Origin of the sequence: Staphylococcus sp. FSL W8-0774 (genome assembly GCF_038006785.1) — a bacterium.
Taxonomy (GTDB): Bacteria; Bacillota; Bacilli; order Staphylococcales; family Staphylococcaceae; genus Staphylococcus; species Staphylococcus pasteuri.
This window is the reverse complement of the sequence record NZ_JBBOVW010000001.1, coordinates 1,326,443-1,384,113: the sequence shown is the minus strand read 5'-3', so window position 1 is coordinate 1,384,113 and position 57,671 is coordinate 1,326,443. Positions and strand designations below refer to the sequence as shown.

35 protein-coding genes, 1 other RNA gene and 3 pseudogenes (2 of these 39 running past the window's edge) are annotated in these 57,671 nt (G+C 32.1%); 4 read left to right on the top strand and 35 right to left on the bottom strand.

What is annotated here, in order from left to right; genetic code table 11:
- Together NSQ15_RS06720 and NSQ15_RS06715 are read right to left on the bottom strand one after the other, a co-directional pair.
- On the bottom strand, positions 1-27 hold the beginning of the coding sequence (locus NSQ15_RS06720) for a DUF6501 family protein (protein WP_002451189.1). The gene continues 177 nt to the left of window position 1, outside the view; only the first 27 of its 204 coding nucleotides appear in the window; the start codon lies at positions 25-27; its stop codon lies beyond the left edge, outside the window.
- Positions 28-58: 31 nt separating this feature from the next.
- Positions 59-868, bottom strand: coding sequence for a VOC family protein (locus tag NSQ15_RS06715; protein WP_070451179.1), 810 nt, complete (start codon positions 866-868; stop codon positions 59-61).
- A gap of 235 nt (positions 869-1,103) precedes the next feature.
- Here NSQ15_RS06715 and NSQ15_RS06710 point away from each other — a divergent pair, with 235 nt between their 5' ends.
- Complete coding sequence (locus NSQ15_RS06710) at positions 1,104-1,274, top strand: hypothetical protein (protein WP_029055356.1); 171 nt, start codon at positions 1,104-1,106, stop codon at positions 1,272-1,274.
- 99 nt (positions 1,275-1,373) lie between these two features.
- Here NSQ15_RS06710 and NSQ15_RS06705 read toward each other — a convergent pair whose 3' ends face one another.
- The 7 genes and pseudogenes from NSQ15_RS06705 to NSQ15_RS06675 form a co-directional block, all read right to left on the bottom strand.
- The gene (locus tag NSQ15_RS06705) at positions 1,374-2,078 is read right to left on the bottom strand and encodes a hypothetical protein (RefSeq protein ID WP_046466675.1); all 705 of its coding nucleotides are present in this window, start codon (positions 2,076-2,078) and stop codon (positions 1,374-1,376) included.
- On the bottom strand, positions 2,078-2,914 hold the full coding sequence (locus tag NSQ15_RS06700; RefSeq protein ID WP_046466676.1) for an ATP-binding cassette domain-containing protein: 837 nt from the start codon (positions 2,912-2,914) through the stop codon (positions 2,078-2,080). The genes NSQ15_RS06705 and NSQ15_RS06700 overlap by 1 nt, the downstream gene beginning before the upstream one ends.
- Positions 2,915-3,070: 156 nt before the next feature.
- Positions 3,071-4,357 (bottom strand): dihydrolipoyllysine-residue succinyltransferase, encoded by a 1,287-nt coding sequence (gene sucB / locus NSQ15_RS06695; protein WP_029055355.1) that lies wholly within the window; start codon positions 4,355-4,357, stop codon positions 3,071-3,073.
- A 17-nt stretch (positions 4,358-4,374) separates the two neighbouring features.
- The gene (locus NSQ15_RS06690; RefSeq protein ID WP_340747041.1) at positions 4,375-7,179 is read right to left on the bottom strand and encodes a 2-oxoglutarate dehydrogenase E1 component; all 2,805 of its coding nucleotides are present in this window, start codon (positions 7,177-7,179) and stop codon (positions 4,375-4,377) included.
- Positions 7,180-7,414: 235 nt separating this feature from the next.
- Entirely contained in the window at positions 7,415-8,773 is a 1,359-nt protein-coding gene (locus NSQ15_RS06685) for a HAMP domain-containing sensor histidine kinase (RefSeq protein ID WP_340747040.1), read from the bottom strand.
- Positions 8,770-9,429, bottom strand: a complete 660-nt coding sequence (locus NSQ15_RS06680) for a response regulator transcription factor (protein ID WP_017638002.1) — start codon at positions 9,427-9,429, stop codon at positions 8,770-8,772. Before NSQ15_RS06680 ends, NSQ15_RS06685 begins: the two co-directional genes overlap by 4 nt.
- A 390-nt stretch (positions 9,430-9,819) precedes the next feature.
- Positions 9,820-9,903, bottom strand: a pseudogene (locus NSQ15_RS06675) (hypothetical protein); the annotation flags it as partial.
- A gap of 537 nt (positions 9,904-10,440) precedes the next feature.
- Here NSQ15_RS06675 and NSQ15_RS06670 point away from each other — a divergent pair.
- Entirely contained in the window at positions 10,441-10,761 is a 321-nt protein-coding gene (locus tag NSQ15_RS06670; RefSeq protein WP_070453753.1) for an antibiotic biosynthesis monooxygenase family protein, read from the top strand.
- 90 nt (positions 10,762-10,851) lie between these two features.
- On the opposite strand, the gene NSQ15_RS06665 is transcribed toward NSQ15_RS06670, so the two are convergent.
- The 17 genes from NSQ15_RS06665 to NSQ15_RS06585 form a co-directional block, all read right to left on the bottom strand.
- Positions 10,852-11,349 (bottom strand): hypothetical protein, encoded by a 498-nt coding sequence (locus tag NSQ15_RS06665; protein ID WP_029055353.1) that lies wholly within the window; start codon positions 11,347-11,349, stop codon positions 10,852-10,854.
- Between the two features lie 115 nt (positions 11,350-11,464).
- Positions 11,465-11,803, bottom strand: a complete 339-nt coding sequence (locus NSQ15_RS06660; RefSeq protein ID WP_340747039.1) for a winged helix-turn-helix transcriptional regulator — start codon at positions 11,801-11,803, stop codon at positions 11,465-11,467.
- 107 nt (positions 11,804-11,910) lie between these two features.
- Positions 11,911-12,528 (bottom strand): phosphatase PAP2 family protein, encoded by a 618-nt coding sequence (locus NSQ15_RS06655; RefSeq protein ID WP_070453758.1) that lies wholly within the window; start codon positions 12,526-12,528, stop codon positions 11,911-11,913.
- 14 nt (positions 12,529-12,542) lie between these two features.
- Positions 12,543-13,616 carry an undecaprenyldiphospho-muramoylpentapeptide beta-N-acetylglucosaminyltransferase gene (locus NSQ15_RS06650; protein WP_070453760.1) on the bottom strand — a complete coding sequence of 358 codons (1,074 nt, stop codon included), beginning with the start codon at positions 13,614-13,616 and terminating at the stop codon, positions 12,543-12,545.
- Positions 13,617-13,633: 17 nt separating this feature from the next.
- A complete protein-coding gene (locus NSQ15_RS06645; protein WP_017638009.1) occupies positions 13,634-14,137 on the bottom strand; it encodes a GNAT family N-acetyltransferase in 504 nt (167 codons plus the stop codon).
- An 82-nt stretch (positions 14,138-14,219) separates the two neighbouring features.
- Positions 14,220-15,653 carry a S41 family peptidase gene (locus tag NSQ15_RS06640; protein ID WP_390322149.1) on the bottom strand — a complete coding sequence of 478 codons (1,434 nt, stop codon included), beginning with the start codon at positions 15,651-15,653 and terminating at the stop codon, positions 14,220-14,222.
- 294 nt (positions 15,654-15,947) lie between these two features.
- The gene (locus NSQ15_RS06635) at positions 15,948-16,169 is read right to left on the bottom strand and encodes a YozE family protein (protein ID WP_017638011.1); all 222 of its coding nucleotides are present in this window, start codon (positions 16,167-16,169) and stop codon (positions 15,948-15,950) included.
- Entirely contained in the window at positions 16,169-16,669 is a 501-nt protein-coding gene (locus NSQ15_RS06630) for a PTS sugar transporter subunit IIA (protein ID WP_070453764.1), read from the bottom strand. The genes NSQ15_RS06635 and NSQ15_RS06630 overlap by 1 nt, the downstream gene beginning before the upstream one ends.
- Before the next feature lie 12 nt (positions 16,670-16,681).
- Positions 16,682-17,110 (bottom strand): peptide-methionine (R)-S-oxide reductase MsrB, encoded by a 429-nt coding sequence (msrB, locus tag NSQ15_RS06625; protein ID WP_017638013.1) that lies wholly within the window; start codon positions 17,108-17,110, stop codon positions 16,682-16,684.
- The gene (gene msrA / locus NSQ15_RS06620; protein ID WP_017638014.1) at positions 17,103-17,630 is read right to left on the bottom strand and encodes a peptide-methionine (S)-S-oxide reductase MsrA; all 528 of its coding nucleotides are present in this window, start codon (positions 17,628-17,630) and stop codon (positions 17,103-17,105) included. The genes msrB and msrA overlap by 8 nt, the downstream gene beginning before the upstream one ends.
- A 96-nt stretch (positions 17,631-17,726) precedes the next feature.
- Positions 17,727-18,569 (bottom strand): DegV family protein, encoded by an 843-nt coding sequence (locus NSQ15_RS06615; protein WP_017638015.1) that lies wholly within the window; start codon positions 18,567-18,569, stop codon positions 17,727-17,729.
- A gap of 11 nt (positions 18,570-18,580) precedes the next feature.
- The gene (locus tag NSQ15_RS06610; RefSeq protein WP_017638016.1) at positions 18,581-19,063 is read right to left on the bottom strand and encodes a dihydrofolate reductase; all 483 of its coding nucleotides are present in this window, start codon (positions 19,061-19,063) and stop codon (positions 18,581-18,583) included.
- 166 nt (positions 19,064-19,229) lie between these two features.
- A complete protein-coding gene (locus NSQ15_RS06605; protein WP_070453766.1) occupies positions 19,230-20,186 on the bottom strand; it encodes a thymidylate synthase in 957 nt (318 codons plus the stop codon).
- A 216-nt stretch (positions 20,187-20,402) separates the two neighbouring features.
- Positions 20,403-20,846 carry a bacilliredoxin BrxA gene (gene brxA, locus NSQ15_RS06600; protein ID WP_340747038.1) on the bottom strand — a complete coding sequence of 148 codons (444 nt, stop codon included), beginning with the start codon at positions 20,844-20,846 and terminating at the stop codon, positions 20,403-20,405.
- Between the two features lie 25 nt (positions 20,847-20,871).
- Complete coding sequence (locus NSQ15_RS06595; RefSeq protein ID WP_070453768.1) at positions 20,872-21,987, bottom strand: conserved virulence factor C family protein; 1,116 nt, start codon at positions 21,985-21,987, stop codon at positions 20,872-20,874.
- A gap of 30 nt (positions 21,988-22,017) precedes the next feature.
- Entirely contained in the window at positions 22,018-22,272 is a 255-nt protein-coding gene (locus NSQ15_RS06590; RefSeq protein WP_017638020.1) for a NifU N-terminal domain-containing protein, read from the bottom strand.
- Positions 22,273-22,284: 12 nt separating this feature from the next.
- Positions 22,285-22,470, bottom strand: a complete 186-nt coding sequence (locus NSQ15_RS06585) for a zinc-finger domain-containing protein (protein WP_081581220.1) — start codon at positions 22,468-22,470, stop codon at positions 22,285-22,287.
- Between the two features lie 260 nt (positions 22,471-22,730).
- Here NSQ15_RS06585 and NSQ15_RS06580 point away from each other — a divergent pair, with 260 nt between their 5' ends.
- Positions 22,731-23,435 carry a queuosine precursor transporter gene (locus NSQ15_RS06580; protein ID WP_017638021.1) on the top strand — a complete coding sequence of 235 codons (705 nt, stop codon included), beginning with the start codon at positions 22,731-22,733 and terminating at the stop codon, positions 23,433-23,435.
- Between the two features lie 175 nt (positions 23,436-23,610).
- Positions 23,611-24,009, top strand: a complete 399-nt coding sequence (locus tag NSQ15_RS06575) for a ribonuclease HI family protein (RefSeq protein WP_029055345.1) — start codon at positions 23,611-23,613, stop codon at positions 24,007-24,009.
- Between the two features lie 78 nt (positions 24,010-24,087).
- Here NSQ15_RS06575 and NSQ15_RS12505 read toward each other — a convergent pair whose 3' ends face one another.
- The 9 genes and pseudogenes from NSQ15_RS12505 to gpsB form a co-directional block, all read right to left on the bottom strand.
- Entirely contained in the window at positions 24,088-24,396 is a 309-nt protein-coding gene (locus NSQ15_RS12505) for a hypothetical protein (protein ID WP_445684184.1), read from the bottom strand.
- 9 nt (positions 24,397-24,405) lie between these two features.
- Positions 24,406-29,403: pseudogene (locus NSQ15_RS12500) on the bottom strand (DUF1542 domain-containing protein); the annotation flags it as partial.
- 30 nt (positions 29,404-29,433) lie between these two features.
- Positions 29,434-49,908: pseudogene (gene ebh, locus NSQ15_RS06570) on the bottom strand (hyperosmolarity resistance protein Ebh); the annotation flags it as partial.
- Positions 49,909-50,364: 456 nt separating this feature from the next.
- Complete coding sequence (locus tag NSQ15_RS06565; RefSeq protein ID WP_070453772.1) at positions 50,365-51,243, bottom strand: 5'-3' exonuclease; 879 nt, start codon at positions 51,241-51,243, stop codon at positions 50,365-50,367.
- Positions 51,244-51,261: 18 nt separating this feature from the next.
- Positions 51,262-54,708 (bottom strand): dynamin family protein, encoded by a 3,447-nt coding sequence (locus NSQ15_RS06560; RefSeq protein WP_340747037.1) that lies wholly within the window; start codon positions 54,706-54,708, stop codon positions 51,262-51,264.
- A gap of 193 nt (positions 54,709-54,901) precedes the next feature.
- Positions 54,902-55,540, bottom strand: a complete 639-nt coding sequence (locus NSQ15_RS06555; RefSeq protein WP_017637987.1) for an SDR family oxidoreductase — start codon at positions 55,538-55,540, stop codon at positions 54,902-54,904.
- 125 nt (positions 55,541-55,665) lie between these two features.
- Positions 55,666-56,802: a THUMP domain-containing class I SAM-dependent RNA methyltransferase gene (locus NSQ15_RS06550; RefSeq protein ID WP_017637986.1), complete on the bottom strand. Its 1,137-nt coding sequence runs from the start codon at positions 56,800-56,802 to the stop codon at positions 55,666-55,668.
- A gap of 186 nt (positions 56,803-56,988) precedes the next feature.
- An RNA gene (gene rnpB, locus NSQ15_RS06545) (RNase P RNA component class B) lies at positions 56,989-57,370 on the bottom strand.
- Between the two features lie 127 nt (positions 57,371-57,497).
- A protein-coding gene (gene gpsB / locus NSQ15_RS06540) for a cell division regulator GpsB (protein WP_017637985.1) crosses the window boundary here: on the bottom strand, positions 57,498-57,671 show its 3' portion. The gene runs 171 nt beyond the window's last position; the window shows 174 of its 345 coding nt (coding positions 172-345); its start codon lies beyond the right edge, outside the window; it ends in the stop codon at positions 57,498-57,500.

The following is a 57,671-nucleotide window of genomic DNA, read 5'->3' as shown; positions in this document are numbered from 1 at the left end:
GCGTTCTTTCCACGTTTCATGTAACATCTATTGTTCCCTACCTTTATGAATATTTAAATTATTTATCTAGTGTGTATATAAAAGAAATACCACTATTTTCCGTGATTCTTAATGATTCGGAATCATCTTGTTGTAATGTTTGATATGGAATGCCAATTTCTTTTAAAGTTTGTTTAGCATTTTCAAAATCAGCTTTACTATTTGTTGAAAATTCAACCTGTTCTATCATTTCATTTTCTTGATTAGTAATTTCGTTCTCTGCTTCATACAAATGAAGCTCGCCTCCAAGTCCACCTTCACCTATTTTAAATACTTGAATGGCTTGAGTAGCTTCTTCAGAAGGAAGATATTCAGCAAATATATGTAAACCAAATACTTTATTAAGAATTGAAGCTGTAATAGATAATTCATTCACTTTAAGAATAACAGGTCCTAAACCTTGAATTTGATGTAATGGATTTACAGTACTTTCAAATGATGGCATACCTAAAGGGACACCTGTATTATGTTCGTTAGAATAGATATCAAACAATTGTTGGTTATGATCCTCAAAGTTAAAATGCATATTACCATTGAGTTCAGTAATTGAGCTAAAAGATATTTGATGTTGATTTAATATATCTTGATATTCATCCAAACCAGAATCTGACGGTGTTCTTAATCCTACACTATCTATATGTGAATTTTGATAGTCATTGTTTGGAACTTCAACAAAATGTATACGTGTTCCTGGATTTAAATCAGCATCGCCAAATCTTAATGCGTTGTCGCCTTTCTCAGATGAATTTAAACCTAATATATTTTCGAATAATTCTTTCGTTTTAGATAAGTCACTTGTACCTAACGTGACGCTTCTAATTCCGCTCATCTACTGACACCCCTAATCATTTATCTTTACTCTATTATTATAACGTATTTTAACCATGATTTATATGATGAACTCTATTAGAAAATAACTTGAAACGTGTATAAAATTCAAAATATTCACCAAGTGTAAAGTTGTTTGTAATTAATTTTTCATATTTGAACAAAAATTCATTTTGGTATTATCGAGAAAGTATATTAAAATGTAAATATAGAGATTAGTGAAGGAGGCATATCATATGTCCAGTATGTGGATTATATTTGCAATTACTGTATTAATTGCTGTTTATTCAGGTATACAAGTTTTTACAAATTTACAAAATAAACAAAAACCAAGTTTTAAATATTTTCTAATTGCTTTTGTTGTGTTTCTTATTTTAGCAATTATTGAAGTCTTCATGCTTTATTAAAATATAATTATAAAACGTCCTAATCTTTGAATGATGTTAATAGCGACATAGTAAGCTATGCTTTTAACAGTTAAATTCAAACAGTATTAGGACGTTCTTTTATAGATACTCGGTTTTAGAGAAAATATAATAAAGTAAGGTAGAGCTTAAAATAATATATATCACAAACCATATATTTAATAATAAAAAATCAGTTGATAAAATTTCAGTTAAGGATAGTTGATAATATTGTATAACATCACCAATTGGTGGGATTATCCATAAAATGAATTTTGATATTGGATAATGTTGAATTACTGTTTGTCTTAATATTGATAATAAAACAATCAATATTAAAAGTAACCAACTATATCTTTTTGATAATATGTTTTGAGTATTAATAACGGCTCCAATGATCATTCCTATAATTATGACAAGTATATGTAGATAAAGACCTAAAAATAATTTGGATATTGTTAGATGTTCAGAAAAACTGTGCAATATTATTGGATATATTATAGAAAACAAAATCAGTGGAATCATAATAATAAAACTGAATATCAATTTGTTAGTTAGATACTTTAATTTAGATTGATTTTGAATAAATAGTAATTGTCTTTCAGTATTTGACTCTAATTTAAAATTATTAATAGTTAACCAAGCGGCAACTGGTAACAATATGATAGTGGCTGAAGCGTATGCTGAAAGTACAGGTTGCCCACTATATACATATAACAGAATAATCCAAACGATAAATAATGCATAAGGAGGAATATAGGTATAAGATCGTATCAATTTCTTAAATTGATAATTGAACATTGTCATTAAATGTCACTCTCCTCTTTTACCTTTTTAATTGGAAAGCCAGCTTTGATTAATTCCAAAAGTATTGCATTCATTTGTTTATCTTCAATTTTAATATTGAAAATATCATCTTTATCATTTTCTAGTGTTGTTAATTTGAATTGTTGAGCGATTTCACTATAGAATTGCTTGAATTTTAATTCATCACTTGCTTGAACAGTTATAATTTTATAATGATATTGTTTGTCACTAAGCTTTGTTAATTGATTGGTCTCGATATTGTAAATATGAGTGATAATATTGTTATGAATATGCGCTTCGTGTGAAGTTAAAATAATTGTTGCAGTATGTTTTAATTTATTCAATATATGAATTAAATAGTTTAGAGAACTATCATCTAGTCCATTAAAAGGCTCATCTAAAATGTATACATCTGCTTCCGCTAATAAACATTGTAATATATTAACCTTTTGTTGAGTTCCCTTTGAACAATCTTTAATTTTTTGATTTAAAAATGGAGTTAATTGAAATTTATCTAATGCAGTATTAAGAAATGAGTCATTTTTGTTTAAGTTATATGTATGAATCAGATATTTAATATATTCAGCTATCGTTAAATTAAGATAAGGAGGAAATGCATCTGGAACATAACTCACAGTACCATTAACATTAATTGATCCAGTTGAAGGTTTTAAAAGTTGGGCAATCATTTTCAAAGTAATACTTTTGCCTGTTCCATTATGTCCTTGTATAAGCGTAATCGTATGTTGAGGGATAGACATAGATATCCCCTTTATTATTTCTTTATGATTTATCGTTTTATATATTTTATCCGCAACAATAGCATCTGTATTCATCATTTTCACCTTATCATTCATTACTTAATTTCATTATTAAAATCATATTATCATTCAACATTTAAAAGTGATATACAACTATAGTATTAATTATAAAAAAACAACGGAGAAACGAATCCCCGTTGTTTTTATTTTATTCAATTTACGAATATAAAATTAAGATTCTAATAATAAATCTTCAGGATTTTCAATTAATTCTTTAATTGTTTTTAGGAATCCTACTGCTTCTTTACCATCGATGATTCTGTGGTCATAACTTAAAGCAATGTACATCATTGGACGATTTTCAATTGTATCTTTATCGATTGCAATTGGACGTGTAATGATTGAGTGCATACCTAAAATTGCAGCTTGGCTACCATTAATAATTGGTGTACTCATCATTGAACCGAAGATACCACCATTAGTAATAGTAAATGAACCGTTAACCATATCGTCTAAGCCTAATTTTTTGTCGCGTGCTTTAACAGCTAAGTTTGCGATTTCTTCTTCGATTTCAGCGAAGTTTTTCTTATCACAATCTCTTACGAATGGTACTAGTAATCCATCTTCAGTAGAAACGGCAATACCAATATCATAGTATTGTTTAGTAATCATGTCTTCGCCATCAATTTCAGCGTTAACTTCAGGATATTTTTTAAGTGCAGCTACTGCAGCTTTAGTGAAGAATGACATGAAACCTAATTTAGTACCATCGTGATCTTTAATGAATTGTTCTTTCTTACGTTTACGTAAATCCATAACGTTAGTCATATCAACTTCATTGAAAGTTGTTAACATTGCTGTGTTATTAGATACTTCTAATAATTTTTTAGCAGCTGTTTTCTTTCTACGTGACATTTTTTCACGAATAACTGGTTTAGATGGTTTGTCGCTTGATTTTTTAGCTTCATTACCAGAAGGTTTGTTATCACTTTGTGATGATTGTTGTTGGTTTTGATTGTTATTAATATCTTCTTTTCTTACAACGTCGTTTGATTTTCCAGCCACTTCGTTTAAGTCAACGCCATTTGCACGTGCATGACGACGCGCTGAAGGTGTTGCTTTAACAAATTGGTTATTAGATGAATCATCTTGTGATTGATCAGATGATTGATTATTATCATTTGATTGTTGAGTTGTTTCTTTAGCTTGTTGATCGTCTTTATTAGTTTCATCATTATTTTGTGGAGTTTGATTGTCTGATGAACCACTTGAAGCATTACCACTTCCTTCACCAACAACTGCGATAGCTTGACCTACTTCAACTGTGTCGCCTTCGTTAGCAAGTTGTTCTGATAATACACCTGCTTCTTCTGATACAACTTCTACGTTAACTTTATCTGTTTCTAATTCAAGAATAGCTTCACCTTTATCTACGCTATCTCCAACATTTTTTAACCATTCTGCAATGGTACCTTCTGTAATTGATTCTGCTAATTCTGGAACTTTAACCTCTGGCATTTTATTTTTCCCCCTATTTATTTAGTAATGCTACTTTCAATAATATTATTTTGAACAAGTTTGTGGATTTCACCGTCACCTTCAGCTGGTGCTGCCCTTTGGATTCTTCCATGATAACTTAAATTATATTTATCGCCAACAAGTGATTTAAGGTATGGATAAACGAATAACCATGCACCTTGGTTTTTAGGTTCTTCTTGTACCCAAGACACTGTCTCAAGGTTTGGTAATTCATCGAAAATAGCTTTAATTTCATCTTCTGGGAATGGATATAATCTTTCGACAGCTACAAGTAATACAGACTCATCTGGATTTTTAGCTAAATATTCTTTTAAGTCTATAAATACTTTACCTGACGCTAAAATAACTTTTTTCACTTTATTTGCATCATATTCTTCAGCAAGAACTGGTTGGAAACCACCAGATGTAAACTCATTAATTGGTTTAGCCACTGTTTTATTACGTAATAAACTTTTAGGTGACATTACAATCAATGGTCTCATTTCTTCAGAATCTAAACTTGCTGCTTGTGCACGTAATAAATGGAAGTAGTTACTTGCACTAGATAAATTAACTACAGTACTGTTATTTTCAGCTGCAAGTTGTAAAAATCTTTCAAGTCGTGCTGATGAATGTTCTGGACCTTGTCCTTCATAAGAATGTGGTAAGAACAATGTTAAACCTGAACGTTCGCCCCATTTTGCACGTGCGCTTGATAAGAAGTTATCAAACATCATTTGAGCCATGTTTGAGAAGTCCCCGTATTGTGCTTCCCAAATATTAAAGCTACCTTTATTTTCAACATTATAACCATATTCGAAACCTACAACTGCTGCTTCTGATAATGGTGAATTATGAATGTCGAATGTCGCTTTTTGGTCAGGTACATGATGTAACGGAGTATATGTGTCCCCATTTTCTTCATCGTGTAGTACCGCATGACGGTGACTGAATGTACCTCTTTCACTATCTTGACCAGTTAATCGAATTGACGTTCCATCTTGTAAAATTGTAGCAAAAGCAAGTTGTTCAGCTTGAGCCCAATCAACTAAGCCATCTTCTTTTTCAAATGGTTCTCTACGTTTTTCAAGAACTTTATTTAGTTTTTTCAGAACGTTGAAACCTTCAGGATAAGTTAACATTGCATCATTGATTTCTTTTAAGTGATCGAATGAGAATTCTTTATCATCACTTTGCAATGGTTGTTGTAATGCCTCAGGTTTTTCCATATCTGGATTATCCATTTTATCTGATTTGTCGATTTTGTCATGCGCTGCACGCATTTCTTTTTGAACGTTATCAATGATTTGATTCATTTCGTCTTCACTGATAATGCCTTCTTCGACTAATTTCTTACCATAAACAAGTTCTACAGAATCATGCTTGCGGATATTATGATATGGTAATGGATTTGTGATAGAAGGTTCATCCATTTCATTATGTCCATAACGTCTGTAACCAACTAAATCAATAACGACATCTTTGTGGAATTCTTTACGGAATTCCATTGCAATATCAATCGCCTCAATTGTTGCTTCTACGTCATCAGCATTGACATGTAAAATTGGCACGTCATAGCCTTTTGCAACGTCAGTAGAATATGTTGTTGAGCGACCATCTGTTGGTTCAGTAGTGAAACCAATTCTATTATTTGTAACGATGTGCAATGAACCACCTGTAGAATAACCTTCAAGATCTCCTAAGTTCATTGTTTCAAAGTTAATACCTTGACCTGGATATGCAGCATCACCATGAATAATAATTGGCATCGCTCTATGGAAGTCAGTTTGTGGTGCACCGGCTTGTTGAGTATTATCTTGGGCAGCACGCGTACGACCTTCAACAACGGGTGCTACAATTTCCAAATGACTTGGATTATTTGCTAGAGCAATTCGTTGTTCAATACCGTATGAGTCAGTTGTTTTAATACCGCCTAAGTGATATTTAACATCGCCTGTCCAACCAGCTGTTAGTTCTAAACTACCGTCTTCTGGTAAGAACTTCATTGGATCAGTATGCATGAATTCTGAAATCATCATTTCATAAGGTTTTTCTAAAACGTGAGTCAATACATTTAATCGACCACGGTGTGCCATACCAATTTGAATATTAGTAATACCTTCTTCACCAGCACGAGTGATTGTTTGTTGTAACATTGGAACTAACGTATCAACACCTTCGATTGAAAAACGTTTAGCACCTACAAAGTTTTTGTGTAGATATTTTTCGAATCCCTCTACATGAGCTAATTTGTTAAATAATTCTGTTATTTGTTGATTATTTAATGTAGCTTTGTAAGGTGTTTCGATACGGCGTTTTAACCATACACGCTCTTTATTATTATTAATATGCGTGTATTCAAACGCAATTGGTCCTTTATATCTTTTTTCCATACGAACAATGGCTTCATAAGCATTATCGTAAATATCAGTAAAATGTTCTGATACGATTCCAGCTGAAATGTTTTCCAAAGTGGCTTGGTCTAAATCGAAATCTTCTATTTCTAATTTAGGAATATGTTTACGCTCTGGAGGATTGACTGGATAAATATCTGCTTTTAAATGTCCGTATTGTCTAATATTATCGATTAATCTCATGACACGTTTAATTGTGCTGTCACCAGATTGTGAACCACCGCCATTTGCGGCTGGTTTAGCCTCGATATGAGCTTCCCCTGTTTGAATTGTACTAAATAGGACTTGTAAATCTTCGGGTACTGATGAAGGATCTTGTAGATAATCATCATATAAATCTAGCATTAACCCTAGATTTGCGCCGAAGTTTACAGGTGCCTCTGTAACTTCTCTCTTGTCCTTTGTCATATTACACCCTCCACAAAAATGTTGAAACGCTTACAACACAATAATAGCATTATTTCAAATTTTGTTAAAGTGGATTTACCTATTATTGTAAAAAAACAGAACCAAGATAATTTTGGTTCTGAATTAATTGAAATATATGAATTGATTGGGTGAACGGTTGCTTAATATACATTTTGAATTTAAATAGTTAAATATAAGAATCAATGATATAAAGTCAACGTTTAATGATTTGTTTTTAGAAGATAATTCTAAAGGTTGTAAATTGATTGACTTCACTTTCGACTTGAATGAATCCACCATTTAATTGAACAATTTTATCAGCAATTGATAAGCCTAAGCCATTACCACCTTGACTACGTGCACGTGATTTATCAACACGGTAGAAACGGTCGAATATAAATTCTAAATCTTGTTTAGGAATACCAAGACCATGGTCAGTGATTTCAATACTCGTTTGTTTATTTTTTAATTGAGTGCGTATTTGGATATATTTATTTTCATTATCATATTTCATCGCATTATCAATAAAAATTAAAATGAGTTGCTCAAATTGATGTCGATTCATTTGAAGTTTAATCGGCTTCTCATCTAAATCGATATCGAAAGTATATTCAGGATGTAATTGTTTTAAAGATTTAACTCTAGATAATATTTCAGAATTAATATCTACAAGTTCTTCTTGAGATTGTCCGCTATTTACATTATCTTTTGTTAATAAAAGTAATTCTTCTACAAGTTTAGTAATACGATTCATTTCTTCAAGTGAAATATTAAGAGATTCTTCTAATACTGCAGGATCTTTTTTCCCCCATCTTTGAATCAAGTTTAAATGACCTTGGATAATTTGTAGTGGCGTTCTAAGTTCATGAGACGCATCTTCCACAAATTGACGTTGCTGATTAAAAGATTCTTCAATATGAAACATCATTTCATTAAATGTGCATATTAGATTATCTGTTTCTTCGTAATTGGTAGTTAGTTCTAGTTTGTTTTGGAAGCCATCACGTCGAATTTGATTCATCTTATTAGACATTGTGACAATTGGTTTTGTAATTTGAGATGAGAAAATGTAACTCACCATAGCTGTGACAAATGTCGCAATTAAACCAAATGCTATTGCAACAATATATAAAGATTGAACAAGATGTTCATAACTTTCTAATGAATGAACCAATATACTATAACCATCGAACTTTTTGGAATGAATGCGTTCGGTGATGACTAAGTAGTCAACGCCTTTATAATTAACGACTTTTACACGTTCTGGATGTGATAGTCCTACATTTGAAGGTATTGTAGGTAAATTTTCACTAGTTGTTTGAAGTAATTTTTTACCTTTATCATCAAATATAGACACTTCTTGAAAATTCTCTAGTGACGCGTTTAAGTCTAGTGCAGATATATCTTCTGGTGGCTTAGAGTGTAATAAATTGATAATGTCATTGGAACTTTTCTCTGCTTCATCTAATTCACTATTATGTAGTGCTTCTTTCAGAAAAAAGATGATGATTAAACAAAATAGAACAATTGTGACAAACGTAATTAAAGTTGTAATTAACATCCATTTGTATTTGAGTTTTCGTTGTTTCATCATCGTATCACGTACCCAACACCGCGAACGGTTTCAATCACTTTATCTTTACCAAAAGGTTTGAGTTTATTTCTTAAATACCTGATATAAACATCTACTACATTGGTTTCAACTTCAGAATTATAACCCCAAACATGATCTAATATTTGTTCACGTTGTAATACGTGATTTCTATTTTCTGCCAGGATATAAAACAAATCATATTCAGTTTTAGTTAAGTCGAGTTGTGTACCATCAACTGTTACTTCGAATGCTTCTTTATCTAAAACAATACCATTAATATTAATAGTATCCTTTTGAGGTTGGCGTCGCAGAATTGCTCTAATACGAGCAAGTAATTCTTCAATATCAAATGGTTTAACAATATAATCATCGGCGCCATAATCCAGTCCAGCGACTTTATCATAAGTATCACTTTTAGCTGTAATAATAATTATAGGTATGGTTTGTTCTTGACGAATTTGTCTACATATCTCAAGTCCATTAATGTTTGGTAACATCAAATCTAAGATAATAAGATCATATGTTTTATTTAGTGCTTTTTCGAGACCAGTGGCACCATCATTTTCAATATCAACTTGATAATTTTCATGTGTTAATTCAAGTTCGATAAACCGAGCTAAATTTTGTTCATCTTCTACTAATAAAATATTTGTCATTTTTGCACCTCTTAATATGACTATATATGTTTGAAATAAATATTTTGTATGTTATAAATATGTATCATAAATTAATAAATATGTAAAAGTTAATGTGATTATTTTTGTTTATGTCAAAGTGGCCTCATTTCAATGTCTTTTGGTATTAAGTAAAATATAAAAGTATTGTTTATACATCCTACTTTAAAACGTAATAATCTTAGGTAAATTGAAAGAGTTCAACGCATTATTATGTATTGTCATAACGAGTTATGTTGTTAAATAAATTTTATCATACTTTCAATGGTGTTATTATCAGTATTGAGAACTATTTTTGTAGGGATATTTAAGCAAAAATGCTTTGGTTGAGGGATTTCTTAATCCTTTTAATAATAAATCATAAAATTTTCAGGATTCTAATTGACAACGATTCTCAGTCGTGTATAATAATAATTGAAAATGATTATCAATACCAAAAAGAACTTTCCCCCACATATATTTCGTTCTTATGTATTGGTCATTTTCATAATCCCCTTTTATATGCCCGTAAAAGACTAACGTTGGAAACGACGTTCAAATAAAGTAGTAAACCTTTAGACACTTGAGGTTTACTACTTTTTTTTACTCCCTCTTACGAATTGATTCGTTAGAGGGAGTTATGCATGAGAAAAGCTCATGCGAACCGAAGACCCTACGAATTTATTCGTTAGAGGGAGTTATGCATGAGTAAGGCTCATGCGAACCTAGAAACCTTACGAATTGATTCGTTAGAGGGAGTTATGCATGAGGAAAGCTCATGCGAACCGAAGACCCTACGAATTTATTCGTTAGAGGGAGTTATGCATGAGTAAGGCTCATGCGAACCTAGAAACCTTACGAATTGATTCGTTAGAGGGAGTTATGCATGAGGAAAGCTCATGCGAACCGAAGAGTTATTAGAATTCAATCGTTAGAGAATTCTGTAAAAGTTGATTATAATTGATAATGTATTTCAATTAATTGATACGATAAATCTATTGGAGGGATTTTTAAATGTTTATTGCACAAGTTACTTTTTCTACATCAGATGAATCTGCAAAAGAAATTTTATTAAATAAAGCGAAAAATGCGAAATCAGACTTTGAAGGATTCGAAGGTTTAATCGATGCTGAAGTATGGAAAAATGAAACAAAATCAAAAGTAGAATATTCTATTGTATCAAAGTGGGATGAGAAAAAATCATTCCAAAATTGGGTGTCCAGACCAAGTCATGTTGAAGAACATAAAAAAATGAGAAAAGAAGAAAAAGAGCAACAAGACAGTCTCAAAAATAAAATAGAAAAAACTCTAAAACAGTATGAACTTTTTGATTAAAATCTATTGTGAATGATATTAAAAAAAAGAGCATTAAGATGACTTTGATTTCAATCATCTTAATGCTCTATTCTTTATGATATTAATATATTACATTGAAAAGTTAGCTAATGTAGTTATCCATTCCTGATGTCCATTAATCATAGGATAAGTGTTGTCACTAGCCATGTCTTTCGCTGGTTTACCAATTTGTGATTCTTGAGTTAAAATTCTTAGTCTATTATGGGATAATTTTTCAATAAGCCAAGCATGATAAACATCTAAGAATTCATCACCTGTTGCATTATTCCAGCCATGCCATGCGATTCTTGCGATATTATCTTCAACCATACATTCTTCAACTTCAGCTTCTATATCAAAACCGAATGTTTTAAATTTAAAACGTGTATTTTGTTTTAAAACTGGAGAATCTTGATTATACATATAAATATCGCTACTATTTGAATAGTAATTTTCCCATTTAGAAGTGTTTAATAAACTCTCTATAACATTATCAAATGATAAATCTTTAACGATGATTTCATTTGAAGCAAAATTATCTGTTGTACCTGGTAACCATTTTTCTGGCCATTTAATTTCATTTAACATTTAAGTCATTCCTTCCCAATTGATTTTAATTAATAGTAGCATTACATATTTAACTTGAGAAGAACGCACTTTAATGTAAGATAGTATCCAAAAGGTAAGTATGGATTAATAGATACTAGCTATCTGTTGGCTTAACAATATAATCTCTCATAAACTCCTCTCCCCAATTACACATTTCATTTAAAATATGTTCCAATGTTTTTCCGTAGTCTGTCATATAATATTCTGTTTTAGGAGGTACTTCTGGGTAAATAACCTTCTCAATGAAACCTTCTTTTTGTAGTTCTTTAAGCTGTTGACTTAACATTTTTGGAGAAGCTTGAGGTAGTAATTGTTGGATTTCATTAAAACGTAAAGTATTATTTAGGAGGTACCACAATATAATAGGTTTATATTTTCCACCAATTAAACTAATTACTGCTTCTACTGGACAGTTATATGTTTTATGTGTCATCTTTTCGCTCCTTTCTTAGTTATATACATATATAGAAAAATGAGAGGAATATATCTAATGTTAATTTAGATATATGCCCCTCTTAGTAAAATAGTATCTCTTCAAATTTAAGTGCTTTGTAATTTATTGTTTAAGATCAATGTTGATAAAACAATACTAAAGGCTCCGCCTATAATACCAGCGATAATATCTGTTGGATAATGTACGCCTAGGTATACACGAGATGTTGATACCATTAATATTAGTGAGGTTGCTAAGCCAATAAGTACGCCTTTAGATAAACCTGAATCAGTTCTATTAAGAATATAAATGATACTACCAAAATAAGAAGTAGATCCCATTGCATGACCGCTTGGGAAACTAAAACCAGTAATATCGATTAAACGTAATAACGTTGGTCTTTCTCTATCAAAGATGTTTTTTAATACAGGGTTTATAATACTAGATAAACTCATCACAATTACAAAAAAGAGTGTTTCTATTCTTAAACGTTTTAACATTAAATAAGCGATTAGTATTAAAGATAAACATACCATTGCCCAAACTTCACCGAGTTTTGTTGCACCTAACATAATAGATGTAGTGATGAAGCTTTCTGAGGCATAAATGAACTCATATACTTCATTATCAATCCACTTACCTAATCGAGATTCGTGAAAGAATGCAATGATACCGAATATCAAAGTAAAAATGATAAGTAATGAAATTCGTTTTAATCGACTCATTGCAATATTCCCCCCTATTGATTCAAAGCATCTTTGATAATTTTATCGTATATATCTTCTTTAGTGTAACTTTCTTTGTAAGTTTGCATTTGTTTAATGATGTCATCACGGTTAGATTCGATATGGTTAAGTTCTTGTATCAATCTTACTTGTGTAAGTTCATCTTCAGGAATAGCTCGACCATAACTTTTAGATTCGAAGTTTTTCGCATTATCTATTTGATCACCACGGGATTGATCTAAACCTAAAGGAATTAATAACATTGGTATTCTTAATGTTAAAAATTCATATATTGCATTTGAACCTGCACGACTGACAACAGTATCAGTAATAGCTAATAAATCAGTTAAATCATCTTTAACAAATTCAAACTGTATATATCCCTCTTTATTTATTGAATTATCTACTAATCCTTTACCTGTAAGATGAATAACTTGATATTGTTGTAATAAAGCTTCTAAATTTTCTCTTATAGCGTCATTTAATTTTTTACTTCCTAAACTACCACCCATAACAAGTAACACTTTTTTGTCTTGTTTAAAATCAGTTAATTGGTAACCACGTTGTTTATCACCTTGTTTTAAATCTTCACGTACTGTTGCGCCAACAAAGTCTGCTTTGTCTTTAGGTAAGTAATTTAATGTATCTTCAAATGTTGTATAGATTTTTTTAGCAAATTTCAATGCAATTTTATTGGCTAAACCTGGTGTTAAATCTGACTCATGAATGATTGTAGGAATTTTTAAAGAACGAGCTGCAATCACTACTGGTACAGAAACAAACCCACCTTTAGAAAATAATAAATCTGGCTTTTGTTTTTTTAGAATTTTGCGAGCATCTAAAACACCTTTTAAAACTTTAAAGATGTCTTTAGCATTATCAAATGATAAATAGCGTCGTAATTTACCACTAGAAATTGGATAATATGGAATATTTGGTAATTGAGATTCAATCATTTCCCTTTCTATTCCAGATTTTGATCCAATATAAAAAGCTTCATCGCCTTTGTCTGTTGCAGTTGGAATCAGACTTAAGTTAACTGAAACGTGTCCAACTGTTCCTCCACCTGTAAATGCGATTTTAGTCATAAATATAACCTCTATTCTTATATGTTTTTATAATATGCGTAAAATGGTGCACCGCGATCGAAAGGATGATAATCAATTTCGGCTTCGCCTACTTTTGTAAAGCCAAATTTTTCGAATAATCCTTGAGCTGGTTTATTAAGTGCAAATGTATCAGTCAATATGACATGAACACCGTGCTCTTCTGTCATATCTACTGCAAATTGGAATAATTCAGTAGCAGCACCTTTATAAGACTGGGAACCAGCTAAACGGTGTATCACATATGCCCCTTTACGATCAATAGGCCATTCTAGTTCATCATACCATTCTGATTGATTTTGGTCGATGACAATAAAACCATAAATTTCATTATCAACATCTAATACATAAAGTGTTTCAGATTCGATATCTTCTTCAAAATGTTCAGTGACAGGGTATTTGTCATCCCACTGATTATTGTTGAATTTCTCCATAATTTCTTTTGCTTCTTCTACTAAATTCTCAATACTTGAAAGATCATTTTTTGTTGCTAATCTAATCATAATCTAAAACACCTCTTTGTATTTATAGTTATAGGTTAAAAAGCTTTCATCATTTAATTCACATATTTTCATCTTTTTAAACTTATTTCAACTTCTTGATTAATTTATCTAAAACTGTGTCATTTTTATTAGATTTTTCGACTAATTTTAGAGTGAATTTATCATTTGTTTCTTTATCAAATTCACCTGTTACTTTTAAATTGTTGTCTTCTTGGAATTTCTTAATAGCCGATTCTAAGCTTGAATCAAATGTTTTAGATTCGTTATCAACTTTGAATCCTAATGCAGTTAACCCAATTTTCATTGTTTTAACATGCTTGCTTTCATCACCGATTTTATATGTTTTCTTATTAGGTATGACATTTAGAGATTGATATTTTGGAGTTTCTATTTTTACATCTGGTTGAATACCTTTACCATGAATATAATGGCCATCAGGTGTTAACCATTTCATTTCTGTATATTTCAATAGTGAACCATCATCAAATTCACGTGTTGTTTGAACAATACCTTTACCAAATGATTTAGAACCATAGACTTTAGCTTTGTGATAATCTTTGAGTGCGCCAGTGAATACTTCTGATGCACTTGCTGAACCTTCATTAATTAGGATTGAAACTTTCATGTCTTTAGCTTCTTTTAATGGGTCATTTTCTGTTTTAAGTTGTTGTTTGTCATCACCCTTTTGAAGTTGGACAACAGTTTTGTCTTTATCTATGAAAATATTTGCCATTTTCACAGCTTCATCTAATAATCCACCTGGATTGTTACGTAAATCTAAAACAATATCTCGTACACCTTGTTTGTGTGCTTTCTTGACAGCATTTTTAAGTTCGCCAGAAGTATTGTTTTGGAATTTATTAATTGTGATTACGCCAACATTATCTTTCTTCTCATATTCAACACTTTTAACATGAATAGTATCACGTTTAATTGAAATATCTTTTTCTACTGAGCCTCGTTTAATCGTTAAGACTACTTTTGTTCCTTTTTTACCTCTAACCATTTTGACGACTTCATCTAGTGGCTTATTCTTTATTGATTTATGATTAACTTTTGTAACAACATCTTTCGGTTTGATCCCTGCTTTTTCCGCTGGGGAGCCTTTCATAGGGCTAGTAATACTAATTTGATCGTTTTTCTTTTGCATTTCAGCGCCTATACCGACAAAATCACCGGACACACCTTCATTGAATGATTTCGTTTGTTCTTTAGTCATATATTCTGAATAAGGATCTTTTAATTCTTTAACCATACCGTCTATAGCTGCTTGTGATAGTTTGTCAGATTTTTGTTTTTTATAGTAATCTTTATTTAAAGTTTTATAAACATATTCAATCTTATGTAAATTTGCACGTTGTTCCTTATTTAAACCACTCATGTGATGACTGATTAGTAATGTTGCTGCAACGGTAATAGCCGCAGTTATAACGATAATACTTATTAGTAATGTAATCAGTTGCCATAATTTAAGATGAATTGGTTTCTTTGGTTTATCTTTCTTCTTATCTTGTATTGAATTTTGTTGCTCATCTGGCGTTTGATCCTCTTTATTATTAGTCACATAATCACTCCTTTTAAAAATGGTGACAATTCAATTTGATGTCTTTGAGTGAAACATCTTTATGATAACTTTATCTTTATTTTAAATTCAATTTAATACATTTAATCATTTGCTTTCAAAATGATACTTACAGTATGTATGGATTATTCTTCAAAATCAACTGAAATATAACATGATAAAGTTAAAAAGAATTTAAAATAAGCCTGTAACAAAATTCTATTGTCACAGGCGATAAATACATAATTATTAAAATTTAAGCCATTCAGTATATTCTTCATATAAATCATCGAAGACTGACATAGATAGAGTAAAATCACCATGAGTTTCGATATATTCAGATAGTTCGTTGAAATCATTCTCATGACGTGGGAATGCTAAATCTTCAAATATTTGTTCAGCTAATTTCCCTTTATCATCTTTTCTACCTCTAACTGTCATAGCGAATTGATAAAATGAATAATTTTTCATTAGTTCATTGTCACATCAATGACTTTTGTTTCACCTTTAACTGCTGCTTGAACATCATCAAAATGAATTGATGCTGTTTGATCAGAATTAGTAATAATTACAGGAGAAATAACTGATTTTGCATTATTTTTAATGTATTCAACATCGAATTTGATAATTGGATCTCCAACTTTAACATTGTCACCACTATCCACTAATACTTCAAAACCTTCACCGTCTAATTGAACAGTATCTAATCCGATATGAACTAATAATTCAAGTCCATTTTCAGCTTTTAGACCAATAGCATGTTTTGTAGGGAAAACATTATCTACTGTACCTTCGATTGGTGATACTACAGTACCCTCTGTTGGGTTAATACCAAATCCTTCGCCCATCATTTTCTGAGCAAATACTGGGTCTGGAATGTCTTCGATTTTAACGTATTCACCTGATAATGGTGAATAAACTTGAATATTTTTATCTACTTCTTTACTTTTACCGAATAATTTTTTAAACATTTTGTTCCACTCCTATTTCTCAAAGTGTTGTATTAAGTCACCGTAACCTAATTCTTCTAATTTGTCATATGGTATAAATTGAATTGATGCTGAATTGATACAATATCTTAAACCGCCTTTATCTTTAGGACCATCGTTAAATACATGTCCTAAATGACTATTTGCATCTTCAGAACGTACTTCAGTTCTAACCATACCAAACGTTTTATCTACTAGCTCGATAATTTCTTCATCGTCGATTGCTTTCGAAAAGCTAGGCCAACCACAATCAGATTCGAATTTCTCTTCTGAAGTGAATAATGGTTTGCCAGACAATTTATCGACATATATACCTTTTTCAAAATGATTCCAATATTCATTTTGAAATGGAGGTTCTGTTCCATTTTCTTGTGTAACAAGATACTCCATATCATTTAATTCATCTTTATTCTTCTTAATCATGTTGAGACCCCCAATGTGATTCTATAAATGCTTTTCTGCCTGAACCTCGTTGATATTGTTCGTAATGTTCAGGATTTTTCTTATAGTAATCTTGATGATAGTCTTCTGCAGGATAGAAGTTTTTATATGGTTTAACTGGAGTAATAACAGGTTTCTTAAAAATACCTTGTTCATCAATTTGTTGTTTCTTAAGTATTGCAGCTTTACGTTGTTCTTCGTCATGGTAAAAAATGATAGGTTGATAACTTTCACCACGGTCGAAAAACTGACCCCCATCGTCTGTAGGGTCAAATGTTTTAAAGTAAACATCTAAAATATTTTCAAATGAAGTTATTTCAGGATCATAGGTAATTTGCACAGCTTCTACATGACCAGTTTGATTAGTACATACTTGCTCATAAGTAGGATTTTCTACATGCCCACCACTATATCCAGAAACAACTGATTTAATACCAGGATATGATGTGAATGGTTTTACCATACACCAAAAACAACCTCCAGCTAACGTTGCATAAGCCATTTGATTGCCTCCTTCCTATTTTGTTAATAATTTACGATATTATATTAAAGAAATAAAGATAAACGCTCAAAAGTTTATAAATATCTATATATTGGATTAGTTTTCGCGAACAACAACCAATCCAATAGCGCCTTTACCTGTATGTGTTGAAATGACAGGTGTTGTAACATTTACATCATAATTATGGAAATTAAAAGCTTCTGTAAATGTATTTTTAACTTTATCTACAAAATCCATGGCATTTGCGTGAGTAATACCTACTGATTTAAGTTTATGATTTTCAATGAATTCAGAAATTTCTTTTTTTAAATAATTGATACTAGTGTTTTGTGTTCGAGCGTTGTGAACGAGTTCCAATTTACCATCATTGAGCGTACCTATAGGTTTGATTTTCATGATATTACCTATAAGTCCTTTAGTTTTACTTATACGTCCACCTTTAATTAATTGATTTAATTGGCCAATTACTACAAATAACTTAGTGTTGTCTTGCAACTTTTTAACACTATCAACAATATCAGATGTTGACGTACCTTCTTCGATAAGTTCAACGATATGTTTAATTTGATAAGCTAGACCGTTAGAAATAGATTTGGAATCAATTACAGTGACATTAGCATCTACCATTTGACTAGCTTGGTAAGCTGTATTATACATACCGCTTAAACCAGAAGATAAATGTATGCTAATAATTTCTACATCATCTTTACCAAGTTTTTCATAAACGTTAATTATTTCTCCGATTGAAGCCTGACTTGTTTTAACATCAGCATCTTGTTCTAAATAGTCAATATATTCCGAAGATGTAATGTCAACTTGGTCAACATAAGATTTACCATTAATTGTAAGATTTAATGGGATGACATGGATTGCGTTTTCTTTTAAATAACTTTGAGGTAAATCTGAAGTAGAATCTGTAACGATAACTTGCTTAACCATAAATAGTCCCCCTATGATTTTTTCCTTATTAAATGTAAAAATGTATGTGGAATAGTATTTTTTTCGTCTAGTTCGCCTTCAACTGAGGACTCAACTTCCCAATCTTCAAAAGTATAACGAGGAAAGAAAGTATCTCCTTGAAACTTACCATTAACCACAGTTATATACATATCGTCTACTTTATCAATCATTTCTTCAAACAAAGTTTGGCCACCGAATATAAACACATGACCTGTTAAATCTTTTATTTCTTCAAAAGAGTGAATAACGTCCACACCTTCAGGATGAAATGACTTATTATTAGTCAAAACAACGTTACGTCTATTAGGTAAAGGTTTGCCTATAGATTCATATGTTTTTCTTCCCATAACTAATGTATGACCTGTAGATAATTGTTTAACATGTTTAAGATCATTAGGAAGATGCCATGGTAATTGATTTTGATAACCTATGACTCTTTGTTGATCATGTGCGACTAAAATAGATAATGTCATTTCATTGTCCTCCTTGATATGTGGGCATTAGTGTATCGATTTCATAAATTAAATGTAACATAAATTGAATACAATTCGTTACTATTAGGTAGTAATTAAGGAAGTTTTCTAAAGATAAATTTGAAAATTTGTAAAATACTTATCAATATTAAGATTAATTTAAAAATTATACTGCAATTGGTGCCTTGATAGCTGGATGAGACTCATAGTTAATTAATTCTATGTCTTCATAGTCGATATCAAAAATAGATTTATCTGAGTTAATTTTGATTTGAGGTGGATTGAAACTATCACGAGAAAGTTGTTCTTGTACAGCATCCATATGATTTGAATAAATATGTGCATCACCAAAAGTATGGACAAATTCCCCAACCTCTAAACCGCATTCTTTAGCTATTAAATGAGTAAGTAAGGCATAGCTTGCAATATTAAATGGAACACCTAAAAAGATATCTGCACTACGTTGATATAATTGACAACTTAATTTTCCATCTTGTACATAGAATTGGAACATCGTATGACATGGAGGTAATGCCATTGTATCGATTTCAGTTGGGTTCCAAGCTGAAACGATATGACGGCGTGAATTAGGATTTTGTTTAATTTGCTCGATAACAGTTTTAAGTTGATCAAAATGGTTGCCATCTTTATCTTCCCAATCTCTCCATTGTTTACCGTATACATTTCCTAAATCACCATATTTTTGTGCGAACGTATCATCAGTTAAAATTTTCTCTTTGAATTTCTTCATTTCAACTTTATATAATTCGTTAAAATCACTATCTTGTAATGAACGATGGCCAAAATTTGTCATATCTGGACCATGATAATCATTAGAATTAACATAATTTTCAAAAGCCCATTCATTCCAAATATTATTATTGTATTTTAATAAATATTGGATATTTGTATCCCCTTTGATAAACCATAATAATTCTGTAGCTACAAGTTTAAACGAAACTTTCTTAGTCGTTAATAAAGGAAAGCCTTTGGATAAATCAAATCTTAGTTGATGACCAAATTTTGAAATTGTGCCTGTATGTGTACGATCATCTCGTTGATTTCCAATGTCTAAGATTTCTTCACAAAGACCGTGATATGCTGCGTCGAATGAATTGAGCATGGTTGTATACATCCTTTCTATATTTTATGTAATGAAGTGGAATCCTATTATCTTTCAATAGTCACATTAATATTATTATACTGGTAATTAGACGCATAAAAAAGTATGAAACAAGATATTTGATAAAATTAATGAAGGGTCAATTTTTCTTATTAATAAAAAAGCGATACAGGACACTCAAATTAATATGAGCCTCCCGTATCACTCTAATCAGCATTATTTTGTTTCACAATAATCGTCGAATGCATCTTTTAAATCCATTGCGATATCGTTAATATCTCTACCTTCGATATGTTCTCTAGGCATGAAATGAACGAGATTTTGTCCTTTAAATAATGCGAATGAAGGACTTGAAGGTACTTGTTGAATATATTCACGCATTGTTTCAGTAGCTTCTTTATCTTGTCCTGCAAAGACAGTTACTTTATGAGTTGGTTTAGCTTCATTTTGTTCAGCAACTGCTACTGCTGCTGGGCGTGCTAAACCTGCTGCACAACCACATGTTGAATTAATAACAACAAATGTTGTATCGTCTTCGTTTACATTATTCATATATTGATTTACTGATTCGCTAGATTCTAAACTTTCAAACTCATGATCTGTAAGTTCAGAGCTCATTTGTTGTGCAAGTTCTTTCATATATTGATCATAGGCATTCATAATTTTATGCTCCTTTTAGTAATTATTAGGATTTATTTCTATTAGCGATTTGTTTCCAAACTGAACCTAGGGCTTCATCCCCATTTTCTATTCTAGAAATGGCCATTTCAATTTGTAATTTAACTTCATACGCTGAATCATTAGCATGTGCTTTTAAGCTATTTAGCTGTTGCTCGTTTCCTTCATCAAAAATAAACATAGCAGCTCTCCAACGAACGATTTTTTGAGGATCATCTAATGCTTTTTCCATTTCTGGAAGTGCTTCTTTATAACCTAAGTCACTTAAACAATCCCCTGCAGTTCGTCGTACGGCAGGACTCTTATCGTGTAACCCTTTATAAATATAAGGTAAAATGTCTTTATCCTCAACCATACCTAGTAAAACTACAGCCTCACGACGAAGCGGAATCTTTTCCTCATTTAATGCATAATCTAATAAAGGAATATCGTCAAAAGTCGGCGTTGGAAATGCTTTAAGCATACGTAATTTTTCTTTCCAATCAGAAGCTTGTTGAAATTCAGCTAATGTTACATGTTTATAATGACTTTCGGGAATAACAATATCTGTTTCTAGTGCTTCGTTAACTAATTGTTCTATTCTTGACGCTGGGTATAACGCTAATATTTCTTCATAAACGTCATCCATGACTTCATCTATGTCGCCATATCGTATGCCTAAATTTTCCCATTTTCTTAGAAAAGCGACATTATCATTATCTTTTTGAGCTTTTAGCATATTGTCTACATAAAACTCTGGCAATTGTTTACGTTTTTCATCTTGCTGAGTTGATAATTTAATTTGATATGGTATACCCTTAAACATTAATGCTTCTGCCTTAATCTCGCCATAATGTTCATCTGGTTGATACTCTTGATTCTCATTTTTTTCATTATTTAGAGTAGATGTAATTAATGGCAAAACATTCTCCCAATCGGCTTTAGGTTGTTTATCTATAGCTAGAAAATCCATAACATGGAAAATAGACTTAACACCTTCAAGATTTAATAAATCATTAATAAATTGAGGTTGTTGTTCGTTTACCTCAGTATAAGTATTTGATTTATTATCTTGCCTCTTTTCAGATAGAACAATTTTCATAGTATTAGGACTCGGTGTAGGTTCTACACGTAAAATTTCCATAAATGTGTCCCTCCATGAAATTTAATTTAATTATTGGTTGAATTTATCTTCAATTTGAGGAATAAGTGTATTCCAATCAGCTTGATCCTCTTTATCTACAGAGATGAAATCCATAACGTAAAAAATAGATTTCACACCGTCGATGTCGAATAATGCATTGATGAATTCAGGTTGCCCTTCTTGAGCTTCTGTATAAGTATTTGATTTCATATCTTCACGTGATTCATTTAAAGTGATTTTCATAGTGTTGTGGTTTGGTGTTTCTGAAATTGAAACAATTTCCATATTAACTACCTCCTATTGAAGTTCGTTTCCAATTTGTTTGATTTGTTTACCAATTGAACATTCATTGATACAAAAATGATGTGCCTGCGTCTTATTTTCAGTCTTTCTTATATGCGACTTTAATGGACATTGATGACAATACGTAGTCAATAATTGATCAATTCGATTTATAGCTTGTTGTTCGGAATAAGTAAGTATATTCTCAACTCCCTTTAGCTATAGCGTTTATTATGTCGCAAATAAAGAGATACATTTAGTTTTTAATACTACCTCAATCATTCACATGTAAACATTATAGCATTTATTATGGATGGATTAACAATAATCAATTTGCTATTAAGAACCACAAATTTAATTAACGTTACGTATTGCATTAGTAACATTTTTCAAGTAAAATGGTTAAGTTATTTTAGCGGTTTCTAAACACCCGCATTAACAAAATTTAGGAGGAAAAGTATATGTATAATGAAATTTTTGGAATAGCTACGTTTTTAGTAACGTTTATTTTAATGGTAGTGATGTATCGATTGTTTGGTAAACATGGTTTAATAGCTTGGGTAGCAATTGGTACAATTATTGCTAATATTCAAGTCATCAAAACTGTTGAAATATTTGGTATTTCAGCTACTTTAGGTAATGTCATGTTTGCGTCTATTTATTTGGCTACTGATATATTGAATGATATTTATGGAAGAAAGGTAGCTAAACGCGCAGTGTGGTTAGGATTTTCTTCAACATTAGTTATGATTATTGTCATGCAAATGTCATTACATTTCATCCCTGCTCCAGAAGACACAGCTCAAAGCGCATTTCATGCCATTTTTGATGTCGTACCACGAATTGCATTAGGTTCAATCGTTGCATATATTATCGGACAACATATAGATGTGTTTATCTTCTCACTAATTAAAAAAATATTTAGTTCTGATAAAACATTTATTATAAGAGCATATGGTAGTACTGTAATTAGTTCTATCATTGATACTGCCCTTTTCGTATCTATCGCATTTATCGGAAGTTTACCTGGTATGGCAGTATTTGAAATATTCATAACAACATATGTATTAAAACTTGTATCTACTATTTTCAATGTGCCATTTGGCTATATTGCGAAATCATTTTATCGTAAAGGTAAAATTAGTAAATTGGATGAAGGTTATTAATATATAGTGGCCACACGCTTTACTTAATTTATAATTGAGTTGAAGCGTGTTTTTTATTTATATAAATCCATAATTTGATGTTTTTAATTGAAGTATTTTTAAATTATTGTTCTTTTGATTAAAATAGATATTATGATTTAGATTGTAAGGAATTTTGATATAAGCAGGTGTGAAAATGGCAAAAATTAATTTTGACGCAGCGACAAAAGGTAATCCTGGAATGAGTACTTGTGCTATCGTCATTAAAGAAGATGATCAACATCATATTTTCACTCATGAATTAGGTGAAATGGATAATCATAGTGCTGAATGGGCAGCGTGCATTCATGCATTGGAACATGCAAGAGAACTAAAAGTAAGTAATGCCCTTCTATACACAGATTCGAAGTTGATAGCGGATAGTGTTGATGCGGGATATATTAAAAATGCTAAATTTAAACCCTATTTTGAACAATTAGAATTATTGGAAAGAGATTTTGAGTTATTGTTTGTAAAATGGGTTCCTAGAGAACAAAATAAAGAAGCTAATCAACATGCACAACAGGCTTTATTTAAATTGTTAAAGCGTAAATAGTAAAAAGAGGAGCACCGATTGATGAATATTCAATCGGTGCTCCTTCTATTTGAAGAATTAGGATAAATTTATTGAGTTTTATTTTTTACGTTTTGAAGGTTTTTTATTATTCTTTTTCTTCTTTTTTGAGTTTGTGACTTTTTTGTTATTAGATGTTGATTTACCTTTTGCTTTATTTTCATTATCTTTATGATTTTGTTTCTTTTTAGCAATTAATATAGGCGCATCTTTATCATTACCTTTTAGCTTTTTCTCTTTTGAAGAATTTGAAGTTTGTTTGTTAGTTTCTGTTTCATCTTTTTTCTGTTTAGCTAATAACAATGGTTCGTGGTCGTTATCACTCAATAAATGTTTTTTATCATCTTTAATAGTATCTTTATGATTCAACATTTCCTCTTATTCTTCTTTTCTACGGCGTTTTGCCATTACAAACCAGAAACTAGCTAATAATCCAGAAATGCCTACAAATCCTAGTGTCTTTTTAAGTACATTAGCAATTGAATCTGTCACACTATGTGTATTTTGATGATTGTTATTTTTATCTTTGCTTTGTTTAGATTTATCGCTAGGGACGCTGCCATTTAATTTTTCTTTAGTTCCATTTCCGAAGATAGTAGTAGCATTAGTTTGATTAGCTCTAACTACTCTAGTTAAATCGAAAGGTCTATTTAAAGTATTGTTGAATTGATTTCTGTTTCTGCCAATATTTGTATTGATTTGAACAGCTAAGATACGATTAATACCATCTCTCAATGCATCATCCACTTCTTGTGGTGTGTGTGCATTTTTAATTCTTCTAATCGTGTCATTAACTATGCTATTAATTCGATTTAAAGCATCTTGTTTTTGACTTGCAGTACCAAATCTACTGTTTCTTATGTCTTTAGCTTTTTGTGTAGATATTTTATTGATATTTTTAATAGCATCGTCTTTACGTTTCACTAAATCTTTAATTGGATTTACAGAAATAATCTGAGATATAAACTTATGTTGTTGTTTAGTTATATCTTCAAGTGATTTTGAATTATCAATATCTTTAAGCGCTTGATCTTTTAGGCGATTGACTTCGTCTTTAGCAGCAGCTTTTTGTTCTGGCGTTAAGTCAGGATTATTATCAATTTCTTTAAGTTTGTTGTTAGCTGCGTCTTCGATAGCTTGTTTCGCTTTGTCTTTCGCTTGATCAATCGTAAATTGATTTGGATCAAATTGGTTGATTGTATCTTGAGCTTGAGATTTCGCTTTATCAATGCCAGTTAAGTCTTTCGCATTATCGATATCTTTCAACGCTTGTTCTTTAAGGCGATTGACTTCGTTTTTAGCGGCAGCTTTTTGTTCTGGCGTTAAGTCAGGGTTATTATCAATTTCTTTAAGTTTATTGTTAGCTGCTTCTTCGATAGCTTGTTTCGCTTTGTCTTTCGCTTGATCAATCGTAAATTGATTTGGATCAAATTGGTTGATTGTATCTTGTGCTTTAGACTTAGCTTCATCAATGCCGTTTAAATCTTTCGCATTATCGATATCTTTCAATGCCTGTTCTTTAAGGCGATTGACTTCGTCTTTAGCGGCAGCTTTTTGTTCTGGCGTTAAGTCAGGGTTATTATCAATATCTTTAAGTTTATTGTTGGCTGCATCTTCGATAGCTTGTTTCGCTTTATCTTTGGCTTGATCAATCGTAAATTGATTTGGATCAAATTGATTGATTGTATCTTGCGCATTAGATTTAGCTTCATCAATACCGTTTAAGTCTGTCGCGTTATCAATATCTTTCAATGCTTGTTCTTTAAGGCGATTGACTTCGTCTTTAGCGGCAGCTTTTTGTTCTGGTGTTAAATCAGGATTATTATCAATTTCTTTGATTTTAGCTGCAGCAGCATCTTTGATTTCGTTTTTAGCATCAACTTTAGCTTTGACATAGTTAGAAATATTATTAACAGCATCTTCTAGTTTTTGCTTAATTCGATCAATATCTTCTTTAGTTGTTGCATTATCAATATCATTATTACTTTGTTGTTTTAACTGATTCAATTGATTAATTAACTGTTGTTTTTCTGTATCAGTTAAATCAGGGTTATTTGTAATCTTAGTAATAAGGTCATTGATTTTTTGTTCAATATCATTTTTAGCATCTATTTTAGCTTTAGGTATTTCATTTGCATGAATCTCATCGATTGCTTTGTTGCCTGATTGTTGAACTTTATTGACTTGATCGTTACTAGTCGAATTATTAATATCATTAATAATTTGGTTAGCAAGTTCTTTGGCTTTATTAATAGCGTCAGTCTTATCTTGCTCAGTAGCGTTTGATGCATTAATTTCTTTCAATTTATCTGCTAAAGCTTTATTAACTTCTTGGATGGCATCATTTTTCGCTTCTTGTAATCTTTCTTCACCATTTAATTGGTTAATTGCTTCTTTAATTGATTCTATCATTCCACGAACATCGTTAACATCTGTATCATTATTGTTGTTTCCATCTAGCATTTGTTGTGCATTTGATTTAACTTCATTTAAATTATCTTTTGCACTTTGATCGGCATTTTGGAAGTCGATGCTATTTTCACTGTTTGGAATAGTATTTTCAACGAGATCTCTAAGTTCAGCCATTGCATCATTTAATTCTATTTGATCATTGATAATGTCATTTATAGTATCTAAATCATTAGCTTTCTTGATTGCTTCATGTGCTGCCACTTTTTGTGGTTGGTTAAGTTGATCTAAACTATCTATAAATTTATCAGCTTTTGATTTAGCATTTGAAACTTTAAGATCACCATTTAATGCATTTTCTGCATCTATGATAGCTTGTTTTAATGCTCCCACTTCAGTATTTGTTAATGCATTTCCACTATCTTTATTTAATACATTTTGTGCATTAGAGATAGCTTTATTGAATTGGGCTTTTAAATCATCATCGGCATTAATAAAGTTTGAGCTAGATTTTATTGGTAGTTCATTATTTTGAACGTATTGTTTTAAAGCATTCATCGCTTGATCTACTGCTGTTGCTTTATTAATAGCTCGAGTCACTTTATTTAATGTATCAGCATTATTGATTTGTAATGTAGCTAATTGCTTTTGAGCGTTATTAATGTTAGTTAATTGGTCTAATGTTTCTAACGCTTTAGTTTTGGCATCATTAAGTCTTTGATCACCATTTAATGCATCTTTTGTAGTTGAAATAGCATCAATTAATTGTTGAATTTGCTCTTTAGGTAAGTTTAGACCATTTGCTTTATCAACTGCATCTTGAGCGTTAGTAATTGCTTGGTCGAAGTCTCGTTTCAATTGAGCTTCAGCGTTAATGTAATTACCACTATTTTTAGTTGATGCTTCATTATCATTGATAGTCTGTTGAAGTTGATTCATGACTGTATTTAATGATGTAGCTTCATCAACAATTTGTTGAATTTCATTTAAGTCATTTGATTGATTAACTCTTTCAACTAAAGATTGATGTTGTGAATCATTAATAGCATTGAGTTGATCGATAGCTTGGTTAGCTTGAGTTTTCGCTTCAGCTACTCTTTCATCACCGTTTAATGCTTGTTTAGTTTGTTGTATGTCCTGATAAGCTTGTTCAACTTGTTGTTGCGATGCATTTTCTGTAAGTAATTGTTGAGCATGTGTTATTGCTTGTTGATATGCTTGTTGTTTATCGTTATCTGCTTGGCTGTAATCAACTGAATTTTCAACATTAGTATGATCATTAACTGCATCTTGTAATTGTTGCATTGCTGTATTTAATTGAGTTGCTTGTTCAACTATTTGAGCAATTGGTTGAAGTTGAGTAGCGTTATCAATATTTTGTTTAATAGCAGTTTGCTGTTCGTTATTAAGATGTGTTAATTGATCGATATCTGTTTTAGCTTGTGCTTTAGCATCAGCAACACGTTGATTACCATTTAAATCATTTGCAGTTTCTTGAAGTTGTGTTAAAGCTTGTTCAACTTCAGTTTGATTAGCATTTGTACCTTGTGCTGGGTTAACGATATTTTCAGCATTACTTATTGCTTGATTTAATGCATCTTGTTTATCTGTTGAAGCTTCAGTGTAATTAGGCTCAGTTTTATCAGTATTAATTTGATTCAATTGATCTTTTAATGATTTCATCGCTTGATCAAGTTGAGTTGCTGTTTGAACTAATTGTGCTACTTCTGTTCTAGTTGTAGCACTAGCAATTGCATCTTTAGCAGCTTGTTGTTGCGCATGATTTAAATGATCTAAACTATCAACAGTAGTTGTTGCTTGCTGTTGGTCTTGTTCAAGTTTTTGATCACCATGAAGATTATCTTTAGCATTGATAACGTCTTGGATTTTTTGTTCAATTTGGCTTGTATCCATCGTTGGATTTGAAGTTTGCTTGATTAAATCTTTGGCATTATTTACTGCTTCAGTATATGCATCTTTTTGTGCAGGATCTTCATTAATAAATTTACTACTTGCTTCAACTTGTGCTTGGTCATTAATGCTTGCTTTTAAATTGCCTATTGCTGTATTAAGGTCAGCAGCATTTACTAAGATTTGATTAATGTCATCTCTAGTTGTTGCTTGATTGATTTGTGTTTCAAGCGTTTGATGTTGTGGTTGGTTAAGATCAGTTGAGTTATTTAAGCTCTCTAAAGCTCGTTGTTTCGCTTGCTCAAGTTTTTGGTCACCATGTAAATTATCTTTGGCATTATTCACTGCTTGAGTTAGTTGGTCAACTTGAGTGATATCTAATGTAGGATTAGACGTTTGGTCAATCAAGTCTTGAGCATGTTGTACTGCTTGTGTATATGCGTCTTTTTGTGCAGGATCTTCATTAATAAATTTGCTACTCGCTTCAGTTTGAGCTTGGTCTTTAATACTTACTTTTAGATTTTCCATTGCTAAATCAAGTGCTTGAGCATTATTGATAATTTGTGCAACTTCATCTCTAGTTGATGCACCATTAATTTGATTTTGTAGCGTATCACGTTGAGCAGTATTAAGATTATTTAATTGATTTAGAGTTTCATTAGCATGTTGTTTATCATCAGCTAATTTTTGATCACCGTGTAAATTATCTTTAGCATTATATACTGCTTGAGTTGCTTGTTCAATCGCAGACTTATCTAGTATTGGATTTGAATCATTATTTATAATGTCTAAAGCATGGTTAACTGCATCAGTATAAGCACCTTTTTGAGTAGGATCTTCGTTAATAAATTTACTGCTCGCTTCAACTTGTGCATGATCTTGAATACTATCTTTTAAAGCTTGCATTGCATTATTAAGTGCTTGCGCTTCTTCAAGTTTTTGTGCAACTTCATCACGAGTGGAAGCGTTGTTGATAGCATTTTCTATAGCTTGCTGTTGAGCAGGTGTTAAATGATCAAATTGATTTAATGATGTACCTGCATTTTGTTTATCTTCTTCTAATCTTTGAACTCCGTCTAATGCTTGTTTCGCATTATCGACAGCTTGAGTTGCTTGAGATACATCACTTTTATTAATTGTTGGGTTATTAGTTCCAGCAATGATATTTTCAGCATTTTGTAAAGCAGTGTCATAATCTTGTTGTTTGTTAGGTTCAGCATTAATATATTGACTGTTTGCATGAATATCATTTTTGTCAGCAATGCTTTGACGTAACGTATCCATTAATTGATCAAGTGCTTGTGCTTCTGTTAAGTCATTATTAACAGCTGTTCTTGTAGTTTCACTATCTATTAATGCATCTTCCATATGTTTTTGAGCATCATTTAAATAAGATAACTGACTAACTATTTGTTTAGCATGGTCTTTGTCGTTTTGTAATTTCACATCACCATGTAACGATTGCTTAGCATTGTTAACTGCTTCAGTAGCTTGATTAATAGTATTTTCATCTAACGTAGCAGTTTGTTCGTTGATGATATATTGCGCATGTTGAACTGCTTGATCATAGTTTTGTTGTTCTGTTGGATCTTCATTAATGTAAATACTATTAGTTTTGACTGTTGCGTTATCTTGTATGCTTTCTCGTAAACCATGCATAGCTTGATTTAGTGTATTAGCATTTTGTTCAATTTGGTGAACATCAGTCACTAATGGCGCACTATTCACTTGTTGTATTAAAGCTTGTTTTTGTGGATCGTTTAAATCAACTAGTGCATTAATTGCTTGTTCAGCATTGACTTTTGCATCTTGTAAGTTTTGATCACCATTTAATGCTTGTAACGCATCTTGAACACGAGTAATTGCTTGCTCTACTTCTGTTTGTGATGCATTTTGACCCGTTTGTGGGTTAATGATACTTTCTGCATTCGCAATTGCATCAGTGTATGCTGTCTGTTTATCATTATCCGCATTTGTAAAGTTACCTTGTTGTTCAATGTCATTATGGTTAGCAATAGCTTGAATTAAATTACCCATTGCACTGTTTAAATCTTGTGCAGTTTGTAAGTGTTGATTCACTGTAGCTATGTCTGACGATTGAGTAATTTGAGCTTCTAAAGCTTGGACTTGAGCTTGATTTAAATGGCTCAATTGTCTAAGCGTTTCAGTAGCTTGTTGTTTAGTATTTGCAAGATTTTCATCACCATCAAGTGCTACTTTAGTTGTGTTTACTTGAGATGTAGCTGAATTGATATCATTTGAATCCATGATTGGTGAAGTAGCTTCGTTAATGATATTATTTGCTGCATTTACTGCATTGTTATAGTCATTTTGACGTTCATTTGTCGCATCATGATAGTCTTCAGAAGCTAATGTGTCTTGGTTATCTGCAATACTATTTCTCAATTGTTCCATAGCTTGGTCAAGCGCTTGAGCGTTTTGTTTTATTGTTAAAACATCTGTAACTAATGGTGCTTGGTTAATTTGAGTATTGTAATTTTGCTTTTGAGCATCGTTAAGATGTTGTAATTGATTAACAAACTGAGTAGCTTCTTGTTGAGCTTGAGCTAAGTTTGTATTACCATTCAACGCTTGTTTCGCATTATTAACTGTATTTGTTAAACGTTCAACTGCATCTTGAATTTCATTTGTGCCAGCATGTTGATTTAATACATTTTCAGCATTAGCAACTGCTTGGTTATACGCTTCTTGATTTTGTTGATCAGCATTTAAATAATTACCATCAGTTAATGTTTGTGCATTGTCATTAATTGATTGAGCTAATTGATTCATTGCTTGATCAAGGTTTTGAGCAGTTTGCTTAACTTGATTTACTGTTGCAATATCTGGTGCTTGTTCAATTTGAGTTGTGAGTGCTTGTTTTTGAGCATCGTTTAAATGAGACATTGCATTAATTTCTGTATTGCCATTTTGCTTTTCAGTAGCAAGTTTTGCATCACCGTTTAACTCGTTATGTGCGTTATTAACTTGGTTTATCGTGTTCTCGATGTCACTAGCAATTAACGTTGGATTAGATGTTTGATTAATAATAATTTCTGCTTGGTTCACTGCATTCGTGTATGCTGTTTGTTTGTCTGCATCAGCATCGTGATAATTTTCACTACCTAATACTTGATCTTTATTAGCAATGCTTTGTTTTAATTGATTCATTGCATTGTTAACTTCTTGTGCAGTTTGTTTAATTTGGTTAACAGCATCAATAGATTGTGCTTGGTTAATTTGTTCAGTAAGTGCATCATGTTGTGGTTGATTTAAATCTTGTAAAGCACCAAGCTGAGTTGTTGCTTCTTGTTTAGCTTGATCTAAGTTTTCATTACCATTAAGGTCATCTTTAGTTTGATTAACATTTGTTAGTGCTTGATTAACTTCATCAACGTTTAATACAGGTGTTGGTGTGCCATCTACGATTTGTTGAGCATGATTTGTAGCGTTGTCATAAGCAACTTGCTTACTGTTATCTGCTTGAGTGTAATCAATTGATTGCGGCACTTGACTATTAGCTTGAAGTTGTTGTTTCAAGTTACCCATTGCAGTATTTAAATCATTAGCAGTTTGTTTTACACGATCAACATCTGGAACTAAACCTGCTTGAGTTACTTGTTGTTTAAGCGCCTCTTTTTGAGGTGTATTTAAATTAGGTAATTGATCAATTATTGTTGTCGCATTTTGTTGTGCGGTTTGAAGATTTTGATCCCCATTTAATTCGCCTTTAGTTTGAGTCACTTGTTGTAATGCTTGAGTTACTTCTTGTGGATTAACTATAGCATTTGGAGTTCCATTAATAATTTGTTGAGCATGATTTACTGCATCAGAATATGCTGATTGTTTATCTTGATCTGCATTTAAGTAATTACCATTTGTAATCACTTGGTCATGATTTGCAATACCTTGTTTTAAATCAGCCATTGCTTGATTTAAATCTTGCGTTGTTTGTTTAATACCATTGACTTTATCAACTGTAGTAGCTAAATCTACTTGTTGTTTTAACGCTTCTTTTTGAGCTTGGTTTAACTCACTTGCATTTTCAATAGCTTGAATTGCTTCATTTTTGGCATTTTGAACATTGTTATTACCATTTAATGCTTGTTTCGCATCAGTTAATTGTTGTAATGCTTGTTCAACTTCAGTTTGAGGTACATTGCCACCATTAGCTTTATCTAAGATATTTTCAGCATGTGCAATAGCAGCATTATATGCATCTTTCTTATCTTGATCAGCATCTGTGTAATTGATGTTGCCTAATATTTCTGTCTTATCTTGTAATCCATTAGATAAGGCTGTCATAGCATTATTTAAGTTTTCCGCTACTTGTTTGATTTGGTTAACATGTTCGATATCTGGTGCTTGATCAATTTGATCAGTTAGAGCATGTTGTTGTGCACTATTTAAATGATCAAGTGTAGTTATTGTTGCTTTTGCATTTTGCTTTTCAGTTTCAAGTTTTTCATTACCATTTAATGCTTGAGTCGTTTCTTGAACTTTCGTTAAAGCGTTAGTCACTTGAGTTGGATCCATTGTTGGACTAGCTGTTTGATTTAATAAATCTTGTGCAGCAGAGATAGCATCGTTAAATGCTGCTTGTTTATCTTGATCGGCATCGTGATAGTCTTCGCCTGCTAAAATATCGTCTTTGTTAGCGATACCTTGTTTCAAGTTTGTCATAGCTTCGTTAAGCTTTTCAGCAGCTGTTTGAATCGCATTTACATCTGGAACTGCTGTAGCTTGTGTGATTTGTTTATTATATTCATCACGTTGAGCTTGATTTAAGTTTGGTAATTGATCAATTGCATTTGTAACTGTTTGTTTAGCATTAGCTAAGTTTGTATTACCGTTTAATTCGTCTTTAGTTTGATTAACATGGTTAAGCGCATCAGTAATTTCACTTGGTGTTACAACTACATTTGGAGCTCCGTCAATTAACTGTTGAGCTTGAGTGACAGCATTGTAGTATGCAGTTTGTTTATCAGTATCAGCATTTGTAAAGTTACCATCAGCTTTAGTTTGATCTTTATCTGCAATACTTTGTTTCAATTGTGTCATTGCATTATTTAAGTCTTGAGCAGTTTGTTTAATACCATTTGTTTCAGCAACAGTTGTAGCATTATTCACTTGACCTTTTAATACATCTTTTTGAGCTTGGTTTAAGTCACTCGCATTATTGATGAGTTCAGTTGCTTCGTCTTTAGCTTGTTGAACGTTTGCATCACCGTTTAATGCTTGTTTAGCATTGTTGACTTGTTGAATTGCTTGTTCAACTTCAGTTTGAGATACGTTACTGCCACTAGCTTTATCTAATATATTTTCAGCATTTGTAATAGCTTGATTGTAAGCAGCTTGCTTTTCAGGATCAGCATCAGTGAAGTTAACTTTTGATGTTGTTAAATCTTTATCGGCAATTGCTTGTTTTAAACCAGCCATAGCATTGTTTAGATTTTGAGCATTGTTTTTAATTTGATTTACTTCATCAACTGATGTTGCATGACTAATTTGCTCATTTAAAGCATGTTGTTGTGCATTATTTAAGTTATCAAGTCCACCTACTGTTTGATTAGCCTCTTGTTTTGCTTGGTTCAGATTATCATTACCATTCAATTCATTTTTAGCGTTTGTCACGTTAGTTGTGGCTTGATTAATAACAGTCGGATCTAATGATGGATTAGAAGTGTTATCAATAATATCTTTTGCACTATCAATTGCATTGTTATATGCCTCTTGTTTATTTGGTGACGCATCTAAGTAGTTTTGATCATTCTTAGTTGCTGTATTATCTGCAATACTTTGTTTTAAATGATTCATCGCTTGGTCAACGTCTTGAGCTTTTTGTAAATTAGCTTGAACTTCTGCTACATTCGATGAATTTCCAACTAATTGTTTAAGTGCTTCTTTTTGAGCATCAGTAACATTAGTTAATCCATCGATATTTGTTGTAGCTTGTTGTTTAGCGTTATTTAAGTTTTGAGTACCATTTAAATCATTCTTAGCTGAATTAACTTGGTTAGTTGCAGCTTCAACTTGTTCTTTAGTTAGATTTGTACCTTGTGTAGGGTTTAAAATATTTTCAGCATTTGTCACTGCATTTGTATAATCAGTTTTCTTATTATTATCAGCATCTAAATAATTTTGACTATCTAACGTATTGTCTTTGTCAGCCAAGCTTTCTTTTAATTTAGTCATAGCTGTGTTTAAATCTTGAGCATCTTTTTTAATTTTCTCTACTTCAGCAACTGTTTGAGCTTGATTAATTTTTTGAGCTACATTTTCTCTTTGAGCATTATTTAAATTATCTAAACCATTTAATTCTTGAGATGCATTATTTTTAGCTTCATTGACTTTTTGCGTACCGTTTAACGCTTGTTTAGCAGTATTAATTGCTGACAGTGCTGTTTCAACTTGAGTTTGGTTTGCATTAGAACCAGTTGTTGGGTTCGTGATGCTTTCAGCACTTGTTATTGCGTTAATATAATCCTGTTGTTTAGCTGGTTCAGCATCAGTGTAATTGATGCTTTGTTTAACATCAGTTTGCTCATTAACAGCATCAATTAATTGCCCCATTGCTTGATCAAGTGATGAAGCAATAGAAGTAACTTGAGTTACTGTTGCAATATTTGCAGCATCATTTATTTGGTTAGTAAAGTCAGTACGTTGTGCTTGATTTAAATGAGTCAGTTGATTTAAATCTTGTAATGCATTTTCTTTAGCACGTGTTAAGTTAGCGGCACCATTTAAATCAGTTTCTGCTGTTTTAATTTGTTGCATAGCTTGTGAAACGTTTGAAGGATTAAGTTCTGGTTGAGTAGTTTCACTAACAATACTTTCAGCATGATTAATCGCATCGTTGTAGGCTGTTTGTCTATCGTTATCAGCATCGACAAATGGTTGACTTGTTTTAACTGCTTGTTGATGGCTTATTTCTTGTCTTAAATCAGTCATCGCATTGTTAAGTGCATTTGCATTTGACTTGATATTAGCAACTTCATCAAGTTGTGTAGCACTGTTAATTTGGTTTGTAATACTTTGACGTTGTGCATCAGTGAGATCTGTTAAATGACTTAGTGCTTCTGTTGCTTCTTGTTTCGCATTTGTAAGATTTGTATTACCATTTAATTCATTTTCAGCACTGATTACATTTTGTGTAGCAGTATTGATGTCTGCTGGATTTGTAACAACATCTGGCGAACCGTTAATTAAGTTTTGTGCGTGTTGGTAAGCATCAGTATATTTACCTTGTTTCTCAGCACTTGCATTAGTGTAATTACCATCAGTAACAATTGTATTATGGTCAGCTACAGCTTGTTGTAATTGATCCATTGCAGTGTCTAATGCATTAGCATTATTTTGAAGGTCAGTAACAGCTACTACATTTTGAGCTTGGTTAACTTGCTCTTTTAGTGCATTTTTCTGTGGTGTATTCAAATGTGCTAAGTTTTCAATTGCTTGTGTTGCATCATTTTTAGCTATTTGTAAGTTTTGAATCCCATTTAATTCACTAGCAGTTTGAGTAACGTTTTGAATTGCTTGTTCAACTGCGTTTTGATCAGCATTTGTGCCACTCGTTTTGTCTAAAATACTTTCGGCATTTGCTACTGCTCCAGTATATGCATTTTTCTTATCTGTATTAGCATCTAAGTAGTTTTGATTGTTTAAAGTTTCATCATTATTCGCGATAGCTTGTTGTAATTGTTGCATAGCTGAATTTAAGTTCTGAGCAGTTGTTTTAACTTGGTTAACGCCATCAACTGTAGAGGCACTATTAATTTCGTTAGTTAAATGTGCCTTTTGTGCATCGTTTAATTGATTTAGTGTACCTAAGTTATTCAGTGCATCAGCTTTCGCTTCACGAACTTTAGCATCACCATTTAAATTGTCTTTAGCTGTAGACACTTTATTAGTTACCGCTTCAATTTGTTCTTTATTTAAGTTACCACCGTGTGCATTATCTAAAATACTTTGCGCTTCAGTAACTGCATTTGTATAAGCATCTTGGTTAGCTTGATCTGCATCAGTAAAGTTAACACTATTTTTCACTGTAGCTTGATCATTAATACTATTTTGCAATTCGCCCATCGCAGTATTTAATTCGTTAGCTGTATTTTGTGCTTGAGCGACTTGTGCAAGTGTAGTTGCATTAGTAATTTGTTCAGTTGCTGCATTTGTTTGTGCAGTGTTCAAGTGATTATATGTTGCTAATGCTTGTTTAGCAGCTTCTTTAGCTTGAGCAACTTTTTCTTCACCGTTTAATGCATTTTTAGCAGTTGTAACTTGATTTAATGCTGCTTGAACTTGAGTAATATCTGCATTTGTACCTTGATCTTTACTTAAAATTGCATTAGCTTGAGTAACTGCATTTGTATACGCTTGTTGGTTAGTTGGGTCAGCTTCAGTATAATCAACGCTTTGTAATACATCATTATTATCGTTAATACCTTGCTGTAACTCAGCCATAGCTTGGTTTAACTGTGTCGCAGTATTAGATACTTGCTCGACGTTAGCAATTGTTGGTGCATTGTCGATTTGAGTCGTTAACGCTGCTTTTTGAGCATTGTTAAGTGATGTAAGTTGTTCTAAGGCATTTTTAGCATTTGTCTTAGCTATTTCAACATTTCGGTCACCATTTAATGCTTGTTTAGCACTTTGAACATTTTGAATTGCTATTTGAACATCAGCATGTGATGTATTCGCGCCATGTTCTTTATCTAAAATACTTTCTGCTTCAGCTACTGCATTATTGTATGCTTCTTGATTAGCTTGGTCAGCATTAGTGTAGTTAACCTGTTGTTTAGTAGATTCTTGATCTTGAATCGCTTGAGCTAATTCGCCCATAGCATTATTCAGTTGAGTCGCATCATTTTGAATAGTAGTTACATCATTCACATGAGTTGCACTATTAATTTGATTAGTAATACTTTCTTTTTGCGCATTTGTTAAATGAGATAATGTATTTAAGTTTGCTTTCGCATTGTTTTGGGCATTAACAAGATTTTGAGCACCATTTAATGCTCCTTCTGCAGTTGTCACTTGTGTTGCTGCTTGAGTAATTGTATTTGGATCCATTGTTGGCGTACCAGTTTCATTAATAATGTTGTTCGCATTATTAACTTGAGCATCGTATGCCTGTTGCAAGTCTTGGTTTGCATCAGTATAGTTTTGACTTGATTTTACTGTTTGTTCATTAGCAACACTATCTCTTAATGTTCTCATTGCATCATTCAGTGTTTGTGCATTAGTTTTAACTGTTTGAACGTCATGTAATGTTTGAGCATTTTGAACTTGTTCTTTTAGATTTGCTTTTTGAACGTTATTCAATTGTGCTAATCCGTCAATCGTGTTGTTAGCATTTTCTTTTGCGACACGTAAATTATTATCACCATTTAACGCATTATAAGCATTTGTTACTGAAGTTGTAGCATTGTCGATATCTGTTGGTACAAGAACAACATTATTTGTACCATTGATAATAGATTCTGCATTAGCAACTTGAGTGTCATATGCATTACGTTTATCGTTATCTGCATTGATATAATTTCCGTTTGTTAAAGTTTCTGCTTTGTTAGCAATCGATTGTCTTAAGTTACCCATTGATGTATTGAGTGTTGTTGCTAATTGCTTAACGCCATTTACATCTGCAACACGATTACCACTAGTAACTTGAGCTTTTAAAGCGTCTTTTTGACCAGTATTTAAGTTAGTGCTTTGATCAATTGTATTGATTGCACTTTGTTTAGCTTGATCTAAGTTTTGTTGACCGTTTAATGCTTGTTGTGCTTGAGTAATTTGGTTAACTAAAGTATCTACATCTGATTTAGATGTATTTGGTCCAGTCGCTTTGTTTACAGTTGCTTCAGCAGTTACAAGATACATATCATAATTTGATTGATTTTGTGAATCTGCGTCTAAATAGTTTTGGCTATTTTGAATATTATTTTTATTATCAACTAGTGTTTGTAATTGTCCCATTGATGTATTTAATGCATCAGCATTTAGTTTTACTTGTTCAACGCCAGCAAGATTAGTTGCTTGGTTGATATCATTTTCTAATGCGTTATGTTGAGCAGTAGTTAAATGATTTAATGTACCTAAATGTTGAATAGCTGCTGTTTTAGCATCATTAATTTTATGATCACCATTCAATTCATTTTGTGCATTAGTAATTCTTTGTAATGCTGTTTCTACATCATTTTGTGGTGTGTTAGGACCTGCATCTTTATTTAAAATCGCTTTGGCAGCTGCAATCGCTTCATCGTATGCTGTTTGTTTATTAGTATCTGCATCAGTGTGATTTTCTGTTGCTTTTACTTGATTTTCATTATTAACAGCATCTTGTAAGTTATTCATTGTAGTGTCTAAACTTTGAGCAACTTGTTTTGCTTGTTCAACTTGGCTAATATTTTGAGCATTAGTGATTTGAGTATTTAAGTTATCTTTTTGTTGGTTAGTAATATGAGATAACGTATCTAAATACTGTTGTGCATTTTGTTTAGCAGCTGATAAGTTTTCGTCACCGTTTAAATCGCCTTTAGCATGAAGCACTTGTTGAGCTTTCGCATTAATTGTATCAGCACTCATCTCTGGTTTAGTTGAAGCATTGATGATGTCTTCAGCTGAAGTTACTGCGTTATTATATGAATTTTGATTATCAGGTGATGCATCGTTATAATCTTCACTATTTCTTACAGTATTTTGGTCAGCAATGCTTTGTCTTAATGTATCCATCGCGTGGTCTAACGTATTCGCATTACCTTGGATACTTTGAACATCTGCCACTGTTGTACTGTTATTAATTTGAGTTGTTAAATGATCTTTTTGAGCATCAGTTAAATGAGTTAATTGTGATAATGCTTGTTTAGCAGTTTGTTGTGCTTGTTCTAAATTACGGTTACCGTTTAATTCGCTCTTAGCTGTATTCACTTTAGCAATAGCTGCATTAACTTGGTCTTGAGTTTTATTAGGACCGTTTTGAGCTAGGATTGCTTTAGCTTCATTAACTGCTGATGTGTAATTAGTTTGTTTATCAGATGATGCGTCTCGATAATTTTGACTATTTAATGTGTCATTTTCGTTGCTAATAGCATCTTGTAAGTTACCCATTGCAGTATTTAAATCGTTGGCAGATTGTTTCACTGAATTAACGTTAGCAATATTAGTTGCATCATTAATTTTAGAAGTGATGTCTGCTTTTTGAGCATTATTTAAATGAGATAGTGTATTCAACTCATTGTTTGCTTGTTGTTTTGCTTGTTCAAGCTTTTCTTCACCGTTTAATGCAGATTCTGTTGATGTAACTTGGTTTATTGCTTGTTTAATTGCATCAACAGTCATTGTTGGTTGAGTTGTTTCATTAATGATTTGTTTAGCAGTTGATACTGCTTGATTGTAGTTATTTTGCTTTTCAGTATCTGCATCTAAGTAATCTTCGCCACGTTTCACCGCATCGTTATTCGCAATAGCTTGTTGTAAGTTACTCATTGCCATATCTAAATTAGATGCAAGTTGTTTCACTGCATTAACAGTATCAACTTGATGGGCATCATTGATTTGTGTTTGTAACTGTTGACGTTGAGCATCATTTAAATGCGTTAATTGATCGAGTGCTGTTTGAGCTTCTTGTTTCGCATTGTTAAGGTTATCAGAACCATTTAATGCAGTTTCAGCCTGAGACACTTGTTGTAATGCGTTAGTTACATCATTAGGTATTAACGTTGGATTTTGAGCGTTGCCATTAATGATTTCGTTAGCTTGGTTATAAGCAGTATCATAATCATTCTTCTTATTAGTATCTGCATTGACATAGTTGTCGTCTTGAACTAATTGAGCGTGGTTAGCGACACCTTGTTTTAAATTGGCCATAGCTGTATCTAAAGCAATTGCATTTTGTTTAATATCATTCGCTGCTAGTACATTTTGAGCTTGCGTTACTTGTTGTGTTAAAGCGTTCTTTTGCGCTTGATTTAAGTCATTAGCGTTAGTAATTGTATCAATCGCTTCTTGTTTAGCACGTTGTAAGTTTTGCTCTCCATCTAAGGCAGCTTTAGTTGATTTAACAGTATTTGCTTTTTGATTAATAGCGTCAGGAGACATTGTTGGACTATTTTGTTCTCCAATGATGCCTTTAGCTGCGTTTACTGCATTATCATAATTTGTTCTGTTAGAAGATGTTGCCTCAGTATAGTTAATACCAGTTTTGATTGAATCATTATCATTAATGCTGTCTCGTAATGCTGTCATAGCAGTATTTAATGAGTTAATACTATTTTTAATTGTTTCAAGACCAGCATGATTTGATGCAGCATTAATTTGCTCTCTAAAGTTATCTTTTTGAGCTTGGTTAAGACTTGTTGCATGTTGTAATGCTTCTAAAGTTGGTTGACGATCTAAAGTTAAACCAGCTCTTGCTTGATCTAACTCAGATTGAGCATTAGTTGCTAGAGTCACTTTATCATTGATAGTTTGAACTGATGGTTGGCCAGCAAGTTCTTGATTCACTGCATTTAAAGTTTGACGTGCTGCTTCTAATTTTTGGTTATATTCATTTAGTGAAGCGGTTGTCATACCAACAGTATCAGTTGGTTGATTAATACTTTGCTCTAACGCTTGTTTAGCCGCTTCTAGTGGTGCTTTGTCTGGTGTTAGATTTGTTATTGCTTGATCTAATTCAGATTTAACACTGTTAGTTTGGCTTGTATTTGTATTGATTTCTGCTACTGAAGGACTGCCATTTAATACTTGAGTAATAGCATTTAGTTTTTCTTTCGCTGCAGCAAGTTTTGTATTAAATGCATTCACTGTATCTTGAGTCATACCAGTTGTACTTGTATTTTGAGCTTGAGTGATGCTTTGTTGTAACTCATTTTTAGCTGTTTCCAACGGTGCTTTATCTACAGTTAAACCATCGCGTGCAGTATCAAGCGCAGATTTAGCGTTATTAGCTTTAGTAATGTTGTCTCTAATTGTAGCGACATCTGGATTACCATGAAGTACTTGAGTAATAGCTTCTAAAGTTTGTTGTGCAGCATTTCGTTTTTCATTAAAGTTAGCGACAGAATCTGCAGTCATACCAGTTGTGCTTGTCGAACGGTTAATATCATTTTCTAAATCATTTTTCGCTGCTTCTAACGGTGCTTGGTCTGGCGTTAAGTTAGTAATAGCTTGTTTTAAGTTATTGTATTGAGTTTCAACTTTAGCTTTTTCAGCTGCGATGTCTTGGTCAGTTGCATCTCCATTATCAATGACTTGTTGTGCGTTATTTGATTCAGCTTGAGCCGTTTGTTTAGCTGTTTGGTAAGCATTGATTGATTCTTGAGTCATACCATCTGTTGATACAGATTTATTTATTTCCTCATCAAGTTTAGCTTTCGTTGCTTTTAATTCACTGTTATCTGCTAAAGGTTGTAATTGATCGATAGCTTGAGTGATTTGTTCATTGACTCTATTTACTGCAGTCATCGCATCTTGTACTTCTTGTACAGTGCGAATTGGTTTATTAATGACGGCATTCGCATTGTTACGAGCACTAGTTAAATCACTATTAAGTGCTTGCATTGCTTGGTTGTAAGCTGTAATACTAGCTGGTTTCTTATCAGTAGTTGAACCAGTTCTATCAAGTTGTTGTACTGCTTGTTGTAATGCAGTAGTATCAGCAGTTAAATTAGCTTTTGCTTCGTTAAGTTCAGTTAATGCAAGTTCTACGCTTGCTTTTTCATCAGCAATTTCTTGTTCAGTCGCATCACCATTATCAATCACTTGTTGTGCATTAGTAATAGTTACTTGAGCCACTTGTTGTTTCGTATTGTAATTATCAATACTTTGTTGAGTCATACCGTCTGTTGAAGGTACTTGATCAACAGCTGCTTGTAAGTTGTTTTTCGCTGTTACTAGTTCACTATTATCAGCTTTATCTTGTAATAATGCTTTTGCTTGATCAATTTTCGTTTGAGCTGCTTGTACTTTTGTTAAAGCAGCACTAACTTGTTGAGGTGACGCAAATTGATCTTGAATGACTTGATTTGCTTCAGCTTTAGCAGCATTGATTTGTTGCTCGGCAGCTGTCATTGCTTGGTTATATTGATTAATACTTGATGGTTTTTTACCGTCAGTACTAATTGCATCATCTAAATGTGTATTAGCGGCAATTAACTCACGCTTATCTGATTTCGTAAAGATTGTTTCTGTAACTTCTTCAGTACTACCATCGTTATAAGTAATGATGACAGGAATTGTTGTTGTGCTACCGCCATCTAAGTTTGTAGGCATATTTGTACCTTGTTTGATAGCAGCATTTTGTTTGTTATTAACATGTACAGCATTGTTGATTTCTTCTGCAGTAACATTGTCGCCGAATTCTTTAATAATTTGATCCGTTGTTACTGTGTGCTCTGTTGGTGATGGTAATGTTCTAGAATTAGAACTTGCTGCATTACCAGAACCTGCTTTAGCAACTGCTGTTACTTCTGAATTTGGCTTAATTGTATTAGCATTAAACGTTACTTTACCAGTTGTACTGTCTAATGTAATGTAACTTGGTTGACCAGCTATAGACCACTTGCCGTTTGCCCCTTTAACAACATGTAATGTTTTATTTTGTTCAGTACCATTAGCAAGTTTTTCAGTGTAAGTAATATCAACAGCATTTGTTGGGTTAACTAAATTGCCTGTTGGGTTATTAGGTGTAATGTCTAATTGACCATTGTCCCATGCAGTAGATAAAACTTGATTCGGTTGTGGTGCTATAACTGTGAATTCATCACTTGGTTGTTCAGCACTAGTTAATTCTCCACTACCTTGAGTTGCGATAACTTGAATTGTATCAGCTGGGTTAAATGTTCCTGCTGCAACGGTAATTCCATTACCAGTACCTACGAGTCCTGCTACAGTATGAGCAGTTTGCTCCTTAGTCCAAGGGCTTCTATTATTATTTCTATTAAATGAAGTAATTACATTTCCATTACGTTTAATTACTAATCTATCGGCATAAGTTGTAACATTACCAGAACTTGTATTAATACGTTGATCATTACCTGGTGCAATTGTTAATACACCCTGAGCTGTTTCACTGATAGTTGGTTTAGTTGGTTGAACTTTTTTAACAATAAATTTAGCTGGTTGAGATGTCGCAAATGTTCGACCATTGTATAAAACATCATATGTAGCATTTACTACTTTAGCTGCATTTGGTTTGTTCATAGCTGACCAGCTTGCATTATTAGTACCAGTTGCAGTTTTGTTCCAACGATATGTGAACCCGTCAGTAGGTAGGCCATCACCATTTTCATTATGAGCATATTGAGAAGCATCAATGCCTGACGCAAATGTTGTACCTATTGTTGTTGTATATTCACTTTGAGGGAAATCAAATTGATATACATACACTTTTACAGGTACTTGCACTGGTGTAGGTATACCAGGATAATTTACGTTAATTGTTAAGTTTTGTACGCCTGCAGTATTAGAAGTTGGTGCAGAATTATTAGCCCATTCAGCAGTAATTCCTGTTGTATTTTGATTTGGTTCAAAAATTATATAATTAATAGCTTGAGTGCCGTGAGTAAGATTTGTACCCTTTTTATCACGAGCAGGACTAATTGCGACTGCTGATGGATAAATTTTGACTGGTATATCAACAGTTCTAGTGCCTTGATCGTTTGGTAATGTGACTGTAACTGTTTTAGTAAATGAGCCTACATTATTTTTCCAATTATCAGGATTATCTTGCCATGTAGCTGTTGCGCCACTTGGTACATTCTTAATAAAACGTTCTGCATGATCAAAATCAAAGTTATTTCCACCTTTAACTAATACTGCTCCTTCGTCAATAGCTTGTAACTGTGGTGTTACTCGAACACTATCACTATCTAACGAATCTACAGTTTCAGAGTGTCTTTCATTTGTAACTTGGCCACGATCATTTATAGATGTGTAAGAAAGATTACCTTCTGACAACGTTGCAGTAGCTTTAATATCACCATCAGGTAATGCATCAGAGACAGTAACGACTAGTGTACGATTGTCGCCAAATTGTGGGTTTGTAATTGTTAATGGTGTGCCATCTGCTTTAAATAATTGGACTGTTGAATTTGGTAATACATTAGATAACTTAACCTCTTGATTTGTTAATCCAGCTTTGTAACTTACAGAATTTGCATCAATAATTGGTGGGTCTGGACGTACTTTAGATAAGAATCTAACATTTTCAGTTTGACCATTAGCATAAGTTACACGTACTAGTCTAGTTTGGAATCCTATTTGACGTGTATTTGGTCCTAAGCCATTATTGCCAATAAACTCAAATCTCATATTTTCAGGTTGGTTAGACCATGAGTTATTAATAGGTTTTAAAAATTCTTTAGGGTTGTTGACGTCAGTAATATCAGGGAATGTTCCCAATTTAGGTGCAACAAATACTTGTTTAGGCACAGTCTTTACAACCATATACGATGATTCTTTTTCAATTGGTGAAGTTTCACCATCAAATAAAATATTAGCTCTAACTGTGATGCTTTCACCTATTTGAGCATTATTTTTATTAGGTGTGTTATTTGGTAACCATGTGATTGTCGCATCAGGTACAGGGTCTCCATTATCTAATGTGAAGAAATCACTTGGAGCTGATCCTTTACCACTAACAAAATTTTGACCTTGTATTGTAAATTTTGGTGAAGCAATCACATTATAAAGAATGTGCTTAACTGATACGGTTACAGTTGATGAAGTTCCATCTGTATAAGTTACTGTAACAGTTACATCAGCATTATTACCGCGTCTACGAACATTACTTACAGTTTTACTTTGAACTTCATTTGTTGATGCTGTGGCATAACTTCTATTAGGTACTATTTCTGTCAAAGTAACTGAGTTTGTAATAGCTTCTTGGTCCTCTTGTGAAATACTCGCATTATTGCTAATATTAGCGATTCTGACTGGATTTTGAGCTGTAGAAGTTGTTGAAACACGATATTTATCTTTTAATGGTTTGATTGCTATATTGAATGAATGTTCAGTACTATTACCGCTTGTGTCTGTTGCAATTAAGTTAATTGCTTTAGATGTTGAACTAGTTACATTCGGTATTGTAAACGACGCTTGTTGATTATTATTTGATACATTCCCCGTTAATTGCGAGGTAGGTGCAACTGTAACATCTTGCAATGCATAATTATCATTAGCAGTAATATGATTTGTATATGTTTCCCCAGAATAAACTTGCTGATTATTTGAATTTTCAACTGAAATCGTTGGATTAACTTTATCACTTGGAACAAAGTACACATTAATAGTGTCAGTTGTACGATCCATGTTTGAACGTAAATATTCAATATAAGGTTTAGGACCTGTAGGTGATAAATATAATTGAGCTCGATAAATCGAATGATGTGCATTGCTAATTGTATTGTTTTTAATAACTTTATCAATAGTAAATGCACCTGCACCATTAATAGCTGGTTTGTCTACATTCACTAATGTTGAATTTTGACTATTGTTACTCAAATTAGAATAAGTAATTGTTTGTCCACCGATACCGGTATTAGTTGTTACAATATCAAGTACTTGAATAACTTGGCCATCGAGTGTATATAAACTTTGACCATCTGTCTTTGGTGTAGATAAAGAGTATCCTGTTGTATTAGATGCTCTTCTACCAGCTTCTGCAGCTTCTTTTTCAGTACCGACAATGTTAGTTCTTAAACCTGGAATATTAGTATTAGCAACTAATAAGTTTAATACTTCATTTGTATTAAAATCTTGGCCTAAAGTAGCGTCATATCTATAAATTAAAGATTTATGATCAGGTGTCCATTCAAGTCCCCCATCAGTTGGTCTATTTGCTATCTTAGGATTAGTCCAACTGACTTGGTAATCATTTGGAAAGTCAACCCAACGAAGGAATGACATATTATTCAAATTAGATGTAAATGTCTTAACTAATCTATCTTTAGATACTGTCACAGTTACAGTACTTACACCTTGTCTAGCATCAGGGTTATTTACAGTGATGTCATTTTCTGTTAATGGAAGTACTTGACTATTAGCATTAATAAACGCTTGTTTAACGCGAGTAACTTCTTCATCAGTTAATTGATAATTTGATACTCTATATACCCTTTGATCATCTGTTGGTTGTTGAACATCTATAACTTTTAAAGTTAAAGTTAACGGTGCTTGAGTTTGATGATACGCATTAGCAGCTAGAACTTGATAGTCATATGTTCCTGCATCAAGACGTGAAATTTGTGATGCAGTAGGTAATGTATTATCCCCTGAAATATTGTAAAATGAATCATTTGGTAACGCAGATCCATCTTCTAGCGCAAAATATTGTTTTAAATCACCAATATTATATGATTGCCCTTTAGCGATAACAATTGTAGCTTGTTTTAAATTATCTCCACTAGCAAATGCTGTATTTCTAATAGGATTGTAAGTGATTATATCTGAAGCAGGCATGTTATCTGTAGACCCATCTAAATAAGTAAATCTAGCAGAACCATTTGAATTAACAACAATCTGATTTCTTTGAGCTAATTTATCTATTATAGTTGCATTTTTGCTTCGAAGCGCTTGTAATATTTTAAGTATATTTTCAAGATCTGTTACCGATCTTGGATCTGATACTTTTATCTTTTCAGCATTATCTAGACCTATAGGTTGAAAATCTTGACTCATTTCTCCAACATCTATTGATATTTGCTTACCTTGGCTTATGTTGTTTGCGTTATCAGTTGCTGTAATCGTAAAAGTGATGTGACTATTAAAAGCCTGATTATTAGGTATAGTACCTGATATACTTAAAACTCCTGTTCGTCCATCTGAATTTTTAACAAAGTTAGATGTCCATCCACTAGGTAAATTTGTAATATTAGTACTTTTAAGACCAGAACCATATTGTTCATCTGACACATTCACAGTAAAACTAACATTATCTCCTCTATAATATTTATTTTCCTTATTTATTGGGTTACTAATTGTTGGTGATGTAACATCTGGTAATATTTCTACTTCATTGCCCCAATTAGATTGAACATTTTTATTATAAAAAACTATTGCTTTAATATTACCGCTTTTTGGTAAAGGTAGTATATTGTAACTATCTTTGGAAATAGTTATAGTACTATGTTCTCCGTCAGCATTACCTGTTGCCAAAATATTATAATTAATAGGAACAGTATTTGGATCATTTGTACCATTACGTCCTAACGGTCCAGTATTGATTAAATATACAATTGCTTTAGGATCTAGTGGTACGTTTGAGACTACTATATCTTGTTTTGTGCCACCTTTACCACGCAATTCCTCAGCTGTTGTATCGATATGAGGTGGCTCTGGTTTTACTCTTATTTCAAAAGTTTGTTCTTTTTTACCAAATCTAACTGTTCCAAAATAATCACCAGGTGCAAGCGTTCCAACTAATTCAATATTCTTTTCATAATTTGTATTCACACGATCTACAGAATTTTCAATTCTAAGTGTACTTGGGAAACCGCTTATAGTCCAATCATTATCAGTAAAAGGTTCATTACTAACCAAATTAATTCGTAATGGTTGATTATGTACAGTTTTATTTCCTACTTGTGAAGTACTATTTTGCATTTCACCAGGATTTACTGCAAATACTGGGTGATTAGCTGCTTTAGATATAGGTTGTTCTCCTCTGTCTAAAGTTTCATCATTTGTAAAGAAATTGATAATATTACGAACAGCGGGTTTGACAGTTAATTGGGCAGGTACAATTGTTTCTTCATTTCCAGCTCCATCTTGAATATCAAAACCAATCATAAATTTAATAGGTCTACCAGTTCTTGCAGCTTCTTCTAGTGTACTATCGTTAAACATTTGATGTACTTGGAATGAATTTAATGGTGATATAGAGCCTGGTGTTCTTTTATGACTATAATCGACACCTGCTGGGAAAAACCCTAAAACACGATTGTTCGGTGAAGCTACATAACTAAGTGGATCAGTAACAAAATCATTACTATTTTTTGTACCATCTAAAACGTATCTCGTTACATCCATTCTTCTATCTGGATCATATGCAGTTACTGTGTTGCCTAAATGATAAGTACGATTGATAGTTTGGTATAGGGATTCTGTACGTTTTGTTAATTCAGATCTTGGTTCAACATATAATTGGTTGTACATAAACAGTTGGTTGTATTCATATGCACGTCCCCCTGCTGCATAATAAAGTCTATCTGCTGTTGGGCCTGTTGTTTTAAATTGGATAGTATAACTATTTTCACCATGTCCAATAAAAGCATATATTTTATCTAACCCGGGTATTTCACTTGGCTTTTCTTTATTTAATAATTTAAAGTTTTCTAACCCAAAGTTTTTAGCGGTTTCGCTTGCCCCATTCTGATTAAAGTAATCACCTGCTCTAGAAAAATCAGTAAAACTTCTTATTTGAAAAGTTGGGTCATCATAAAATGTATGGTTTTGGATTGGGCCTTGAACAAAACTATCGGCTGCTCCATTGTCAAGCGATCTGGTATTTTTCCAAAATTCTGAGAGAGACTTATCTTCAAAACTACTGAAAGAATGTGTGCCTTCTTTGTTTAAAATACTAAAAATTGTTCGCCCGACTGGAGTTTGTCCTTCAGGTAAACCAAACCAAAATACCATATGTTCGTGATTCCAATGACTTTTATTGAACTTAATAGTCCATTCATAACCGTCTTTTACTTGTTTTGTATAAACTAATGCAATTTCTTTTGTATCAGCTGCACGTAAGGTATTCCATCTTGGATTAGGTAGATGGATAGGTGGTACACGATTTGATGCACTTATGTATGTACCTACTGAATACCCCGAGCCATCGTTGTTATTAGTTACATAATATGCAGAATTAGCATTTTGATAATCTGAGCCAGATTTTGTTTCTACTGCACGTTCTTCTATACGGTGATTACGTCGTACTTGAGCTTGTCTTTTAGGTAGAGTTTTAATAGTTGCAACAGCTTGTTCTAATTCTTTATATGCTAATTGCAATGTTTTATTGTCTAATGCATCATTACTTCCTAATAATAAATTAATTTTATCGAATGCTGCTTTTATTTGATTGAAAGCCCTTTTATCAGCTTTTTCTCTATCAACAAAGCGATAATCATGGTAATTTGCATCAAAAAATGCTTGTAAAGCATTTTTATCAATTTGTGAAGGTTGAGCATTGTCATTGTTATTATTTAGGTCAATTTGACGTGAGCTATCTTCAACATGTGCAGTTAATTTATTCTCAGCATGATTAAGTTGTTCGTTTTGTAATGTGTTACCCTGCTCTAAATCAGATGAATTTGTAACTTCTTGATTCTTATTTACATTATTTTCTGAATTTTGAAGCGGTGCTTTAGAACTATTTTGTTCTGATTGATTAGATTTCTTTGAATTTGCTACTTTTGTGAACTCTTGACTTGAGTTATCGATAGAAGTTTCTACATTAGTATTTGCTTTATCGGTTGTCTGTGAAATTGTATTTGTTTCTTGTTTAGCTAAATCAGATGTGTTTGACTGTTGTCCATCTTGATGCTGATAAGTTTGATTTTTAGGTTGCACATTAGAACTTGTTTCTTCAGCTTGTGCATTAGATGCGTTAAATCCTAAAAATACTAATGTTGCGATTACAGTTGAAAATGTACCAACTGTGTATTTACGAATACTAAACTTCTGTAATTTCTCACGATTGTTCACTTTTATTGTTCACTCCTTGTCTTGATGTTGTTTCGTAGATGTAATGTTATGTATATATAAATAATTACAATAACGCTATTTATCAAACAATGAATTCTAAATATTCCTCGAAATCGCTTGTAAAATTATATACATACACAATATGGTATTGAACAATTTATTTATGCTCCAAATTATAATAGCATAAAACATTATGATTTTGTATTAAAATTTATTTATTATTCTAAATATAATGATTCTAAGTCACAAAATTTTAAAAAAGACCCCATATGGATATTCTTATCAATAAGATTATCCATATGGAGTTTAGATTGCTTTGTCTTATAAATGACTTGAAATATATTTTCCTGAAACGTATAGTTCGTGTTCATTACAAATAGATAGAATATGATTTAATGTTGTGGCAAAAGCCATATCCATAAATAATTGTTCACTATCTAAAGGAACTTCTGTATGAATTTCAGCTAAACGTTTAGATAAATGTAATTCATTCATATTGTCATTAATTTTATTTCTTTGTCCGGGTGTTAAAGCGTCAATTTGATTGATGACTTCTTCTACACTGCCATATTGTTGAATTAATTTAATAGCCGTTTTCTCGCCTATCCCTTTTACTCCAGCATAACCATCTGCAGTATCACCCATAAACGCTTTAATATCAATTAATTGTTGAGGTTCTAATTGATATTCTTCATTGAATCGATTTAATGTGTAACGATTATAAATATTAAATCCTTTTTTAATTAGCCATACTTCCACATTTTCATTAATACATTGAAGTAAATCTCTGTCGCCAGTAATAATATAAACGTCATTATCTGTTGAATATGATTTTGCTAATGTTCCTATCACATCATCTGCTTCGTAATTAGTAACACCAATATTAACGAAGCCAAATTGATCAGAGATTTCTTTTACATAATCAAATTGAGGTATCAATTCCTCTGGAGGTGCTGATCGATTTTGTTTGTAACCACCAAACATATCATTTCTAAATGTTGATTGTCCCATATCCCAACAAACAGCCACGTGAGTTGGTTGAATTTCTTTGATAGCAGAGAAGATATGGCGAACGAACCCTTGAATGCCGTTGGTAGGCACGCCTTTTGAATTATACATGAATTGACTGTGTAGACTAGTTGCAAAAAAGTGTCTAAACAATAATGCCATGCCATCAACGAGTAAAACTTTGTTAGGCATTTTGGTAATCCTTCTTTCTTAATAAATGATTGCTACTAATTGTTGATGTTTATCTTTGAGTTGTGTAATTAATGATTCATCCAAGTTAAATGATAACAGTTCGTTAATCTGACTTTGAATGTTTACTTCGATACTGTTAAATTGTTCTTCTGCTTCTAAAGACATTTGATTAACATATGATTCCAATTGTTGTCTTAACTGATTGAAATTTGATTGAAGCAATTCTAATGTACTTTGACAAATATATTCGTGAATTTCTTTCTGTGAATTTGGATTAAGGATTTTACGTTTTGTTAATTGTTTAGGTAATTCACTCATCATATCGTTAAGTTCAATATGAAGTAACGGTTTATCAATGACATCTGGTTGTAAATTGAAACGTGGATTAACTATGATATGCAATTTACTTAATTGTTGTAACACAGGTGCCACTTGTTCATCTAATTGTTGATTAAAGTATCTTTTAATTCTTTCAGTAATTAATGATTGTTCTAAGAACAGTCTTTGATGAATTTGATCTAAATAAATTTTAGTCGAATTTTTCTTTTCTTCATTAAAATCACTATTTTGAGTCATTTGACTGTTATATACAGATTTAATATCGTCCATTAATTGAAGTTTTAGTCGTGAATTTAAATGATAAACTTGTTCTTCAACTTCATTATTCGTATATTGTGATGTTGTATCTATCAGTTGATGACCAAGTCTTTGTTGGTCTTTATATGTTTCTAATTTTTGTTGACGCTTAGCAATATCATCTTTATTAGATTCAAATTCTTCTATCATTTCAACATATGACTTGTCGATTTGTTGTAGTTGATGAATCATTTGTTGTTCTAGAATTGTCTTAGATTCAATGTCGACAAAGTGTTGAATGCTTTCTTTCAATTGATTGATACCTTCATCGTTAGATTTTAATGCTTCTCGACTAGATACACCAAAAACGTCAGATTGTAACTGTACTTGATTAAGTGCATCAGCAACATAATCTTTAACAGCATCTAAATCTTGTTCACTCTCGGCTAAATCAACCGCATTGATAATCATTTTGAAAGCTTGATTTTCGTTTAGCTGATTCATATCTTTCATATGTTCAATGAAGGCTTTGTCATTGTCAGTAAATGAATGATAGAAGTAACTAACATATAAAATTAAATCTGAAGAAGTAAGTATTTGTTCTGTTTCATTTGTATGTCGTTGGTTATTTGAATGTAAACCAAGTGAATCGACAATAATTTTTCCTTTAAGCCATTCAACAGGTACTTGTAAATGAACTGTTTTAACAAATGTTGCATATTCATCTTCTGCAGACCATTTTTTAACATCATCTTGGTCGATTTGATGTACTTCTCCATCATTTAACATATTGATATACATGTCATAATGTTTTTCTACAGCAGAAATAAACGCAAGTTGATTTTTTTCTAATTTTGATTTTAATTGCGTTATATCACTATTAATAAATTCATCAAGTGAATCGAATGACTGATTGAAGTATTCAAGCATTTGGTTAATTTCTTGAAGTAATTGCTTTGATGATTTTAAAGTAATACTGCTATTTTCACCGTAAGTCAATTCGGTTGTCGCCGCTGTTGTTGGGTTTGGTGAACTTACTAAATATTGACCACCTAATAAGGCATTAATTAAGCTACTCTTTCCTGCGCTGAATGTACCAAATACGCCAATTTTTGTGATTTTTTGATCTAGACGAGTTAATGTTTGCTTTATGTCCATTTGAGTTCGCTCAAATAACGGTATATCTTCGATTACATTTAATGCCTTTTCAATATCAATTTGTGAACTTGAGACATCGTCGCTTTCAGATTGAATTGAGTCTCTATTTTGATGATGTGTTGTATCATTTTGTTGTTTAATCGTGAAATTAGCTTCAGTACGTCCTGTTAATTTATCTAAAGAATCTTCTAAATGTATATAATAATGTTGATAATTGCGTGTTGTTAGAGATTCTTTCAAATTATTTAATTTCATATATCGTTGATACTCTTCTGATGCTTCACTATCTTCAGTTTCTATTTCGTTAGCTTGAACATGTTGAATGGCCTTTTCAAATAATGGATTTGATTGGCGTTCAACAAATTGATTAATTGCTTTAACCACTTCATCAGAAAATGTTAATACATACGTATTACTTATAGTTGTTTGTGGTTGATATAAAGAAGAAACTAAATCGTTTGGTATATCATAAGACTGATTTAAAATATGTTCATTAATATTTTTCTGATTAATAAATCGTGTTAAAAATGACATATCTTCTCTCATAGGTTGGCGAATTTGGGTGTTTATCTTTTCTTGAAGCATATCAACTGCTTTGTTTAAACGTTCTGTTTGTGCTTCTTCCTTCTTCTTAGATTTATTGAAAAATCCACCTACTTTAAAATCTGTAGCCTTACTTTCTAAATACGATCTTAATTGTTCTCGCATATCATGAGTCATAATATAAGCATTTTCTAAAATGTCTTTACGTTTTTGTTTGAGATAAGACTTTAGTTTATCTTTATCATTTAGTAATTGTGCTTCTTCTGATACAGATTGTGTTTGTTGGAAATTTAAATATGCTTGTTCAAATTCTTCTTCTTCAATATTTAAGTATTCTAAAATACTTTGCATTTCATTTTGGATATATGATAATTGTGCATCAGTAATAAATGATACTGTGCGTTCAATATAATCTTCCATTGATTCTCTATTTTCGTCTAAATATAAGAGATAATCAGATAATTGCTTGATTTGATTTTCAGGATGGTCAAATTTAGATACATAATAAATATGTTCTAATTTAATTTCCCATTCGTTAATTGATTTTTCAACTCTAGATTTAAATGTATCAAATGAAAGTTCGTCATCATTGTGTTTGTCTATTTGATTAATGATGAACACAACAGGGATACCTACTTCATTAATTCGTTTCATAAATTGAAAATTGAGTGCTGATTGAACATGATTATAGTCAACAGTATAAAATAATACGTTACTCGTATACATAAATTGTTCAGTTGTAGTTTGGTGAGTGGCTACGTTAGAGTCAACGCCGGGTGTATCCTGAAATGTAAAGCCATTATCAAATTTATCAGACTTAAAGTTGATTTCTACAGACTCTACGTCTATATTTTGGCGATTCATCTGTTTTACTTCGTCGTATGTTTTTAATTTTGTATATTGTTGATCCGGTAAATTGGCAATAATGTCTTCTGAATCAGAAACTGAGACGATTGCTGTATTACTTGTTGTTGGTACTGGAGAGCTAGGTAAAATATCTTGTTCTAATAACAAATTAATTAGTGTTGATTTACCTGCTGAAAAGTGACCAACAAATGAAGTAGTAAATTGATTTTTGTAAACCTTTTTAATAACTTGATTAATTGTGTTTAATAAAGCAGTGTTGTTTGATTTTTCGACTTCTTTTTTTAGTTTATATAATATGTCTAATTGTTCAGTGTGTGTCATACGTTTTAATCCCCTTTAGTTCTTTCGATAAAAAAAGAAGAGGTCAAGACAAAACGACTTAAAATCCAAAACGCAATTTTAATGTAAGATACTTTGTCATAACCTCTTTTGAGTAAGCCAATAATCATAGATTATGATATTACTTAAAATATTATCATATATATTACTCAAAACCTATGAATTTAGGGAAGGATTATTCAAACCAAGCTGGTTTGTCGCCTTCAGTGCCTGGCTTGAATACACCAATATTCTCTTTTGAATGTAAATCAGGGTGTTTTGCTATTTGTACTGCTAAGTTTGCGACACTTTTTCTAGATACTTCAGTACCTTCGAATTGGCCATCTTTTGTAGTGATTTCATAAATGTTTTCATTTTTATCAGTTAACCAACCTGGTCTAATAATTGTATAATCTAAATCTGATTGTTCAATTGTATCTGCAGCTTGACGATATAAATTAAGTTTCTCGCCAAATTGTTGTTTGTTCCATTCATTAAATGGTTCAGGTAATTCATCATAGATTCCTGGGGCAGCAATTAAAATTAAACGTTTAATTCCTTTTGCATCCATGGCTTTTACAATCGTTTCAGCATGACGATTAAGTGAACCAGATGTTCCAGTGAATACGATATCGATATTATCTAATGCTTTCTCTAAATCGCTTTGATTTTTAGCGTCACCTTCAAATACAGTTACTCTGTTTGAACCATAATCTGGAATACGGTGTGCATTTCTTAAAAATAGATTTACATTAAAATTTGAGTTTTCTAAGAAAATTTTGGTTGCTTCAATGGCCACTCTACCATTAGCTCCAATAATTAAAACATTCTTCATATATATTACTCCTCTCATGTATTGATTATATTATTTATTAATTTCATCAGTAATTTAAATTTAAACACTCTCAAAACAACTTTACTATAGTTGCAATGAGAGTGCTAATGAACTGTTTGATTAATTTAATCTTTCGTTTGAGGTTTCTTACCCCAATATTGATAATAAGTACATTCAATATAACCGTTAAATAACTTACGACGTTTTGTTGCTTTTTTATTTACTAAAAACTCATATTCTTTATTACTTGTTAAGATATAAGTAGATAGATATGGGTGTTGTTTCATCAATGTACCCATATAACGATACATTTCTTCTACTTCTTCTCTATCGCCGATACGTTCACCATATGGTGGGTTACCAATTAAAGCGATAGGTTCTTCACTATCAATCGTTAATGTATTGACGTCTTTAACGTTGAATTGAATGATATCTGATAAGCCAACTTCTTCAGCGTTACGTTTAGCGATTTCAACCATTTCTGGATCAATATCAGAAGCGTAAACTTGAATCTCTCTATCGTAATCAGCTTGCTTATCAGCTTCATCTCGCATCTCATCATAAATATTTGGTGGCATGATATTCCATTCTTCAGATACAAAGTCTCTATTAAACCCAGGTGCAATGTTTTGTGCAATTAGACATGCTTCGATAGCAATAGTCCCTGAACCGCAGAACGGATCAATTAATGGTGTATCGCCAGTCCAATTGGCTAATTTAATTAAACTTGCAGCTAGCGTTTCTTTAATTGGCGCTTCACCTTGAGCTAAACGATAACCTCTTCTGTTTAATCCAGAGCCAGATGTATCAATTGTAAGTAATACATTATCTTTTAAAATAGAAACTTCTACTGGGTACTTAGCCCCTGTTTCATTTAACCAGCCTTTTTCATTATATGCATGTTTTAGACATTCAACGATGGCTTTTTTAGTGATAGCTTGGCAGTCTGGCACACTATAAAGTGTTGATTTTACACTGCGTCCTTGCACAGGAAAACTCCCTTGTTGGTCAATAATTGTTTCCCATGGTAATGATTTAGTTTTTTCAAAAAGTTCATCAAATGTTGTGGCTTTAAATTGCCCCATAACGATTTTGACACGGTCTGCTGTACGTAACCATAAGTTACATTTAACAATAGCACTTTCGTCACCTTCAAAAAAGATACGACCATTTTCTACTTGTGTTTCATAGCCTAATTCTTGTATTTCTTTAGCTACTACTGATTCCAATCCCATTGGACATACTGCTAATAATTGAAACATGCATTGTTCTCCTTTAGATTCATTTGATTTATGTTTATTTTAACAAAGATACTTTTAAAGTTTAATCATACATAGTCATTTATTTTTATAAAGTGAATTAAAATATTTTTGGTAAAATTGATTTAAGTAAATATATCATTAAAAAAAGCTCTCCGTTTGATGGGAGAGCTAAACTAGTTGTGATATTTCTGTAAGCCATGTTCTGTTCCATTGTACTCTAAACGTGCACTAGCCACACTGGTACGTTGGTGGTAACCATCTGTCTACCATAAACATTTAAAATGTTAGTGTCTCGTTTATACGTTGAATTCCGCTAAACAAGTGCTCCTACCTAATTTGGATTGCTCACTCGAGGGGTTTACCGCGTTCCACCTTTTATATTTCTATAAAAGCTACGTCACTGTGGCACTTTCAAACTATTCTAACCCTATTCAAAGAACGTAGGTTATTTCGTTGCCGTCAAATTAATGCCTTGATTTATTGTTTCATCAAGCACGAACACTACAATCATCTCAGACTGTGTGAGCATGGACTTTCCTCTATATCACTATAGCGATTACCCAAAATATCACCTTTGAGAGTATAACATAAAAAAGGGTCTAGACAAAGCCTTTTAAAATTTAAGTCCCCATCTAAATGGAAACAAAGTGTTACGCTCACACTAATAGAAAGCTTTGTCTAAACCAATTCAAATATTATTTACCAAATACTGCTTTTTCTAAGTTAGAGATACGTTTTAAAATATCTACATTGTTTGATGATGCGTTGTTGTTAGAACCATTTGAAGAAAAGTTTTTATTCTCTTGTGGTCTAGTTGTCGCAACACGTAATCTTAATTCTTCAAGTTCTTTTTTTAATTTGTGGTTTTC

Excerpts from the sequence above, each read along its gene's own strand:
- sucB (WP_029055355.1), bottom strand. The coding sequence starts at position 4,357 with ATGCCAGAGGTTAAAGTTCCAGAATTAGCAGAATCAATTACAGAAGGT.
- NSQ15_RS06700 (WP_046466676.1), bottom strand. The coding sequence starts at position 2,914 with ATGAATACAGATGCTATTGTTGCGGATAAAATATATAAAACGATAAAT.
- NSQ15_RS06715 (WP_070451179.1), bottom strand. The coding sequence starts at position 868 with ATGAGCGGAATTAGAAGCGTCACGTTAGGTACAAGTGACTTATCTAAA.
- NSQ15_RS06670 (WP_070453753.1), top strand. The coding sequence starts at position 10,441 with ATGTTTATTGCACAAGTTACTTTTTCTACATCAGATGAATCTGCAAAA.
- NSQ15_RS06650 (WP_070453760.1), bottom strand. The coding sequence starts at position 13,616 with ATGACTAAAATCGCATTTACAGGTGGAGGAACAGTTGGACACGTTTCA.
- NSQ15_RS06655 (WP_070453758.1), bottom strand. The coding sequence starts at position 12,528 with ATGAGTCGATTAAAACGAATTTCATTACTTATCATTTTTACTTTGATA.
- NSQ15_RS06565 (WP_070453772.1), bottom strand. The coding sequence starts at position 51,243 with ATGCCTAACAAAGTTTTACTCGTTGATGGCATGGCATTATTGTTTAGA.
- NSQ15_RS06660 (WP_340747039.1), bottom strand. The coding sequence starts at position 11,803 with ATGACACATAAAACATATAACTGTCCAGTAGAAGCAGTAATTAGTTTA.
- NSQ15_RS06595 (WP_070453768.1), bottom strand. The coding sequence starts at position 21,987 with ATGGAAATTTTACGTGTAGAACCTACACCGAGTCCTAATACTATGAAA.
- NSQ15_RS06710 (WP_029055356.1), top strand. The coding sequence starts at position 1,104 with ATGTCCAGTATGTGGATTATATTTGCAATTACTGTATTAATTGCTGTT.
- NSQ15_RS06645 (WP_017638009.1), bottom strand. The coding sequence starts at position 14,137 with ATGATTAGATTAGCAACAAAAAATGATCTTTCAAGTATTGAGAATTTA.
- NSQ15_RS06580 (WP_017638021.1), top strand. The coding sequence starts at position 22,731 with ATGTATAATGAAATTTTTGGAATAGCTACGTTTTTAGTAACGTTTATT.
- brxA (WP_340747038.1), bottom strand. The coding sequence starts at position 20,846 with ATGAATGCCTATGATCAATATATGAAAGAACTTGCACAACAAATGAGC.
- msrA (WP_017638014.1), bottom strand. The coding sequence starts at position 17,630 with ATGGCTTATGCAACGTTAGCTGGAGGTTGTTTTTGGTGTATGGTAAAA.
- NSQ15_RS06605 (WP_070453766.1), bottom strand. The coding sequence starts at position 20,186 with ATGCTCAATTCATTCGACGCAGCATATCACGGTCTTTGTGAAGAAATC.
- NSQ15_RS06560 (WP_340747037.1), bottom strand. The coding sequence starts at position 54,708 with ATGACACACACTGAACAATTAGACATATTATATAAACTAAAAAAAGAA.
- NSQ15_RS06690 (WP_340747041.1), bottom strand. The coding sequence starts at position 7,179 with ATGACAAAGGACAAGAGAGAAGTTACAGAGGCACCTGTAAACTTCGGC.
- NSQ15_RS06685 (WP_340747040.1), bottom strand. The coding sequence starts at position 8,773 with ATGATGAAACAACGAAAACTCAAATACAAATGGATGTTAATTACAACT.
- NSQ15_RS06630 (WP_070453764.1), bottom strand. The coding sequence starts at position 16,669 with ATGTTTAAAAAATTATTCGGTAAAAGTAAAGAAGTAGATAAAAATATT.
- NSQ15_RS06590 (WP_017638020.1), bottom strand. The coding sequence starts at position 22,272 with ATGGAAATTGTTTCAATTTCAGAAACACCAAACCACAACACTATGAAA.
- NSQ15_RS06615 (WP_017638015.1), bottom strand. The coding sequence starts at position 18,569 with ATGGTTAAGCAAGTTATCGTTACAGATTCTACTTCAGATTTACCTCAA.
- NSQ15_RS06705 (WP_046466675.1), bottom strand. The coding sequence starts at position 2,078 with ATGACAATGTTCAATTATCAATTTAAGAAATTGATACGATCTTATACC.
- NSQ15_RS06555 (WP_017637987.1), bottom strand. The coding sequence starts at position 55,540 with ATGAAGAATGTTTTAATTATTGGAGCTAATGGTAGAGTGGCCATTGAA.
- NSQ15_RS06635 (WP_017638011.1), bottom strand. The coding sequence starts at position 16,169 with ATGAAAAATTATTCATTTTATCAATTCGCTATGACAGTTAGAGGTAGA.
- NSQ15_RS06680 (WP_017638002.1), bottom strand. The coding sequence starts at position 9,429 with ATGACAAATATTTTATTAGTAGAAGATGAACAAAATTTAGCTCGGTTT.
- NSQ15_RS06610 (WP_017638016.1), bottom strand. The coding sequence starts at position 19,063 with ATGACATTATCTATTTTAGTCGCACATGATCAACAAAGAGTCATAGGT.
- NSQ15_RS06550 (WP_017637986.1), bottom strand. The coding sequence starts at position 56,802 with ATGTTTCAATTATTAGCAGTATGTCCAATGGGATTGGAATCAGTAGTA.
- msrB (WP_017638013.1), bottom strand. The coding sequence starts at position 17,110 with ATGATTAAGAAGAATAAAGATGAATTAAATGATATGGAGTATCTTGTT.
- NSQ15_RS06665 (WP_029055353.1), bottom strand. The coding sequence starts at position 11,349 with ATGTTAAATGAAATTAAATGGCCAGAAAAATGGTTACCAGGTACAACA.
- NSQ15_RS06575 (WP_029055345.1), top strand. The coding sequence starts at position 23,611 with ATGGCAAAAATTAATTTTGACGCAGCGACAAAAGGTAATCCTGGAATG.